This window comes from Psychrobacillus sp. NPDC096426 (assembly GCF_044762745.1).
GTDB lineage: Bacteria > Bacillota > Bacilli > Bacillales_A > Planococcaceae > Psychrobacillus.
Map to the genome: position 1 here is coordinate 115,344 of NZ_JBIWEX010000006.1, position 57,671 is coordinate 173,014.

A 57,671-nucleotide genomic window follows, 5' to 3' on the forward strand; every position below is an offset into this window, starting at 1 on the left:
GATTTGGATTCAGGTGAAAAGTGGGTATTAAATGAGCATGAACTTTTTTATGCAGCGAGTGTTATAAAAGTGCCCATTATGGCTGCAGTCTTCTCTGCTGCTGAAAGGGGAGAACTAGCATTAACCGATCAAATCATTCTAAAGGAAAAAGACTTTGTAGGTGGTTCAGGTGTTCTTCAACATTTAACTGCTGGAACGTCACTATCTATTCAGGATCTTGTGATGCTGATGATTATTCAAAGTGACAACACAGCAACCAATATATTAATAGATCAAGTAGGGGTAGAACATATCGTACAGACAATGAAAGAAGTGGGGATGGAAAAGAGTACCTTTTACAATAAATTAATGATGAATAACCCTAATCCAAAAGGCTTTAACCGAATTGCAGCTTCTGAAATCACAAAGCCTTTAAAGTTAATGGCCACTGGTGAATTGGTAAGTGCAGATGCCAGTGAGCAAATGATTGCTATTATGAAAAAACAACAAATAAAAGACTGCTTACCAGAAAAGTTGCCTTCTCCATATTCCAATTTCAATAATGGAATGACTTCTTGGGAGCTGGCGCATAAAACAGGTTGGATTCCGGGAACTCGTCATGATGTTGGTATTTTTTATGTTGGCGAACGGAAACTAATCGCAACTGTTTTATCCAAGGAAGAAGATGATCTAGTGTCCAAGCAAATTCTAGCCGAAATCGGAGAGGAAATATATAACTATTTACAAGAAAGCTCAATAGACGATTAGAGAAAGTAAAACAACCGATTCCTTCCAAAAGAGGAATCGGTTTTCGCATGTTATAATAGAAGTATTATTGGAGGGAATACATTGACGAATTATAGCCGACAACCGGCATTCATTTATACATTTGCATATAACGATGCAGAACGCTCCCTATGCCATTTAGAGATGCGCTCTTTTTTTGGAGTAGATACAGAAGTCAAAATCATAAAAAGCCATGTGGAGATAGATCCTAGTAGAAGCCCTTTTATGAAAGGAAGAGTAGAAGTCTTAGCAGATGGGGACAATGTGGAAGAGATCATTTCACAAGCACCGATGTTTGGCAATGAAGAACAGACAAACAAAGTAATATTTTTAAAAATTAACGATCGACAAGGAAAAGATAAAATCGAAAATACGGAACGTCTTCAAATAGAACGAGCAATCGGTAGTGAGATGCAAGGAGATTTTGACTTACATAATCCGGATGAATTATATGCAGTAGTTCCGTATGGCGGTCGCTGGTACTTTGGATTGTATACGAAAAGTGAGCCTATTTGGTTTAAGCATATGAAAAAACCAAGAGAGTATTCGACTGCACTTAGCACGAGAGTGGCTCGCGCGGTAGCAAATATCGCAGTTCCGCGTCCTGAAGGAATTCGAGCAATCGATCCTTGCTGTGGAATTGGAACAGTTCTTGTCGAAGCTTTATCAATGGGGATAAATATAGTCGGACGAGATATTAATCCACTCGTTTGCGTCGGCTCCAGAGAGAATATCGCGTATTTCGGTTTAACAGGCGATGTAAAAAAAAGTGCGATTGAAGACATTACCGAGACATACGATGTGGCGATAATTGATCTACCTTATAATTTATATACGCATGCATCATGGGAAGAGCAATTTACCATTCTGAAACATGCTAGAAGAATAGCTAAAAAGGTCATCATTGTCACGATTGAATCGATGGATGAGCGATTAGAATCAGTTGGTTTTCAAATAATCGATCGTTGTATTACGAAGAAACAACAGTTCTCGCGCGAAATAGTCGTATGTATATAATGTAGAACGAAAGGAGAGCACAGGATGAAGGATCTATCCGTTGTTGGACTTTTAGACGTAATAGGCGAATTATTTTCAGATGAAATATCCATTGCAGTATCCGATAAAGAGAAGTATATCTATTATCGATCGAGTAAACGAATAGATTTGAAAATAGCGCCTGGTGATCCGGTTGTAGAAGGAACGCTTGCTTATAAAGCAATGAGTGGTAAGCAAAAAGTGTCTGAGTTTATCGACCGTGAATTGTTTGGAGTTCCATATCACGGCATGGCTGTACCTTTTCAACATGAAGGAGAACTGGAAGGTTGTGTATTAGCCATTTATCCGGCATTTACGGAAGGAAAGTCTGTAATAACGATTAAAACGCAAGATGGATGGATTCCTATTTCTTTCGCTGATGTAATTTATTTAGAAGCGAAAGATCGAAAGACACATATTGTGACGAAGACATTCTCCGGAACGCATACAAGCTCCTTACAAAACTTTGAATATCGCCTGCCAAGAGAATCTTTCATACGCTGTCATCGTTCGTTTATCGTTAATGTTCATCATATAAAGGAAATTTATCCAGATACACATTCCACATTTCTTTTAGCAATGGAAAACGGCGAAAAAGTATCGGTTAGCCAGTCATACTCCAGTTATTTCCGAAAGTTACTAGGATTTTAATAATAAAGAGCTTGTATAGAGGAAACTATCCTTTTATTCAAGCCTTTTTTATGTAATTACTATTATAAAATAACAGATAAGAAATAAGGGTGAAAAAATTTGCTGCTTTAACCTTTAAATATTCTGTTTTAATCAATCAATGCCTGTATTCACCTAGTTTTTTCTAAATTGTGACAATATGCGATAAAATAAAATATATGTATCATACGAGGAGGATTAACGATGGAAATGAATCTTGAGCGTATCAAAGATAGCAGCTTACATGATCTAGTTGTGAAAGCGGAGGATGCTGCATCGTGGATTAGAGATGGTATGACATTAGGTTTAAGTGGATTTACACGTGCGGGTGACGCGAAAGCGGTTCCATTTGCATTAGTCGAGCGATCTAAGAAAGAAAAATTTAAAGTCAACATTTTTACAGGAGCTTCTTTAGGCTCTGATCTAGATAAGGTATTATCGGAAGCGGGTATTATTAACAAACGCTTACCTTTCCAAGCAGATGCAACTATGCGCAAAAATATTAATGCTGGCAATCATTTATTTGTTGATCAACATTTATCACATACAGCAGAAATGATACGAAATCGAGCCTTACCGCAAATTGACTTCGCTATTGTGGAAGCGATTTCGATTACAGCGGATGGTATGATTATTCCTACTACATCTATTGGTAACAATTTAGCTTTTCTAACGCACGCCAAAAATATTATTGTAGAGATTAACCTAGACCAATCTGAACAATTAGAAGGATTGCATGACTTATATGAACCCGCCGAACAAGGTCAAAGACTACCGATTCCATTAACGAGAGCAGATGATCGAATCGGTACAGTTGGTATGCCTGTTGATACGGATAAAATTAGAGGAATTGTTTTTACTAAATATACTGATTCACCATCACCAATTGTTCCACCAGATCACGAAACAAAAGAAATGGCACAGCATTTAATTTCTTTCTTACGTGAAGAGGTACAAGCAGGAAGACTTACAAATAATCTAGCTCCTCTCCAAGCTGGTATTGGTTCGGTTGCAAATGCAGTATTACATGGACTTATCGATTCTGAATTTGAAGATTTACAAGTATACTCGGAAGTGCTGCAAGACTCCGTGTTCGAATTAATCGATGCAGGAAAAGTTAATTTTGCATCTGCTTGTTCCATCACACTGTCAGAAGAGATGATGAAGCAAGTTTACGGGAACTTGGAAAAGTATCGAGATAAATTAGTATTACGTCCACAAGAAATTACTAATCATCCGGAAATTATTCGTCGACTCGGGTTAATCTCTATTAACACGGCGCTTGAGTTTGATATTTACGGAAATGTCAACTCTACTCATGTTTCTGGAACGAAAATGATGAATGGTATAGGCGGTTCAGGGGATTTCGCTCGTAATGCAAAACTTGCGATTTTCGTCACTAAGTCCATTGCAAAAGGCGGCAATATTTCTAGTATTGTACCTTTCGTAGCGCATGTGGACCATACAGAGCATGATGTAGATGTAGTTGTGACAGAGCAGGGATATGCGGATCTTCGCGGGTTAGCTCCAAGAGAACGAGCAGAACTAATTATTAATAATTGCGTACATCCAATGTATAAAGCACAATTACGTAATTACTATGAAGAAGCTTTAACAAGAGGTGGACAAACCCCTCATGTTCTTGAAAAAGCATTCTCGTTTCATACGAATCTAGCGGAAAATGGAACGATGCTTGTTGAGGAAGAAAAATCATACGTATAATTCAAAAACCGATCTCACATATGATGAGATCGGTTTTTCGATGCTTTACATGTAGTAGGTATGTTAGTTTTAGAAATAATGCGTCTTAGCAAGTTGAATAAAGTGACCGCAATGATTTTCGCTACAGGGCGGACGCTTTCCGCGGGGTGAGCGATGAACCTTCACCGACGCTACGCGTGCGCTGTGAAGTTTCATCTGTCTCACTCATCCCTCCGGAGTCGCCGCCCCTTCCGCGAAAATCAAATAAAATTGCTAGCTAATCAGTTTCAAATCTTACAGTATATGGTTGGACGAGACAAAATCCACTGCGAACATGACAAAGACTACCCCGAGCCCGACAAAAAGACCGCTCAACACGACAATCCCGAAGACCCTATCAGTAAGACGCATTATATCTACATTATGCAAAGTATTCTTTAAAAGGGTATTTATTAATGAATATCTTTTTTCTTAAATCGCCCGCCGCGTACTTCTGCAATATTGCCAATTGCCAAAAATGCATGGTCATCAATTTCTTCTACAATTGATTTTAGCTTTGCCTCTTCTAACCTAGTAACGACCGTGAAAATCACTTTTTTATTATCCCCCGTATAGGCACCTTCCCCGTGTAAGTAAGTTACTCCACGCCCAAGTCGATCCATAATAGCGTCCCCGATATCTTCTATCCGCTCGCTAATAATATAAATAGATTTGGACTCATCCAAACCTTGAATGACAATATCAATCGTTTTGAAAGCAATGAAATAGGCTAAAAATGAATACATCGCCTGTTCCCAAGTAAATACAAAGCCCGCCACACTGAAAATAACTAAGTTAATAATCATAATAATTTCACCAACTGAAAATGGCAGAGCTTTATTGAATAAAATCGCTAGAATTTCCGAGCCATCTAAGGAACCACCGTTTCGAATAACGAGTCCGACACCCATTCCTAAAACGATTCCACCAAATACAGTGGAAAGTAATAAATCAGAAGTAATGGCATCAATATTATGTAAATAAGAAGTGCAAATAGATAAAATAGTAATACCGAATAGGGTTGATAATGCGAAGGTTTTTCCTATTTGCTTATAGCCTAGGAAAAAGAATGGGATGTTCAAAATGAATATAAATATACCTAAACGAACCCCTGTGAGGTGAGAAATGATGATGGATACCCCAACGACTCCACCGTCTAATATTTGGTTTGGTACTAAAAATAATTCTAATCCAATGGCCATTAAAATGGCACCGATAGCAATCATTAGCGTACGTGCAAAAATAATTTTTTTAGGAGCATTTCTATGAGGAAGCTTTCCAATTTTGGTTTCTCTGTTTAGTTCTGCCGATATGTCACTCAATTTAATCCCCTCTTTTCTAAAAGAATATGTCTATTCTTATAGTTTATAGAATGTACTGCTATTATCAAAGGAAAAAGCGTTAAGTTTTGTGGAAAATATATTGAAAAGGATATGCTATAATAAGTGGATAAATTTATCAAAGAGGGAGAATATACGTGACAATTATTCAAGGACTAATTAGTTTTATTTTGCATATAGATGAACATTTAGTGGACATCATCCAAAACTTCGGTGTATGGTCATATGCCATCTTATTTTTGATTGTTTTTATTGAAACAGGAGTAGTCATTTTTCCGTTCTTACCAGGAGATTCTCTATTATTTGCAAGTGGAGCATTAGCTGCGGTCGGGGCCTTTCATATGGCGCTATTATGGATTGTCTTTTTTGTAGCAGCCGTTCTTGGCGATACGATGAATTATCAGATTGGGAAAAAGGTTGGTACTTCTATTCCCCCTAATAGTTTACTTGGAAAATGGATTAACCAGGATAAGCTACATAAATCACAGCAGTTCTTTAATAAACATGGGGGAAAAACAATTGTCATCGCACGGTTTATGCCATTTATTCGCACGTTTGCACCGTTTGTTGCCGGAGCAAGCAAGATGAATTATCGTTATTTTATTACTTACAATATAGCGGGTGCAGCATTATGGGTGACTGTAGTTACGTTACTTGGTTATTTCTTGGGAACTATTCCTATTGTGAAAGAAAACTTTTCGACAGTTTTGTTGTTGATTATCTTTGTTTCTATTTTACCGGGAATTATAGGTGTTTTGAAAAGCCGTCTAAAAAAGTGAAAGTGCTACACATGTTGTAGCGCTTTTTTATTGACAATAAGTGTAGATGTAATTAAGATGGTTACATCCGGAGGTGAAAAAATATGAAAATTAGTAGTCGTTTTACAGTCGCTGTTCATATATTATCTCTAGTAACGATAAACCAAAACGTCCTTTGTACGTCTGAGTGGATTGCAGAAAGTGTTAATACAAATCCTGTTGTAATCCGAAGGGTAATGGGGAAGCTTAAACAGGCAGGACTTATTGACATTCGACGCGGCCAGGGTGGCGCTAAACTTCTCAAACCATTACATGAAATCACATTATTAGATGTATATCATGCGGTAGAAGTAGTGGACGAAGGAGAACTTTTTCAAATGCATGAAAATCCAAATCCCAATTGCCCGGTAGGTGCGAATATTCAAGGAGTGTTAGAGTTAATACTATTCCGTGCACAAGATGCAATGGAGGCAGTTTTAAAGGAAGTTACGATGGATGAGTTAGTTCAAGTATTAGGTCAAAAAATTGGATCATAAACATTCAATTTTTTTACTATAGTCGTAACCTAAGGAGTTACAACAAATTAAAATTTTATCGGAGGTAAGTAATATGAAAATAGGCGTAATTGGAGCAACAGGTAAAGCAGGAAGTTTAATTTTAAAAGAGGCAGCAGACAGAGGGCATGAAGTAACTGCAATTGTAAGAAATGCTACTAAAATGAGTAATCAAGAAGTCCAAATTTTAGAAAAAAGCATATTTGATCTTACTTCAGATGATGTGAAACAATTTGACGTAGTTGTAAATGCATTTGGTGCTCCACTTGGTGAAGGGCAAGTACATGTAGACGCAGGGCATGCTTTAATCGAGGTGCTTAAAGGCACAGATACACGTGTAATTGTAGTAGGGGGAGCAGGAAGCTTATTTGTGGACGAAGCCAAAACTATTCGCGTAATGGATACACCTGATTTTCCGGAAATTTTTAAACCAACTGCTGATGGACAAGGACGCAACTTGCAAGAACTGCAAGAAACAACGGATATTAAATGGACATTTGTAAGTCCGGCTGGTCACTTTGATGCAGAAGGTAAAAAAACAGGTTCTTATCAAATCGGAAAAGATAATCTCATTTTAAACTCAAAAGGCGATAGTTATATTAGTTACGCGGATTATGCTATTGCTATTGTGGATGAAATTGAAAATGCTCAGCATGTAAATGAACGTTTTTCTGTTGTAGCGGAAGCAGAGTAAGTAATGGAAATAGGTATTTATACATTTGGAGACCTCGGTCCAAATCCGCATACTGGGGAAACAATTAGTGCAAAGCAGCGTTTAAAAGAAGTGATTGAATTAGGAAAAATAGCAGATGAAGCGGGTCTCGATATTTTCGGAGTTGGGGAACATCATCGATTGGATTACACGGTTTCGTCCCCAGCAGTTGTCCTTGCTGCCGTTGCTCAGGCTACAAAACATATTAAACTGACAAGTGCAACGAGTGTTATTAGTACACTAGATCCTGTTCGTTTATTCGAAGACTTTGCTACGTTAGATGTGATTTCCGAAGGACGGGCAGAAATCATCGCAGGCAGAGGAGCATTTGTAGAGTCGTTTCCTCTTTTTGGATATGACTTAGATGATTATGATGCGTTGTTTGAAGAAAATATAAAGTTATTTCAACAGTTAAATACAGAAGAAATAGTCACTTGGCAAGGTAAATTCCGTTCTAACCTAACAAATGCTATGATTTCTCCCAGACCAATTCAAGAAAAACTGCCACTATGGGTTGGAGTAGGTGGGACTGCTAAGAGTGCAGTCAGAGCTGGGAGACTTGGAACAGGATTGGCAATTGCTGTATTAGGTGGACCGCTAACACATTTTAAATCCCTTATAGATTTGTATATACGAGCGGGTGTTGAAGAGGGACATAAACGAGAAAGTTTACCAATTGCTGTAAATGGTCACACATATATAGCAAAAGAAAGCCAACAAGCAAAGGACGAGTTTTATCCTTATTATGCGAATTATTGGTCGTATGTAAATAAGCAAAGGGGGATGGGTACAAGGATATCCCGTTCCGATTTTGAGCAGATGGCAAGTCCAGAAACTGCACTTTTTGTAGGAAGTCCCCAGCAGATTGTAGAAAAAATTCTTCGACAACATGAAGCATTTGGACACCAGCGATTTATCGCACAAATGGATATTGGTGGGCAATCATTTAGTGAGATCGCAAAAGGAATTGAACTACTTGCAACAGAAGTAGCACCTATAGTAAGAAGAGAAACAAGTAAATAATTGTAGGGAAAATGGTTCAGATGCAAGAAATGCATTTGAACTGTTTTTTTTGTATTTTGGTGACTTTCTGCAAACAATATATCTATGTTGCTTTTTAGGAATAATGTGTCGTAAGAAAGCTCTATTAAGTGTCCTCTGGGATTTCCGCTTCAGGGCGGATGCTTTCCGTGGGGTGAGCGATGAGCCTTCACCGCCGCTTGCGCGTACGTTGTGAAGTCTCACCTGACTCACTTAGGAACAAAGACTAGGAGCGCCACATCGTGTGGCAACGCCTTCGTGACCAACATCCTGTTGGCCTCCGCTGGAGTCACCGCCCTTTCGCTCCAATCCAAAAGGAATTGCTTATTTATCAGTACCGACTTGCTAAAACTAAATATTAAGCAGTTTTTCACATGCGTGCATCCAGAGAATGACTTTGGGTAATAAATCAGTCATGGAAAGCAACCAATTCTTGAAATAATAAGTTTACTTGGAATGAGACGCCGATGAATAAGGTGGTTTATCCCGAGTTAATTAGGCTTTATCCAATTCCTTTTATGTAGAGAAAGCATTTTCTAATTAGGTTTACTAAATAGCACGCAGTGAACCTGAGCAATTTACATCTCCGAACTGCAGAACTAAATTAGAAAGAAATTCTCATGGATTGTAGCGTAAGGGCGGAAAGCGTCCGCCCTGCAGCGAAAATCCCTGCGGTCACTACGACGCATTATCCCTATATTGCGCAAACTACTATTTAGCGGAAGCCGCGAATTGTAATTAAAGGGCACTTCTGTTTTCTTTAAATATACTGAACTGAATATTTGTAATTATTATTCAAATCTGACATCATTGAATTGAGACTATTTTTATTTTAATAGTTTTAATAATGCATAGACAAATATGTAAGTACATATATATTTGTGATGTGCAAAAATGTTACTAAGGGGAGGAATTACAAAATGGTTTATGCATTTCCGAATACAGAAGGTTCAAAGGTTTCGTTTAAGGACAAGTATGAAAACTATATTAATGGTGAATGGACACCCCCAGTAAAAGGACAATATTTTGATAACGTTACACCGGTTACAGGTAAAGTATTTACACAAGTTGCACGATCAACTGCAGAAGATATCGAGCTTGCATTAGATGCGGCGCATGCAGCAAAAGATGCATGGAGCAAAACTTCTGTAGCAGAACGGTCCAATATTTTAAATAAAGTAGCAAATCGAATCGAAGAAAATTTAGAAATGCTAGCAGTAGCAGAAACATGGGATAACGGAAAAGCAGTTCGTGAAACATTAAATGCAGATTTACCACTTGCTATTGATCATTTCCGTTATTTTGCAGGGGCTATCCGTGCTCAAGAAGGTGGACTAAGTCAAATTGATAATGATACAGTAGCATATCATTTCCATGAACCGCTTGGCGTTGTGGGACAAATTATCCCTTGGAATTTCCCGCTTTTAATGGCGGTTTGGAAGCTAGCGCCGGCACTAGCAGCAGGTAACTGTGTCGTGTTAAAGCCGGCTGAACAAACACCGACATCCATTTTAGTACTAGCCGAGTTAATTGGAGATTTATTACCTCCTGGTGTTTTGAATATTGTAAATGGTTTTGGCTTAGAAGCTGGAAAACCGCTAGCATCCAGTCCGCGAATTAGTAAAATTGCATTCACTGGGGAAACAACAACTGGACGATTAATCATGCAATATGCTTCTCAAAACTTAATTCCAGTAACGTTAGAACTTGGAGGGAAGTCACCAAACATTTTCTTCGAAGATATTATGGACGAGGATGATGCATTTTTAGATAAAGCGGTAGAAGGATTTGTTTTATTTGCTCTGAACCAAGGAGAAGTATGTACATGTCCTTCACGTGCACTAATTCAAGAGTCTATCTATGATAAATTCATGGAACGTGTTCTACAAAGAGTGGAAGCAATTCAAACAGGAAATCCTTTAGATCCCAATGTGATGATGGGTGCTCAAGCTTCCACAGAACAAATGGAGAAAATCTTATCTTATTTAGATATTGGTAAGCAAGAAGGCGCAGAATGCTTAATCGGTGGAGAGCGTAACACACTAGAGGGCGAACTAGCAGAAGGGTATTATATTAAACCAACTGTGTTTAAAGGGAATAATAAAATGCGTATTTTCCAAGAGGAGATTTTCGGACCAGTAGTATCAGTTACAACGTTCAAAACGAAAGAAGAAGCACTAGAAATTGCCAATGACACATTATACGGATTAGGATCTGGTATTTGGACACGAGATATGAATACTGCATATCGTTTTGGTCGAGGTATTCAAGCGGGACGCGTGTGGACAAACTGCTATCACCAATATCCTGCGCATGCTGCATTTGGTGGATACAAAATGTCGGGAGTAGGTCGTGAAAATCATTTAATGATGCTTAGTCACTACCAACAAACGAAAAACCTTCTTGTAAGCTATAGTGAGAACAAGTTAGGATTCTTCTGATTTAAGAAAGGGTGCGTGTAGATGGTTGAACGCGTAATTGCAACGGACGCTGCACTAGAACTCATTGAATTATTGAAAAGTAAGCATGGTTCTTTAATGTTCCATCAGTCAGGTGGTTGCTGTGATGGTTCTTCCCCGATGTGTTATCCCGATGGAGACCTTATTGTAGGAGATCAGGATGTATTATTAGGCCATATTGGTGAAGTACCGTTTTATATGCATAAAAGCCAGTTCGATTACTGGAAGCATACGCAGCTAATCATTGATGTAGTGGAGGGGCGAGGGGGAATGTTTTCCCTTGAAGGGGTAGAAGGGAAACGTTTTCTGACAAGATCTCGTGCATTTACAGAAGAAGAAAATAATCACTTACAAGCATAAAGAGCGAATGGGGGAGTCGAAAAGATTTCCTCATTCGCTCTTTTCATGAAAAAGGACTAATCATTTATTATTTAATGAAAAAATATTAGTTCGAATATTGTTATAATTATGTTAAACTAATATTGATAACTAGTACAATTTAGTTGGGTATGTTTAGTTGGAAGGGAAGAGTACATAGCAATGATTATTGGTTTACTTATTATACTACTGTTCGTTTTATTTTTACCTTTTAGTGTTAAATACGTCGAGCATAACTTAGAAGTCTTTTTATTTATCATGGGAATTGCAGCAGCGATTGTTAGTGGCGTATTGGATATGTCTTTGTTTATAAAAGCGCTAGAAGATCCTATTAAAATTACGCTAGCTGTTTTAGTGGCAGGATTATTATTCAAGTGGCTTCAAACTCCTTTAGAAAAAGGAATTTTAGGCATAAGTAATGCAATGCCTTTTCGTTTATTTAGTGCACTAGTTGTCATTGTTTTGGGATTACTTTCTAGTGTCATTACTGCAATTATCGCGGCTTTAGTGCTTGTGCTAATCGTTAGTGTGATTAAACTTGACCGTAAATCAGAGGTACGGCTCGTTATTTTAGCTTGTTTTTCTATTGGTCTAGGGGCAGCTTTAACACCAATTGGAGAACCACTTTCGACAATTGCAATTAGCAGATTAGATCAAGACTTTTTCTATCTAATCCGTCTAATCGGACCTGAAATTATTTCTGCGGTTATCATTTTTGGGATATTAGCTGCTTTTCTTGTAAAGCCGAAACAAAAAGAAGAAGGTCTATCTAGTAGGCAAGAAAGCGAATCATATAAAGAAATTATTATTCGAACAGTTAAAATTTACTTGTTTGTAATGGGACTAACATTACTTGGAGCAGGTTTTGAACCACTCATTAATAATTACTTGCTTGATTTGAATCCTGCTATTTTATATTGGATCAATATGATTTCAGCTGTCTTGGATAATGCTACGTTAGCCGCTGCTGAAATCAGTCCAGCTATGAGTGAGGAAACGATTCGAGCGATTCTACTAGGACTTATGATTAGTGGGGGAATGCTCATTCCTGGGAATATACCGAATATTATTTCTGCAGGTAAACTAGGTATTCAAAGTAAAGAATGGGCGAAGTTTGGGTTCCCACTTGGACTAGCAGCAATGGTTGTATATTTTATTGTGCTATTCGCATTCTAAATTATATAAAGCAAGAGTGGGTGGAAGTGTCTATGGAAGGCTCTTTTGTCCACTCTTTTCGGTTTTTCAGTATACTTATAGATAATAATAAAAAATGAAAGAGGTTTTCGCAAATGGTAGAAAAATTATTACGTGCTCATGCATCAGTTCGAAAATATAAAGACTACACGCTTACGAAAGAAGAGGTATCAGCATTAGTAGAAACCGCTCAACATGCAGCGAGTTCCCACTTCGTACAAGCATATAGCGTTATTTGGGTAACAGACGCAGCTAAAAAAGAGGAACTAGGTAGACTTTCACAAAACCCTAAACAATTTGAAACAGCAGGTGCAGCGTTATTACTATGTGCTGATTTTCATCGCCTACAAGCAGCAGGAAAACTACATAATACAGAAATTGAAATCGATACAACTGAAAATGTGTTAGTGGGAGCAGTGGATGTTGCTTTATTTGCACAAAATCTAGTGATTGCTGCAGAATCCAGAGGATTTGGAATTTGCTTCATAGGCGGTGTGCGCAATGCTCCTGCAGAAATTAGTCAATTAGTTGACTTGCCGGAAGGTGTTTTTCCGCTATTTGCGATAACTTTAGGTGTGCCCGACCAACATAATGAAGTGAAACCTCGTCTACCAGTTGCCGCCGTATTACATGAAAATAATTACGATAGCGCAAAATACGAATCTCTATTAACGGAATATGATCATACGATGGAGGAATATTACGTAAGCCGTCGTTCCAACCGAAAAGAAGTGACTTGGACACAACAAATGGCAGAATATTTGAAGAGCCCTCGTCGTCTACATATGGCAGATTTTCTAGCGAGTAAAGGATTCCATTTGAAATGAAATGGTCAATCGATCTTGTGAAAAGCTATATGGAACCTCATCGAAACGAGAAAAATGCATTGCCGATGGCTGCGTATATGAAAAATCATTTTTCGTTTTTAGGTATTAAAACGCCTGAACGTAGAATATTATTTCGAGCACTCGTGAAAGAAAATGAGCTTCCCACTTTGGATTCTGTACAAGAAGCGGTATGGGCACTTTTTCAATTAAAAGAGCGAGAATATCATTACGTAGCTATTGAATTACTAGCCAAATACCAAAAACAATTAACAGTCGAGGATTTACCTTTTTGCTTAAAACTCATTGAAACAAATTCCTGGTGGGATAGTGTTGATGCCATTGCTCCTAAAATTGTTGGGGATATTGTGAGAATGGATAGAGTAGAAGGGGAGGCTGTCATGATGGAGTGGGCGAAGTCTGCTAACATGTGGACAAATCGTGCTTCCATCTTACATCAGTTAAAGTACAAGAAAGAGACGAATGAAGAATTATTATTTGCAACCATTAACCGACATGCTGCTTCCAAAGAGTTTTTCATTCAAAAAGCAATCGGCTGGGTACTTAGAGAGTATGCAAAAACAAGTCCAGAAATTGTTCGACAGTTTGTAGAAAGCACACAACTTGCACCACTAAGTAAAAGAGAAGCATTAAAGCATTTTAAATGAAAGGTTTTGTACTAGGATATGGTTGACTAATCAACGTCTAAACTTAACAGAGCCAATTAAAAAAGTAGAGAGTAGGAATGGTTGAAGTTCCCCTCTCTACTTTTTATAGAGATCCATTTATTTCGAATAAAAATTTTCCGTGTAGTAAGGCGTGGCATCTTCGTTAAAAGCGGTCCCTACCCCTAGATTTCGGTAATTAGCATTTAATATATTTTTTCGGTGACCCATAGAATTCATCAACCCTTCATGGGCGAAAATACTACTCGTTTGTCCGTAAGCTAAGTTTTCACCAGCGTAAGAAAAAGTTAATCCATCCTCCTCTAGTCGATCAAAAGGGGATTCTCCTTTTAAATTTTCATGACTAAAATAATTGTGAATTGCCATATCCTCACTATGTTTTCGAGCTGTGTTACTTACAGCTTCATCATATGTAAGAATAGATAAACCTCTTATAACTCGTGCGGAATTTGTTAAGTCAAAAAGTTGAAATTCAAATCCCGTCTTTAGTTCCTCAGATGGCTCACCAAATGTTTTTATGTGATTTTTCTCCACGGATTCCTTCATAATTTGTATAGCGGTAATCGTGTTATTTTCATGTAAATCATAAAAGAATGTTACATAATTATCATCAATTAAAAACAGATCATATTCCCCTGCATCGGGTAGTATATAAATGATATTTCCCTTTTTTAATTTCTTAACAGGTTCACCTAGCTTAGCAAGAACCTCGTCTCTTGTACTATCCATATCTAAACCTAAAAAGGAAGACTCGGAAGGTTGATTTGTAAACATGGCATTCACCATATTTTTGCTATCGTATGAAACCATCATGAAATTTTGATAATCTTCATGGTACGTATGCCAGACTAAATTATACTCATTCAAGCTTACTCGTTTCGCATTACCGTGAATTTTCTCAATATCGCTTTTTTTCATCCCAATGGTGATTTGATCTAATTCAATTCCTTCACCAGGAAGTGTTTGTTGATTGGAAGAAATATTTGTGGCTGGTTCCTCTTTAATTTCTTTCCAGTAAGCTATTGCTTCGTTCAAATAGTGCGTGACCTCTATTGAATCGATCCATTCATCTACAGGTTCTAAAAAAGTAAGGTCTACATATTTTGCAGCATGCTCTTCCCATAATGGTCTAGAGAAGAACATGGCCAAAACTAAAAGGAGCAACCAGCCTATTGTTTTCATCCAATTCACCTTCTAACCTATTTCTTAATTTCACCACAAACAATTCGACTTCCAGAATTGCCGGAAGGGTCTGTCTTATAATCATCCGCGTTTTCATGGATAATAATAGAGCTACCATCCGCATCTAACAAGGAGTTACTTTTTCCTGCGGCTAATACTACTGCGGGTGATACTGTTTCTACTTCTACTGTACCATTTGCATCAATTTCGATGTTTGGTAAATCTCCTAAGTGGTAGCCTTTTGGATTTTCAAAGCCGTGCTCTTTATGTGTAGGGTTAAAGTGGGCCCCTGCAGTTTTGAAATCTGGTTTCTCACATAAAGCTGTTTCATGGAAGTGGATAGCCTTCACTCCTGGTTGCAGACCTTCTGCTTTTAAGAGAATATGAACACCTTTTGCTTGATCACTTAGTGTAGCCTGACCTACTTCTTTCCCTTCTGAGTTAATCAGTGAAACTTGTACTTGTTCATTCAAATCGGCATCTGCTAATGGAAAACTACATCCACTAAGTATAACTATTACTAAAACGTATAAACTAATGTATTGTTTCTTCATCGAATTCCCTCCAATATATATGTCCACTCAAGTCTTGCCAAATAGAGGGATAATATACATGATAATATACATATAGGAACGAAAAAAATGGAAAAGAAAAACCGTTCAGCGATTTATGCTAAACGGTTTTTCTTCTTTTGTAATCCCATAAACAAAATAAGGGCAACAATAACAAATACGGAAGACAATAAATATAAATTTTGATAGCCAAACTGAGTGGCTATCATTCCAAGTAGGAAAGATCCTACTGCTAATCCCGTATCAAATAATGTAAAGAATGTAGCAGTCGCATATCCACTTCTAGCGTGCGTTGTAGATTGGATAGCAAGTGTTTGAAAGCTCGGTACAACCGCTCCGTAACCAAGACCGATAAATGCACCTGAAAGTAAAAATAGGAAAGGTGAATTCATGAAAGCAAGTAAAACAAGGCCGATAACGAAAGAAAGTAGCCCGGGAATAATAATATACTTCGGTCCCTTTTCATCAAAAATTCGTCCTGTATACGGTCGAGTCACTAGCATCACGATTGCAAATACTGCAAAAAAGCTGCTTGTTAAATGTAGTACTCCTTTTTGTTGCGAATAAATCGACAAATAAGAGAGGACACCTGCATAGGAAAAACCTACTATACTAGCATTAAGTGCAATAGGCAAAGCCTTTTTCTCAAAAAGGTCATTCCAAGTCAATCGGTTTTTTGCAGGAGGAGTGTCGGGTCTCTTGTCAGCGGGTATTATTAAGGCCGCAAAAGCACCAATAATGAGCAAGGCGGTCAATGTTAAAAACATTGCATCGTAGGAGAAAGATTGAATAATGGTTAAAGTAATGAAAGGACCTACAACAACTGCTAAGTTTGTAGACATAACAAAATATCCTAATCCTGCACCACGTCTAGAAACGGGAATATTATCTGCTGCCAAAGATCCACTTGCGGTCGTTGCGATACTAAAGAAAATCCCTTGCACGAGTCGTAAAACTAATAACATCTCAAAGGGTTCCACAAAATAATAAAGCGCAGTGCATAGCAGATATAGAAGGAGAGTAGTCCAAAGTACTTTCCGCTTACCGAATAAATCTAATATTTTTCCAGAGAAAGGTCGTACAATAATTGCAGAGATTAAAAAGATAGTCATTAATAAACCCGCATCTTCATCTGAACGATTTAAAACATCCGTTGCATAGAGAGGAAGTGCGGATACTAAACCATAAAATATAATAAAAATAGAAAAGTTTGTTGCAAACAAACTGATAAATGCTTTTGTCCAAATAGGCTCTTTGTTGTTCACATGTATTACTCCTTATTTAATTTTGCGTAAAAGCTCGATTAATATAGTTTCTTCTTCCTTTGTTAGACCCTCGACCATTCTTTCTTCGAATGCAAGGATAGATTCTTTAATGGCGGAGAAGTCTTGTGAAGCCTTTTCTGATAAACGGACAATTTTCTCACGACGGTCTTTTCCAGGACGAATGTCAATCCATTCAAGCTCAACTAAACGATAAACAGTACGAGTAATGGTTGGTGCTTCCACGTTTAAATACTTCCAAATTTGCGTTAATGTCATCTCTCCATGTTTTTGAATTGTGTAGAGAACTGTCCATTGGGATGCGTATAAATTGTGTTTTTTTAAAGTAAGATTTATTTCATTCGTTAAAAAGCGGGATTTCTGAAAAAGCTCATGAAAAAGTGGGTTCATTATCAAACGGCTCCTTTTAAGATACGAGAAATATAATTACCTAGCTAAATATATTTTACTACGATTTAAATGCTCTGTAAAGATAGGGGAAAAGGGACTTGAATTGAATGAGGAACACTTGTCCAAACTAATTAAAAATGTGAAAGTAAGGAGGCTAGGTGAGATGACGAAATTTCCCATAATACAAACGAATATTTGGGACTCTCTTTGGGCCGTACCAGTTATCATCGTTTTAACTGAAATTTTGAAATTGATGTTACCTATTCGTCCGCAATATATTTCGGCTATTGCTACATCAATTGGACTTATCATTTCTATTTTTATAAGCCATCCACATGATTTATCGGCTGGCATTTTTATGGGATTTTTTTATAGTGGGGCTGCGATTGGATCCTATTCGTCTATTAAAACGTCCCTTAAAGCTTACCGTAATCGTGCGTAAAAAAACCGAGCATTGTCGCTCGGTTTTTACTTTAGAAACATTGAAAAGACGATATCCTATTTAAATCTGTTCCATAATATGTCCACATGCGTCCAGTCCATCTAAATCCAGCCACGGATCTTCTACCAACAAACGTTGGATAAAACCAAAAAGAACTTCCATTTACAAGCCAGATAAATGTATTTCGGAATAAACAACCTCTTATAGAACCCGCCTCAACCGCAAAGGTCCCTACAGATTGTTGCTGACGCTGGGGGACGAATGACGGCGGTGGGCTTGTTGGTGGATTTCCTTCAGGATTATGTTGCTGCCCTGGCGGTGGAAAACTAGGGGGAGATGATGGCCCTTGCCCCGGGAACTGCCCCGGGAACTGCCCCGGAAATTGCCCAGGTAAACGACTAGGGAACTGATCAATTGGGGGCATCATTGGCATCGTACCTCCAGGGAAATTTTGACCGCCCGATTGAAACTCGTTTTGGTCGTGGGGAAATTGAAATTGATTGCTCAAACTAAAAATCCTCCTTTCCTGACATTGTCAAGTTAGTATATGGAAGGAGGATTTTTATGGAACGGTGATTCACCTTATTAAATATAAAAAAGTGCTTTTTCTATTAATTGTTCACTAGATAATGTTTTTTCTCCTCCTCCTTGTGCCATTTTTTCGTTGCCTCCTCCTTTTCCATTAATGCAAGGGAGGACACTTGAGATCAGTTCTTTCATACTTCGCTCCAAAATGTCGCCTTTAGCAGCTACTATTTGTAGTTTGTGTTCATTATCTGAAACAAGAATGCAAATTGTTTCAGGCGCCACCGCTACTACTGTTTTTGAGAGCTTTTGCAGCTCTTGAATGGAGCGATTTTGAAAAGTAGCAGTAATGACAGACGTTTCTGCTTTCGATAATAATTCTTTTGCTTCATAGTGTATGAGCATGTCTTTTAAATCAGCTATTTGCTTTTCAAAAGCTTTTCCGTTGTCTAGCAATACCTTTGCTGCATCTACTAGTTTATCTTCCGGTGCACTTAAGGTGCTTTTTAAATTTAATAAAATATGTTGCTTACGATGTAAATGCGTAAGTACTCTTTCACCACAAACGAATTCGACCCGAATATGTCCTTTTTGTTTTTCGGTTTGTAGTATCTTGATTAGTCTAACTTGTCCCGTTTCTTTCGGATGTGTACCTCCACATGCGTTGTAGTCAAAATCAGGGATGATGACGAGTCGAATATTTTCTTTTAGAGTGGTCGCTTTTCGTAATTTGTACTGGTTAAGTTCTTCCAAGGTTACCCACCGCGTGTTGATTGGTCGATTTTCCAAAATAATTTGATTGGCGAGTTTTTCTACTTCTCTTAATTGTTCACCTGTAACGGCAGCAGTGTCTAAATCGATTGTTGCACTTTCTTTTCCTAAGTGAAAACTAATCGTTTGGAATCCAAATAAGCTTTCAAAAGCAGCGGATAAAATATGTTGTCCAGCGTGTTGCTGCATATGATCAAAACGCCTTTTCCAATCAATTGCACCTTCTACATGCTCAGTACTAGCAGGGAGACTGTCTGCAAGAAAATGTCTTATCTCTCTGTCGATTATTTCTACATTTGTTACACCAATCCCATTAAGTGTACCTATATCATGTGGCTGTCCGCCCCCAGTAGGATAAAATGCAGTTTCTGAAAGGACAACATAGTCCCTTTCCTGTTTAATAACTCTTGCAGAAAACGTTTGTATGTATGGATCTTCATAGTAAAGTTTGCTCTTCATACAAAATCACTCCTTCCATCGTATATATTAAGAGTAATCTTATTATTTGCAATAGTATTTGTCCAATTGTTTTACTATACTGAGAGTAGATAGAAAGGAAGAATCGAGGAACTAATAATGAATGAACGAGCGCAAGATTATTGGAATACATTTTGGACAGGGAAAGAAATGCCGGAATCCGTTAGTGCATGGCAATTTGGAGGTAATCCAGATGAATTGGCACAGCTTGTAGTAGATGGAGTGAAATCAGCGACATGTTCTGGGCATATATTTTATGAGATAGAAAACGAGGCTCTTCCGAAAGTGGATGACTATAGTATTGTATTAAATAGCAAAGAGGAACCTGTTTGCATCATTCGAACTTCTGAAGTTAAGGTAATGCCTATGAATGAGGTTCCGGTTGATTTTGCATATTCAGAAGGGGAAGGAGATCGTTCCTACAAGTATTGGAAAGATGTCCATATTGATTTTTTTACTAGTGCACTTAAAGAGATAGGGTTAGCGTTTACGGAGGATATGCTTCTAGTTTGTGAGCGTTTTGAATTGATCGACGTCAAATAATGGGGTGAAAAAATGTTTCAGTCAGTAAAGTTATATACAGATAAACTAAAACAACTAAAGGGCTTCTATGGAAATGTATTAGGGCTCACTATTCTTGAATCAGGCAATGAGTATTTCAAATTATCCATCGGTACGTCCACATTAACTTTTCAGCAATCGACTAAAACGACTTTATACCACTTCGCTATTAATATTCCTGGAAATCAGTTTACACTTGCAAAACATTGGGCAAAAGATAGAGTCACGCTAAACAGGGAAGACGCAGTAGATGAAATCTATTATTCCCGTTTTGATGCAGATGCATTTTATTTTGAAGATCCGGCAGGAAACATAGTTGAACTAATTGCCAGACGGTATGTAGATAAGTGGAGTGATTTCAGTATCGACTCCCTTTTAAATCTAAGTGAAGTTAGTATAACTACTCCATTTGTCCAAGAAGTAGGAGAGCAAATACAAGACATTGGTGTGCATGTTTCAGGTCATGTGGATATCGAGCCAAATGTGCTTAATTTTCTAGGAAGTAAGGATACATTTATTTTATTAGTCCCTCCAAACAGAAGATGGTACTTTTCAAAAAAAATGAGTGTCACTTCGCCTATTGAAATAGAACTTACAGATGGCCAAACGATAAATGTATCGGAAGATGGAAAAGTAGTTATAACATAATGAAAAGTGACTAAGCACCCTTTCTCTAAAGGGTTACATAGTCACTTTTCTTAGTTAGAATTCTCCTTCAATGCTCGCATTAAACTCGAATACGTTTTAATACTTGTAAAATCGATATCTAGTGAAAGAATAGATTGTGCTAACTCTGGGCGAATACCTGAATAAATCGCTTCGACACCGATAAGGTTAAGCGCCACTATTAATTTGTATAGATGGTGTGCGACCATTGAATCCAGTACTGGAACTGCCGAAAAATCAATAAAAATAGTGGTGAGTTTTTTTGCTGAACTTTGATCTAAGGTAGATTCAAAAATTACTTTTGCTCGCTCATTATCAATATTTCCAACGAGTGGCAACACACCAATACCTTCTTTAATAGGAATGACAGGGCTGCTAAGTTCTGTAATTAGTGCCTGCGTAGTAATCAGAACCTTTTGTGAGTAGTCATGGTGGTGCTTAGCAAAGATCTCGATGATATAATCGATAGCCGTATTCATCAAATCAGACCAAATGACCACCTCTATTCCTGTTACTTGTTCATCTCTCTGTTGGATAAACTTTTCGACAAAATTCCAAAATATCTTCCGAACTTTATTGAATCCATGAATACTTTCATAGAGAGGAAAAGATTCTTCCACTCGTATCTCTGCCACTTGGAATGCACGATTTTCAATATATGTACGATAGTCTTTCTTATCTTGGATGTATACGGAGGAAATCGCCTCTATTAGCAAACTGTTTTCATTTCTCAGGAATCCTTCCGTATCAGGCGTAGCGAAAGATGGATCGTCTAAAAGCTTACTTGCTAGCCACTCCTCAGTTATTTTTGATTTATTCTCAATGATAAAGTTGTAAAGTTCCCTGTTTAAGTCGCTCATTTTGCATTCTCCTTCACTGTTCGTCCTAGTATGTATATTGTAGAATATTGCTGACTTATATTCTAGTTATCACAACGAGAGAACTTAGAACAATAGTGTACAATGGAAGAAGGATTTGGATTGGAGCGGAAGGGAGGCGACTCCAGCCGGATGAGTGAGACAGATGAACCATTGCAGGCGAACGCGCAGCGTCGGCGATGGTTCATCGCTCACCCGGAGGGAAGTGTCCGCCCTGCAGCGGAAATCCTAGCGGTAACCTCCTTAAAACGCACTATTCCTATATTGCTTAAACTATCCTTCACCTGGTAATGACTTCAAGGCTTTAATAGTTTCAGCTGTATTTAATGAAAGGTTTTTTTAGAACTATCCTGTTGATCTTCGTGGAGTCCCCTTTCACTACAATCCATTAAATGAGTTAAGATCAATAGTAAAATGTAACGCAGCATAAAGAAAACGTGCAAAGCTAAATTACAAAGAGGGTGATAAGTGTGGGAAATGGTTTATTGGAGCATATTGAACATATTCAAAAAGAAATTGGTTTTTCGGGATCGGTTCTTGTAAAACGAAAGGGGAAAGTACTTGCTCAAAACAATTTTGGTTATGCCAACCGAGCAGATAAAATAGAAAATGAAACAATCACTCGATATGGCATAGCTTCCGGATGTAAAATATTTACGGCTGTTGCTATCAGTCAACTAGTAGAGGAAGGGGAGCTTTCTTTTGATACAAAATTAAAAGAATGCCTAGATATCTCTTTTCCTAGTTTCGATGAAAATATTACTATTCATCATCTTTTAACTCATACCTCAGGCATTCCCGATTATTTCGATGAAGAGATAATGGATGACTTTGAAGAATTATGGATAGAAAAGCCGATGTATCATATAAGACGTCTTCACGATTTCTTACCATTATTTCAACATGCTCAAATGAAATTTAATCCGGGTGAGAAATTCCTTTACAACAATGCTGGATTTATCGTGCTCGGTTTAATCATTGAGCAAGTAAGTGGTCTCGAATTTAAAGATTACGTACAACAGCATGTTTTCGAAAAAGCAGAGATGAAGGACTCGGGTTATTTTGCTTTAGACTCTCTCCCAGGAAAAACAGCAACTGGATATATAGAGCATGAAGATGGTAGTTGGAAAACGAATATGTACTCTATCCCCATTCAAGGTGGTTCAGATGGGGGAGCTTTTGTAACAGTAGAGGATATGCTAAAATTTTGGGATGCTCTTATGAATAATGTATTATTAAGTGAATCATTGACGAAAACGTTACTGACACCACATGTTCAGGAAGAAGCGGATGATTTTTATGGATACGGAGTATGGATAAAGAAAAAAGAGGATACTATTTTTAAGTATCATCTAATGGGCTATGATCCGGGGGTATGCTTCCATTCAGCTCATTATCCACAGATGGACATACATCTTGCGGTTTGTGGAAATATTTCTAGTGGTGCCTATAAAATAATGAATGAAATTGAGAAACGGCTCAGTTGATACTTTTCGATTCTAACTCCTGCGCAAGCTCGTCGCAAACAAAATCGCTTGTGGTAGAGCAACAATATATAAATTGGATTATTTTCTTTTAAAACATGATAAACTGTATAAACGGAGGTGGACTTTGTGAATATAACATCCTACGAGGTTGAAAAAATAAAAGATCCAACGGGCATTATTACGGGTGATCGCTATGAGTTTTTATTAGGAATAGAAGTGCCCGAAGATGACGAATTATTTGATGAAGATAGCTCTTTAGATTTACGAGTAATTTTAGCAGTCATAGAAACGGAAGAGCGTATCGTACAATATCATTTCTTGAATCGTAGCAATGGGAACGTACTAGACTTTGCTTTAGAAGGGGAAGAAGAAGTAGAAGTTCTTACTTTTTGTAAAGAACATTATAAGGAAGCAATTTAAAACCGAGAAGGGACTTCCTCCTCGGTTTTCTTCTTTTGTTAATTGGGGTAAACTGTAATGTACAATCGATTTCACAAAAAGGTGGCCACTTGAATGGAAATAACAAAGTTAATGGAATACGTAAATACAACAGAAGTTAAACATGCAAAACAATTAGATATAACAGGTATCGCTTATAATTCACGCAAAGTGGAAAAAGGACAAGTATTCGTTTGTGTGAAAGGATTTAAAGTTGATGGACACAAGTTTGCTGGACAAGCAGTGGAAAATGGAGCAGTAGCACTAGTTGTAGAGGATTTTATCGAAGGTTTGGAAGTTCCTCAATATAAAGTGGAAAATGGACGTATTGCACTTGCTACACTTGCAGATGCTTTTTATGATCATCCGACTCGTAAACTAAAAACAATTGGCATTACTGCAACAAATGGGAAAACGTCTACTTCGTTTATGACGAATGCTATATTAGAAAACCAAGGTTTGAAAACAGGATTAATGGGAACTGTTGTAGTGAAAATTGGTGATTATGCAGAACCTTCTGAACTGACGACACCTGAATCACTTGATTTACAACGATTTTATGCACAAATGGTAAAAGAGGATGTAACACATGCGACGATGGAAGTTTCTTCATCAGCACTTGAGTTGAATCGAGTAGGCTGCGTCGATTTTGATATTGTTACATTGAATAATATTAGTCGCGAGCATATCGATTTACACTCATCTTTTGAAAATTATTTTGAACATAAATCTAGCCTTATTCGCAACGCTGGAGAAAATAAAGTAGCCATCTTAAATTTAGATGATACGTATTCGGCTTCACTAGTAGATCAAACAAAAGCAAAAGTGATCACCATTGGTGTAGAAGAGCAATCTGCAGATGTAACTTGCAAAAACTTAGACTTATCAACAGGTCGTGCAAAATTCACCGTAGTAATTTCAAAAGATATTGTTACGAAGGAGATGGTTATTCCGAAGCAACAATTCCAAATTGAACTTTCTACACCGGGTTTCCATTCTGTCTATAATTCGATGGTTAGTATCGTTATTGGATTATTATGCGAAGTGCCTGTTGCGACAATTCAAAAAAGCTTACGCGAATTTGTCGGAGTAGAACGTCGTTTCGAAATTATCTTTGAAGATGACTTTAAAATTATCGATGACCACTTCGCGAATAGCGGAAACATCGATATTACGTTAGGTACATTAGAAAAAATGGATTTTAATCGCATTTCCCTCGTGTATGCAATTCGAGGAGACCGAGGAGTCACGGTGAATAGAGAAAATGCAGAGACGATTGCGAAATGGGCACCAAGACTAGGCATTCATGAAGTAATCGCTACATTAAGCCGCTCCCATGTAACACAAAAGGACGTTGTTTCAGCTAGCGAGCTTGCAGTATTTGAAGAAGTGATGGAAGAAGCGGGAATTAGCGTTCGTTTATACGAAGAATTACCAAATGCAATTGAACAAGGTTTGCGAGATGTTTCAGAAGGCGATCTTGTATTACTTGCTGGATGCCAAGGAATGGACTATGGTGCAAAAATAGCATTAGAACAACTTGAAACAATTCGACCAAACGTAGATAAAAAGAAATTATTCCAAGCGCTAGAAAAACGAGTAGCTGGAAATTCTTAATAATGAAAAAAGACCGATGAAAATTCAATCGGTCTTTTTCGTTATTTTATACATCTTCGTTATCGTTTTCGACCATATGCTTCAAAATAGACAACTTATTATTCCAAAATTGATCGTAATAAGAAAGCCAATCTTTTAACTCTTGGAACGATTCTGGTTGTAGACTGTATCTTTTTTCTCTACCGACTTTTTGTCCGCTCACTAAATTGGCTTCTGAAAGTATATGAAGATGTTTTGCGATTGCTGTACGACTCATCGGAAAATGAGAAGTAATTTCCGATATTGGTAGTTCTTTATGAGCAAGCAACTTTAAAACTTCTCTACGCGTTGGGTCAGCTATTGCTTGGAACACATCATACTTTTGTGCAGAAGAGGACAATTAGTTTTCAACAGCCTTTCGCAATCCTCTTTGAACAATACCCACCCAACCTTGAGACATTGTTTCATGAATAACTGAGCTTTTTTGATTTGCTTTTGAAATGAGTGCATCTGGTTGTTTCCACCCACCATGAATAAGCGTGAACTCCGTTTGCTCTCCCATTTCATTTAAAATAAAAGAGACAAACCAACCTTCTGTATCCCATATAAATGAAAGCTTATTAGGAGGATTTACTTCGGTTACTTTACAAGGAGATGGTCCGAAAGGTGATTGAATATGAAATTTATGACCTTTCTCTAACTTAAAATCATTGGGCATAAACCAAGATGCAATGCCTTCTGACGTTGAGACTTTATCCCATACTTTTTGAATTGGAGCATTTAATATGACTGTTTGTGTAATATCTTGTAATGTATTTTCCAACGGTTTCCCTACTTTCTTAAAATACGAAACCTTTTAGTTTCATTTTATTCATTATACGAAACCATTTGGTGTTATGTCAAATGAAAATAAAACAGCATTCCATGTTTGCAAAACTATCGTTTAGGGGAATAGTCAAGTGTCGTGAATAATTCTGTTTTCTCGTTTTCCGTCAACTCTCTCCATTCTCCGATAGGAAGACCTTCTATTGTGATATTCATAATTCGAATGCGTTGCAATCGTTTAACAGTAAAACCAAGTGCAGAGCACATTCTTCTAATTTGTCTATTGAGACCTTGTGTCAAAGTAATGTTAAACATGTTAGGACCTAACTTTTTTACTTTACAAGGAAGTGTTTTTGTACCGAGTATGTTAACTCCTGCCGCCATTTTAGTTAAAAATGTATCGGTAATTTTTTCATTGACTGTGACGACATATTCTTTCTCATGCCCTTTTTCAGCACGGAGAATTTCATTTACAATATCGCCATCATTCGTTAATAGGATGAGACCGTCTGAGTCCTTATCTAATCGACCAATATGGAAAATGCGAAGTGGATGATTCACATAGTCGACGATATTTCCTTTTATGTGACGCTCCGTAGTGCTTGTGATACCAACGGGCTTATTTAAGACAAGGTACACCAGTGGTTGTTCCACGACGATCGGTTTTCCGTCTACTTTTACATCGTCGCCAGCTTCTACTTGGCTACCTAACTCCGCTTGCTTTCCGTTTATCATGACTCTTCCATCTGTGATCCATTTATCGGCACCTCTGCGAGATACAATGCCAGCTTCACTTAAAAATTTATTAATACGCATGATTGCCACCTACCTTTTTAGTTAGAATAATTATATCAAAGAGTGAAACTATTATAGTGCAAATTCCGTAAAAAAGAAAAGGAGTGAGTGGATTGACGGTAAATGAAAAAATCGAGCAAACATTTAATGCACTAAAAAAAGTTTTAGGGTGGACGGTAGATAAAAGAGTAACATTGTCACTTGCAGGGTATTATGTAACATTAGAGAAAGGATTTAACGAAAAAAGATATAATGAGATTTCTACGCATATTAATAAAAGTGCTGGTATTTTTACTCCATTACGTTCTCACTTACATCCCCTTTTCGTATCCACGCTAGATGTTAGTGATATGGAACCGAAACAAGCGGTAGATTTACTTATGGAAAAAGCGGCAGCATTAAAAGTAGCTTCTTTTAAGATGAATAGCTATGCGTATTTAGCTGCGTTAATGATGTCTGATGACAAAGAGAATTGGCCAAGAGAAATAAAACGTGCAGAACAATTGATGGCAGATATGAAAAAACATCATCGTTTTTTAACATCTACGGATGATTACCCTTATGCGATGTTTTTAGGAAAGCTAGACGGTGACACTGCTGTTCGTGCCGAAACGATGAACAGGTATTATAAAGAACTGAAGGAATATAAATTTTATGCAGGCAATGAATTGCAATGGATGTCACAAATATTAACGTATACCAATCCTAACTATGAAGAGAGTTTAATACAAAGAGCGGTTATTATTCGTGATGGCTTAAAAAGCGTCAAAATAAAAACGTCGATGCCGCAATATCCGATTATTGGATTTATGGCTGTATTAAAATTAGGAGAAGATCAATTAAATGAAATCGTTACTGCTTACGAATCGATCGCAAATATGAAGTTGTTGTCCTGGTATAAAGAGTCGGCATTGCCTATTGCATTTGGACTTTCGTTAAGATCATCCAAAGATACGTATGCAACAGCGGCAATTTCAATGGCAACTTCTTTAGAACTGATTTTGCAAGCACAGCAAGCAATGATGATTTCGACCATTGCTGCAACGAGTGTAGCTGCATCATCCAATACTAATTAACCATCATGGTATACTAATAAAGAATAGAAACATACGATTAAAAGGAGCAATAAAATATGAACACAAATCCGATGAGTCAATCTAGAACAATCCAGTCCCATTTAGTCCTCCCACCAGATACAAATCACCATCAAACGATTTTTGGTGGAAAAGTACTTGCTTATATCGATGAAATTGCAGCAATTACTGCGATGAAGCATGCAAAAGGTGCGGTTGTGACAGCATCAATCGATTCAGTGGATTTTGTTTCTTCTGCAAGAGTCGGGGACGTAATTGAGCTAGATGCAATCGTTTCTTCTACAGGTCGCTCTTCCATGGAAGTATATGTTCGTGTAACATCGATGAATGTTTTAACTGGTGAAGAAAAGTTAACAACCGAGTCTTTTGTAACAATGGTTGCAGTGGACGAGAATAATAAACCGATTCCCGTAAAAGGTATTCATCCGGAAACGAAAGATGAGATTCGCTTATTTGAAACAGGACCAGCAAGACGATTACATCGTAGACAACGTATGGAGATGAGATACTAGAAAATTAGGAAGTGATCGTATGCTAAAGCAAATCGATGAACTTTACAAATATATTCTGATTATATTGCTTGTCGTTTATTTGATCAACTCGATCTATTTGAAGGAATTGACGCTCACCTTTACAATTATAGGTCTTGCGGTAATTCTGGAAGTTGTAAAACATCGGCATCGCATAAAGCGGTCTACTTTCCCTCAACTTGCTATTATCGGCGTCGTGATGCTCTCAGGCGGTGCAGGAACCATATATCTGCTCGTGTTATTGCAGATTTTCTTGGAGCCTTTTCGTTTACCCTCCGCATTGGAAACAACGTTAATAATCATTTTTTTGCTCATTTGCTTATATGGATTAGGATACTTTTTGAAAAGAATATTTGGACGAGCAATAAAGAATCAATGAAATCTCCTTTAGAAGTTATGGGAAAATAGCTTCTAAAGGTTTTTTTGAAACTATACTGCATGTTCAATCGTATATATTTGTAGAGGTGTTGCAAATGAAGCATATATATGAACGGACAGCAAAGTATACGAAATTAGGTTCATTGTTATCGTTAGTTATTTATATGGCACTAGTTATTATCTTTCGAGATGTTATGTGGAAAGATTTAGAAACGCATTTTATGATAGGATTTACAATATTCATGCTGTTTGGTACGTCTATTTTTTTTCAGCATGCTGCAGAAAAGTTACCAGATGAGAAGAAAATAGATAGTGAATATTATACTGTTGATTTTCCAGTTCATGAACTTAACTTTCAAAATGATATATCGTTCATTCCACGGAGTTACTTAGTCTCCCATACAGGAGAACGACTTTACACAATTACACCTACAGAAGATCAGTCAGTCACTCGTAAGCTATCCGCCTTCGCCATTTTTAAAAGAGGCATATTCTTTCCGATTACATATGATTTGAAGACAATAGATGGAAAGCTAGTAAGCCAGTTTTCAATTAAAAATAAATTCAAATTCATGCAAATAGAAGTATGTGACCAAACGAAAACTCATATTTCTACTGTCATTATGCCAATCATTTCAGTGAAAAATAGAGCCGTTATTTTCGATACAAACAATGAAAAAACACATCAAATGGAAGCGAAAAGTACGTACGGAGACATTGACGTAAATAGTTTTGAGGGAAAACGCTTGGCAACGTACCGTTTTGGTATGTTTCCTTATGCAACTCACCCAGCATTTGAAGCACAAGCAATGAACACGCACGTATCGCTAGCTTCAGATTTAACCCATATAGAAAAACTAACCTTTACCGCGTTGTTTTACTACTGGACGGCCAATCAATAAGGAGCTGACATTTTCAGCTCCTTTTTAATGTGCTTTATAGTTGTATATTGGTTTAATCACTTCTAGCACATCTACTGTCTCGTCAATATGTGCGAGTATATCGTGCATATCTTTATAAGCAAATGGCGATTCATCAACCGTACTTGCTACAACAGAAGTACTCCATACATCTTTCATTGAATCTTGAAAGTCTTCCAATGCAACGAGCTTTCTTGCTTGGGAACGACTCATAATACGGCCCGCACCATGTGGACCAGAATAATTCCATTCTGGATTTCCTTTTCCACGGCAAATTAATGAACCATCACGCATATTCATCGGGATAATGACAATTTCTCCATCTTGTGCAGAAATAGCACCTTTACGTAGGATCATATTATCTAAATCTATATAATTATGAATCGTGTCGAATGCTGATTCAATTTTCCAGTTCATTCCTCTGCAAATGACATCGACCATCGTTTTACGATTGAGTGCTGCGTATTTTTGTGCGATAGAGAGATCCCATAAATAATCCTTCATCTCTTTACCTTCTACATACGCTAAATCTTTCGGAACAGCATCTCCTAGGGTTTGGTGGGCAACTTGCTGATAATGTTCTGCAATTTGTTTTCCTAAATTTCTGCTGCCTGAGTGTATTACTAAATAAATACTGCCGTCATTTCCAACGTTCAGTTCGATAAAATGATTACCACCACCAAGTGTACCTAAACTTAAACGCGCACGGTTTTCATTAATTGGAGCAACCACTTCCGCAAATGGTATTTCTATCGTATGACGATGCTCTTTGTTTCTAATCCGAGTTCCACTTGGGACATTTTTCTTAATTGCTTTATCTAGTTTTTCGAAGTTAACATCTTCTTCTTTAATCTCTAGTTTTGCGCAAATCATACCGCAACCTAAGTCGACTCCAACAAAATTAGGTACAACTTTGTCGGAAACTGTCATCGTTGTCCCGACAGTACAACCTTTTCCTGCATGAAGATCTGGCATCATTCGTATTTTCGTATCTTGTAAAAAGGAGAGACTACAAAGCTCCTCTACTTGACGCTTCGCCGTTTCCTCTATCCTATTAGTAAAAACAAGTGCATTATTAAATGTTCCTTTTATTTCTATCAAAGTTTCACCTCGTTAAGTTAGTTTTTAAACAAGTTAAACCAACCCTTATATTTAAACCAAGCGAGCATCGACACTGCAATGATCAGCATGATACCAAGAACTACAAAATAGCTGTAACGCCATTCAAGCTCTGGCATATTTTTGAAATTCATCCCATATACACCTGCGATAAATGTTAAAGGGATAAAAACAGTGGAAACAGTCGTTAAAATCATCATAATTCGATTCATATGGATCGAGTTAATGGACATCTGACTATCTCGAATATCAGCAGTTAACTCTCTATTCGACTCTATCATATCGGCAAGCTTTAACAAATGGTCGTAAATATCACCAAAATAAGCTTTTTCGGTTCGTTGCAAATTGACACGTTCGGAATTTATCATCCGGTACAGCAAATCTCGCATTGGAATAATCGTTCGACGCAATCTTAGCAAATCACTTCGAAGGTCAAATACTTGATCCATTGATAAATGGCATGCATTGGACGATAGCTTATCTTCTATCTCGTTTAAATAATCTTCAATTTTATAGACAATCGGAAAATACGCATCCACCACTTCATCAACGATATGATAAGTCGCGTGCATCGTTCCGCGGTCCCAACCTTTTGGATTTTGCACAATACGTTCTCGTGCTTGATCTAATTCGTGCATAGGAGGAAAGTGGAAAGTCACCACAAAGTTGTGTCCAACAAATAAATTCAGTTCCTCTGCTTCTAGCGTATCTTCGTTAAATGTATGCAATACAAAAAAAGAATGCCCCTCATAATGGTCAACTTTTGGTCGTTGAAGTCGAAATAAACAGTCTTCAATTGCAAGTGGATGAAAATGAAAGAAGGAACTAAGTAGTGCTTCCTCTTCTTTGGTAGGTTCACCAATATCTACCCAATACCATTCAAACGCTTTTTCGGCAATATCCTCTAGCTGGAAATCCATTATTATTTCTTGGTTGGCAGTTATTCCAAGAGTTCGAATCATTCTAAAACCCTCCTTGCAGCTCTTATTATCTCATAATTCGTTCTATGTATTCAAAGACATATCCATAAACAAATGGAAAATGCCAAGGAAAGCGGATAATCCTTGGCATTTTATCTTTTTTTACTTTTTGATTTTTGTCTGTTTCACTTCTTTTTTCAATCCCATCATTAAAGAGGCAACCATGAGAAGCATCACGAAAGAAAATGGTAAGGCTGCGATAATGATCGTATTCTGCAATGCAGTAAGTCCATTAACGGACAACAAAGTCATGGCAATGACTGACAAAGTAATTCCCCAAATAAGTTTCACTTTATTTGGCGGTGTCATTGAACCATTTGTTGATAGCATACCGAGAACAAAGGTTGCGGAATCGGCTGATGTGATGAAAAAGCAAGCAATAAGTACTACCGCAACAACAGATATAATCGTCGCCCACGGCATCGAATGGAACATCTCAAAGATAGTCAACTCCGTAGAGGCTTGCGCTAAATCAGCAATACCTTCTTTTTGCATATTGATAGCAGTTGTTCCGAAAGCAGAAAACCAAAGTGCTCCAAGTAATGTAGGTGCAACCAATACAGCGGTGATGAACTCTTTAATCGTTCTGCCTTTCGATACACGAGCTATAAACATACTGACAAAAGGTGCCCATGAAATCCACCAAGCCCAATAAAAGATCGTCCAATTTTCAAGCCACTCGCGATTAGTTGTGCTAAGTGGTGCCGTACGTAAGCTCATTTGAACGATATTGGCTAAATATCCTCCAAATGAATCCGTGAACATATCAAAAATGAGTAATGTTGGACCTAGGACAATAACAAAACCAAGTATTGCAAGTGCTAATACTAAGTTTGCATTCGATAAATATTTAATTCCTTTACTTAAACCCGACCATGCAGAAGCAACGAAGAGAACTGTTATGATGGAAATAATAGTAATCTGTGGGAAGATTCCAATCGACACCCCAAAAAGATAGTTTAAACCTGCATTAATTTGAACGGCACCGAAGCCGAGTGAAGTAGCGACACCAAATGCTGTAGCAAAAATAGCAAGGACGTCGACGAGTACGCCCAACGGTCCTTCCATCTTTTTACCGAAAATGGGCTTTAATGTTGCTGATACTAACCCTGGTTCGTCTTTACGGAACTGAAAGAACGCAAGGGATAACCCGACAACTCCATACATAGCCCACACGTGAAATCCCCAATGGAAGAAAGACTGGCGAAGAGCTTCTTTAAAAGCTGCAGCTGTGTTTGGTTCTGCTGTTGCTGGATCGATTGCATAATGCGATAAAGGTTCGGCAGCACCATAAAAAACGAGTCCAATACCCATTCCAGCAGAAAATAGCATAGAAATCCACGTTACCGTTGAAAACTGTGGACGATCGGTATCTTTTCCCAACCGGATTTTTCCGTAAGGACTAAAGATAAAAAATATATTAAGTGCCAACATGAACGTCATCAATAGCATGTAGTACCAACCAAAAGAAGATGCAACAAAGCCTTTGATGACAGTGGTGATTTCTTCAAAACTTTCGGGTTGTAGTGCTCCATACCCGGCGGCTAAAATGACTAAGCCTATAGTGATATAAAATGTAATAGATAGTTTCTTCATACTTCCCCCTCGTAAATGGATAATTTAAATGTTTAACTATACTAATAAGGCACTGTGAAATCAAATGATATCAAGGGTTCCGTTTCTTCAAAATGATACCCAAAATAAGAAGATTTAAAACAACTAGAAACACCTAAATAAAATATATAAAATTCATTATTGACAGAATAAATAAAACAAATGATTTCAAGGAGCTAACCTAACTGCCGGAAGGACCTCGTTGGATTCTAGATACCCATTCGTAAAGGAATCGATCGAGTAAAATACAAAACATGTTTAGGAAAAAATCAATAAGTCATAGTCAATTAGAATGCCTATACATAGGCGTTCTTTTTTATTTGCAATGAATTGAGGTGTTTGTCTCGTTTGTAATTTAGTCTGCTGCATCTACTAATATATAAGTAAGAAGGAGGTGAATTTGTCATGAGACCATGTAGTTCATGTGGGCACCACATGCACGGAGGAATGTGTGGTTGCCATCAAATGCCAGCTGCTCAACCAATAGTATGTCCGCCACAATTCCGAGTGCGTGATTCGTTTATACCAAGAATGCAGCCTGTTATTCATCCAATTGTGAATGTGAATAGAGAACATCTTGTAAACGTACCTCAACATTTCTTCACGGAAACTAATCGAAATGTTTTAGTAAATCCACCTCAACAAGCTTTTCCGATGCAACCAGGATTTCAACAGCCATTCCCACAACAACAATTTGTACCCCAACAATTTGTAGGACAACAATATGTCCAACAACAATTTTCCCCAGGTCAACCTAGATACTAAAGTTGAACGTCCTTATTTGCAAAAAGCAAATGCATTTTAAGTGCATTTGCTTTTTTAGTTATTTCAAACAAGGCACTATAAGTTTAGGTGTTTTGGATGGTGTTGAACTGAACGAGTTCTACACCATTACCAATGCATAGTCAATTTTATTATTTATAATTGTGAGATATATTGTAATTTTCAATTTATTTTGATAGAGTAATAATTATTCGATTTTTGGAAATGTTTATCAAAAGAGATATGGGGATGATGAAAATGAAACTTTTTGTTTCAATAGACATGGAAGGAATCACAGGCTTACCAGACTATACATTCGTAGATTCGAGTAAGCATAATTATGAACGTGCGCGACGTATAATGACGCAAGAAGCAAATGCGATTGTGGAAGGGGCTTTATCAAGCGGGGTAAAAGAAGTTCTGGTAAATGATAGTCATTCGAAGATGAATAATATTTTAGTAGAGGAGCTACATCCTGAGGCTTCACTAATAACAGGAGATGTGAAACCGTTTTCAATGGTGCAATCGTTAGATAAATCATACATAGGAGCAGTATTTGCTGGTTATCATTCTAGAGCAGGACAACCAGGGGTAATGAGCCATTCGATGATATTTGGCGTAAGAAATATGAGTATAAACGATATAGAAATTGGTGAATTGGGATTAAATGCATATGTAGCAGGACATTTTGGTGTACCGGTTATCATGGTTGCAGGGGATGATGGTGCGTGCAGGGAAGCTGAAGCATTGATTCCTAGAGTCGCCACTGCGGTTGTGAAAGAATCTATCTCTAGGTCTGCTGTTAAAACATTGCATCCGCAAAAAGCACATGCATTATTGAAAGAAAAGGTTGCTGAAGCCATTAGAAACCGTGATCAAATAAAACCACTCGTACCACCAAAAAATCCTACGTTACGAATTGAGTTTGCTAATTATGGTCAAGCAGAATGGGCAGCTCTTATGCCTGGTTGCGAAATTATAAAAGGAACAACAATCGTTAAGTTCGAAGCGAAAGATATATTAGAAGCCTACCGTGCAATGCTTGTAATGGTAGAGCTTGCGATGCAGACAAAATTTTGTTAGGGAGGGAGTTTGCTTATGTCGATGTATATCATTAAACGCTTTATCATGATGATCGCAACAATTCTAATCATCTCCACTTTAACATTCGTTTTGATGCACTCCATCCCGGGTTCACCATTCGATGAGGAGCGTACTTCTAATCCTACTATTCAAGCAAACTTAGAGAAATTTTATAAACTAGATGAACCAATGCATATTCAATATTTATATTACTTAAAGTCAATTGTGACTTTTGACTTCGGTCCTTCCATCAAAAAACCAAACGAATCGGTGAATGAATTACTTGCAAGAGGATTTCCTATTTCTTTTGAGCTCGGTATGGCCACCATACTCGTCGCATTATTGTCTGGAGTTATTTTAGGGACTCTTGCGGCTCTCCGACATAACGGCATAATAGATTATTTAGCGATGACCTTTGCGGTAGTTGGTATTTCTGTGCCGAACTTTGTATTAGCGACCTTGCTTATCCAACAAGTTGCAGTGACTTGGGAGTTACTCCCGGCCGCTACATGGAGTAGTCCTTTGCATATGATCTTACCTATCCTTGCTCTTGCTACGGGACCTACTGCAATTATTGCACGTTTAACAAGATCTAGTATGCTAGAAGTACTCACGCAGGATTATATTAAAATGGCTCTTGCAAAAGGACTTTCACCAGTTCGGATTGTCGTCCGGCACGCATTAAGGAATGCACTTATGCCAGTCGTAACGATTATGGGGACAATGCTTGCTGGCATTTTAACTGGAACTTTTGTTATCGAGAAGATTTTTGCGATTCCTGGAATGGGAAAATACTTTGTAGAAAGCATTAATAATCGTGACTACCCAGTAATAATGGGATCTACAGTATTTTATAGCGCATTTCTCGTATTCATGCTTTTCTTAGTGGATATTGTATACGGATTTTTAGATCCTCGCATAAAATTACATCGAAAAGAGGGGGATGCATAATGACCAATACACAAAATACAGTATCTCCTCAAGTTATTAAAGATGAATGGTTCCGACCAAAACAGAAAGAACAAGGAAAGGCAGAGTCTGTCGTAAGACCTTCGTTGTCTTATTGGCAAGATGCTTGGCGAAGACTACGCAAAAATAAGCTTGCAATGGGTGGGCTAATATTTCTAATTTTACTGATGTTCTTTGCAATATTTGGTCCGATTTTTTCTCCTTACTCAGTAACAGCAACGGATTATCCAAGTCAGAATCAAGCGCCATCTGCAGCTCATTGGTTCGGTACGGATGAAGCGGGAAGGGATGTATTTACTAGAACATGGTATGGTGCACGAATTTCCCTATTTGTCGGTATTATGGCAGCACTCATTGATTTTTTTATCGGCATTATTTACGGCGGGTTTAGTGGGTATAAAGGTAGCCGGACGGATACAGTAATGATGCGGGTAGTGGAAGTACTTTACGGTTTACCGCATTTGTTAGTAGTTATTTTACTAATGGTGGTCATGGGGGCGAGCTTAACTACGATTATCGTAGCTCTTACAGTAACTGGATGGGTAGGTATGGCTCGTATTGTTCGAGGACAAGTACTGCAGATTAAAACCTATGAATTTGTGACGGCATCTAAATCGTTTGGTGCAAAGACTTCTCGCATTATTCGGAAAAACCTACTACCGAATACGATGGGTCCCATTATTGTTCAAATGACCCTTACTGTTCCAAGTGCTATTTTTGCGGAAGCATTCTTGAGTTTCCTAGGACTTGGCGTTGCTGCTCCTTTTGCAAGTTGGGGGGTTATGGCGAATGATGCATTACCAGTTATATTATCCGGGCATTGGTGGCGATTATTCTTTCCTGCACTTTTTATATCCCTTACAATGTTTGCTTTTAATGTACTAGGAGATGGTTTGCAGGACGCACTTGATCCAAAGCTGAGGAGGTAAAAATGGTGACTAAAGAAAAGAGAAAAGAAAAGAAATTAACATCTAACGAAAAAGTATTACAAGTGAATAACTTACAAGTTTCTTTTCGAACTTACGGCGGGGAGGTAGAGGCTGTTAGGGGTGTCGACTTTGACTTGTATAAAGGCGAAACACTTGCAATAGTTGGGGAATCTGGTTGTGGTAAAAGTGTTACGTCCAGTGCAATTATGGGGTTAATCCCACAGCCACCTGGAATTATTAAAAACGGGAGTATTTTATTTAAAGGAAAAGAATTAACGAGGATGTCTAAGGCACAGTTGCGGAAAATCCAAGGGGTCGACATTTCGATGATATTTCAAGATCCGATGACTGCTTTAAACCCGACGTTAACGATTGGAGAGCAATTAACAGAAGGACTGCGTACGCATCAGAAAATCGGGAAGAAAGAAGCGAAGGAAAAGGCAATTGACATGTTGAAGTTGGTAGGAATTCCGAATCCAGAAGAGCGTTTAAAGCAGTTCCCTCATCAATTTTCGGGCGGTATGCGTCAACGGATCGTTATAGCTATTGCCCTCATTTGTGATCCGCAAATTTTAATAGCGGATGAGCCAACTACTGCACTAGACGTTACAATACAAGCGCAAATTTTAGAATTGTTTGAAGAAATTCAACGGAAGAAAGAAATATCTATTATATTAATCACGCATGATCTAGGAGTTGTAGCAAAAATAGCGGATCGAATTGCGGTAATGTATGCAGGAAAAATAGTAGAGATTGGCGACAAAAGAGAGATTTTTTATACTCCTGAACATCCATATACGAAGGGGTTACTAAACTCAGTACCCCGATTAGACTTAGTGGAAGAAGAGTTGCAACCAATTGAGGGAACGCCGCCGGATTTATTTTCTCCACCGAAAGGCTGTCCATTTGAGGCGCGATGCGAATATGCAATGGAGGTTTGTGATCATGTATATCCATTCTCATCTAAGTTATCTGAAACGCATGGGGTAGATTGTTGGCTACAAGACGAACGAGCAAAGGTAAAGGTATTGCAAGCACAAGATAAAATTGGATGAGCGCGCGTAAGTGCATTCACATATACAATACAAAGGGGGAACTAGGATGAAGAAGAGGTTATCGTTATTTTTAGTGGCATTATTTGTACTTGTGTTAAGTGCTTGTACAGCTACGAAAGATGCAGGAGAAAAACCGAGCACAGAAACAGAAGGGGATAAAGAGGAAGCAGGAACAGAAACAGAGTCATTGCCAACAGAAAAAGTACTCTATTTGAATAATGGAAATGAACCAACCTCATTCGATCCGTCTGTGGGGTTTGATGCAGTATCTTGGAATTCTTTAAATAATTTAATGGAAGGGTTAGTTAGACTTTCAAAAGACCATCTAGCAGAGCCTGCAACAGCGGAGAAAGTGGATGTGTCAGATGACGGGTTAACGTATACATTTACGATTCGTGATAATGCAAAATGGTCCAATGGTGATCCAGTTTTAGCGAGCGATTTTGTGTATGGATGGCTTCATATGCTTAATCCGGAAACTGCATCTCCGGCAGCGTTTCTTGCGTACTTCATCGAAGGAGCAGAAGCTTACAATAGCGGAACGGGGACTGCTGATGCTGTAGCGATTAAAGCATTAGAAGAAAAAGTGTTTGAAGTGAAACTAAATACACCAACGGAAGCATTTTTAAATATCGTGACGAACCCAAGCTTCTTCCCGGTAAATGAAAAAGTAGCAACGGGAAATCCAACATGGTTTGCAGATGCAGATACTTTCGTTGGGAATGGCCCATTTAAATTAGTAGATTGGAAACATGACGTAAGCTTTAGCTTCGAGAAAAATGAGAACTATTGGGATGTAGCGTCCGTAAAGCTAGATAAAGTAGAATGGGCAATGATCAATGACTCCAATACCGAATATCAAATGTATCAAACAGATGAACTGGATACATCTGGGGTACCATCTGAACTTGCAGAAAGTTTAATGAATGATCCAGAACTAAAAAATGAGGACCAAGCAGGCCTATATTTTTACCGTTTTAACGTATCACAAGAGCCTTTTACAAACAAAAAAATTCGTCAAGCATTTGCTTACGCAGTTAACCAACAGGAAATTGTTGATTATGTAACGAAAAATGGTCAGAAACCAGCCGATGGATTTATCCCTTATGGATTCATAGGACCTGATGGTAAAGAGTTTAGAGAAACTGCTGGAACACTTGTTGGATTTGATGCAGATAAGGCGAAAACTTTATTAGCTGAAGGTATGGTAGAAGAGGGTTACGCGAAACTACCTGAAGTAACATTAACTTATTCTACAAGTGATTCTCACAAGAAAATTGCTGAAGCGCTTCAAAGTGAATTTAAAGAAGTTTTAGGGGTAGATGTGACTTTACAAAATGTTGAAGCGAGTGTATTTGCTGCAGAGCAAAAAGAATTTAAATATCAACTATCACGTTCATCTTTCTTATTTGATTATGCAGATCCTGTGAATGCGCTAGAAAGTTTTATTACTGGTTCCTCGATGAATCGTACAACATGGTCGAATGCAGAGTATGATAAGTTAATCGAGAATATAAAAAATGAAACAGACGAGTCAAAACGTTGGGCGATGTTAATAGAGGCAGATGCATTACTAATGGAAGAAATGCCTATCTTCCCACTTTATTATTACAATCAAGTTACGCTTGAAAAACCGTCTGTATCGGGTATTATTAGACACCCAGTAGGTTATTTGGATCTAAAATGGGCTGATAAAAACTAAAAAAGATGCGGTGCCTTTTGGGTGCCGCCCCTTTTGTCTTAAAAAAGGAGAAAATATAAATGAAAATTCGTCCAAAACGATTACAACAAGGGGATACAATTGGAATTATCGCACCTTCCAGTCCACCAAACTTAGAGCAGTTAAACCGTTCCTTGGCATTTTTAGATGAACTAGGCTTATCTTATAAAATGGGGAAACACGTCGAAAATGTATACGGTTATTTAGCTGGCACAGATGAAGAGCGTTTAGAAGATTTACACGAAATGTTCGCTGATCCGAGTATTGCTGGAATTATTTGTGCAGGTGGAGGATACGGTTCAGCTAGATATGCCGATAAAATCGATTTTCAATTAATGTATGAATGCCCGAAAATTTTCTGGGGCTACTCAGATATCACTTTTTTACATACCGGTATGAATTTATACTCTAATATCGTCACATTCCATGGCCCAATGTTAGCTTCAGACGTAGGGAAAGATACATTTTCCGATTTATCGAAGAAAATGTTTGGACAGCTATTTGAACCGATGGAACTTCACTATACAGAAGCAATCTCTCCACTCGAACCACTTTCGGGAGGAGTAGTGAGAGGTGAATTGACAGGAGGAAATCTATCACTCCTTGCAAGTGGCGTCGGAACAAAGTACGAAGTCGACACGAGAGGGAAGTTATTGTTAATAGAAGACATTGGGGAAGAACCATACCGAGTGGACGGAATGCTCAATCAGCTTAGACAAGCAGGGATATTAGAGGCTGCAGCAGGTTTTGTTATCGGTGATTTTAAAGACGCGGAACCCAAAAAACGTAAAGTTTCCCTATCATTAGACGAAGTGCTAGATCATTACTTAGGACAGCTAGGTAAGCCGGCTGTCAAAGGTTTCAAAATAGGGCACTGCGAACCACATTTTGCCGTTCCACTTGGGGCTGAAGCTGAGCTAGATGCGAATAACTTGTCTTTAGCTATTCTACCAGGTGTCGAATAAAGGAGGGGCAACCGATTGATTATCCAATCCATAGAAACATTTGACGTAGCTATTCCACTTACTAAGCCGTTTAAAACCGCATTACGGACTGTCACTACTGCGTACTCCGTTTATGTGAAAATTACTAGTAGCGAAGGGGTTATTGGATATGGAGAAGCCCCTCCGACTCATGTGATAACGGGAGAGTCAATGGCTAGCATTCGGTATGCGATTAATGAAATAATTGCACCGCAGCTTATCGGGTTAAATTTATTAGAAAGTGAACGTATTTTTCAAAAAATAAATGGTTCACTCATGAGAAATACGAGCGCTAAAGCAGCGATTGATATGGCACTTTATGATTTGCTTGCTCGACAATCTAATCTCCCTTTGTTTCAATTTCTAGGTGGACATAGAGCAGCACTTGAAACTGATTTTACAGTTAGTGTAAACAAGCCAGAAGAAATGGCTGATGACGCAGAAACGTATATAAAAGAAGGATTTAATATGTTAAAAGTAAAAGTTGGTATTGGTGAAATGAAAGAAGACATTGAACGTATTCATGCTATTCGTAAACGAATAGGACATAATCCAAAACTTAGACTGGATGCCAACCAGGGATGGAACGCTAAAGAAGCAGTTAGAGCTATTCGAACAATGGAAGATGCAGGGCTTGAAATTGAATTAGTAGAGCAACCTGTTCCTGCGCACGATTTAAAAGGGTTGAAGTACGTTACCGACCATACGGATACGCCAATTATGGCGGATGAAAGTGTATTTACAGTCCATGATGCAAAAAGTGTATTAGAAATACGGGCTGCAGACTTGATCAATATTAAATTGATGAAATCGGGCGGTATATATAATGCGAATAAGATTAATGCACTCGCTGAAGCAAATGGAGTTGCATGTATGGTAGGAAGTATGATTGAAACGAAAATAGGTATTACAGCTGCAGCCCATTTTGCTGCTAGTCAACCAAATATTCAATACTTCGATTTTGATGCACCATTGATGCTTGCGAAAGATCTAGTTGTTGGTGGAGTCGTCTATGAAGGAAGTAAGATGACGTTTTCAAAAGAACACGGTCTTGGTATTTCAAATTGGAAAATCGTGTAGGGGGTTTTTAGATGGGAACAGGAGCGAGTGAATGGGTTTGTTCCGTAAAAGTAGCGACGGTTTGGACGGAGCCGTCTTCAGCGAGAGAGATAGATACTCCTGGGATTTCAGAACCGGTTCTATTGACAGAGTGGTTGGAAGCATTGACGTATAAAGAACGACTCGCACTTTGTGATGAAAATCGTATACAAACGCAACTTCTTTACGGGGAACCGGTTCTTGTAGAAAAGATAGAAGGTGAATGGGCAAAAATCATTGCTGTATGGCAACCTTCTAAAAAAGATACTCGTGGATATCCTGGTTGGGTTCCAGTAAAACAATTACAAAAATCAGTACATGTTGATTCCATTGGCGTTGCACATGTAAATGCCTCGAAAGTGCAACTGTGGGATAAAGAAGGGAATCCGTTACTTATCGTTCCGATTAATACAATTCTACCAGTTATTTCGGAGGGTGCATCCGTATTTACCGTTCAAACACCTCACGGAGAAGCGATGCTATCAAAAAAATATGTTGAATTTGCGACGTCTATGGAACAATATCCAAAACGTTCTGCGGAAGATGCAGTGACTCTCGGTGAACATTACTTAGATTTACCTTATTTATGGGGTGGGATGTCTCCATATGGCTATGACTGTTCTGGGTTTACGTACAATATGCTAAAGGCGTGCGGATATTTAATCCCGCGTGATGCAAGTGATCAAGCACGAAGTGGGAAAGAAGTTTCGCTACATGAGCCATCCACTTGGAAAAAAGGAGATTTGTTGTTTTTTGCAAACGATGGGGGCACTGGTCCGGTTCGTCATGTTGGATTTTATTATGGAAATGGTCAATTATTGCATTCACCTTCAACAGGAAAAGCGGTTGAAATATTGGTGTTAAAAGGGTCTAAGCTAGAGAAGGAAGTTTGTGCAGTGAGAAGATATGCCGTTTAGGGGGGATATACATGACGGAAAAAGTTCTTTTATCCGTACAAGATTTAAAACGACATTTTGAGCTAGGACGTGGGGAAACGTTAAAAGCTGTTGATGGTATTAGTTTTGATATTGTAAAAGGAGAAACATTTGGACTCGTTGGAGAGTCTGGCTGCGGAAAGTCTACTGCAGGTCGAACAATTTTAGGATTGTACAATAAAACAGAAGGTAATGTTCTTTTTGAAAATAAAAACGTACATGAGATGAACGATAAAGAACGAAAAGAATTTCTTAGAAAGATGCAAATGATCTTTCAAGACCCGTATGCTTCACTAAACCCCAGGTCAACCGTACTAGAAATTATTGCAGAACCAATGGAAGTACATAATTTGTATAAAACGAAAGAAGCAATAAAAAATAGAGTGTATGAATTATTAGAAGACGTTGGTTTAAATAGAGATCATGCTAACCGCTACCCCCATGAGTTTTCCGGTGGACAAAGACAACGAATAGGAATTGCGCGTGCACTCGCGTTAGATCCTGACTTCATCATCGCGGATGAACCAATCTCCGCTTTAGATGTTTCCGTTCAAGCGCAAGTAGTGAAGCTTTTGCAACGGCTGCAAAGAGAAAAGGGATTAACATATTTATTTATTGCGCATGATTTATCGATGGTGAAATACATTTCGGACCGAATTGGAGTGATGTATTTAGGACAGATGGTGGAGCTCACAACGAGTAACCAGTTATACGAGGAGCCATTGCACCCTTATACGCAGGCTTTATTATCGGCTATTCCGATCCCAGATCCAGATATCGAGGAATCCCGTCAACGTATTTTGTTGCATGGTGAGCTGCCAAGTCCGATAAACCCACCATCTGGTTGTGTTTTCAGAACACGCTGCGCGCATGCGATGTCTATTTGTTCAGAAAAAAAACCGGCGTGGAAAGAACAAGAAACAGGACATTTTGTTGCCTGTCATTTATATAATTGACAAGTCGCTGAATTTACTGTATTCTGAAAATAACTTAAAGAAAAAGGAGTGAGGCATTATGGCAAATTTAATTTTAAATACACAAATCAGTAAGTTCATGATGTCCCACTCTAGATATATCTAAAAGCATTGTCTTTTTATGCTTGTCTTTTGGATATGCTTCTTTTCTAATGACCGGGAAACCATGATTGCTGATTTGTGCAATCATGGTTTTTTTATTGTTGTCTAGCTTCAGTGCCTTACCCCTCGGGGTCAAATGGATAATTGCTCCTGCGCGGAGCTCGTCGCAGAAGTTCTTTGCTGTGGTGGCTGAGGAGCTGCCTCCTCGCAATTCCCCATTTGCCTGTCGGGGTAGACATAGGCACTGCCGCTTTTCTACCGAAAATTAGGAGGAAGTAAAATTGAATTTAATTGAAAAATATGGTTGGAACGATAAATGGGAAGAAAAAAAGCAAAGTAGTGGAATCGCAGGTCGCGTCTTATTAGAGCATAAACATTTATATCGCGTTATAACAAATGAAGGAGAATGGCTATGTTCACTTTCTGGAAAGTTTAAATTTGATCATGGTCGTGAAGCATTTCCAGCGGTTGGAGATTGGGTTGTATTGGAACAAATGCCAGGAGAGGAAAAAGGAATCATCCATGAAGTGATCCCTCGTAGCTCACAGTTCTCAAGAAAAGTGGCTGGCTTAACAATAGAGATACAGTTAGTCGCTGTAAATGTCGATTATGTCTTTCTTGTGATGTCCCTTAATGACGATTTTAATGTACGCAGATTAGAGCGATACTTATTAGCAGCATGGGATTCTGGAGCAACTCCTGTCGTTGTTCTGACAAAAAAAGATGCATGTGAGGACTTGGCGTACTATATAAGCGAAGTAGAATCTGTTGCTTTTGGTGTCGATATATTTGCGGTCAGCAGTGTAACAGGAGAAGGGATCGATAATCTGGCAGATCTTTTGTCGGCAGGTAAAACAGGTGCACTTTTAGGATCTTCGGGAGTAGGGAAGTCTTCTTTAATTAATGCTTTGTCTGGCGAAGAGGTAATGGCTGTTAATGAAATTCGAGAAGATGATAGTAAAGGACGACATACAACGACGCATAGAGAGCTTACATTATTACCAGGCGGAGGTTTATTAATAGATACTCCTGGGATGCGAGAATTTCAACTTTGGGATACAAGTGAGGGAGTAAGTGCGAGTTTCAAAGATATTGAGGAACTTGCGGAAGGATGTCGTTTTCGAGACTGTAAGCATGTAAAAGAACCAGGTTGTGCAATACAAGGGGCATATACTCAGGTGTACTTAAAGAAGAGCGATATAGAAGCTATGTAAAGTTAATGAGAGAACTTGCACACATCGAGCGAAAAAATGATGTGGCTGCTCGAAAAGTAGAGCGTGGTAAATGGAAACAAATTACGAAAACACAGAGAAGTAATTATTCGAAGAAAAAATAAACGGTAGAAAAGGAGACCAGGATGATTCAGTTGCTTAATCATCGCCACAAAGAGATAGCAGATCAACTGTTGGCGATCCAACTTCCAGCTTATCAAATAGAAGCGGAGATCATACAGTTTAATGGAATTCCCCGGCTAAATGACACATCTCAAAGCCTTATGAGTTCCGATGAAATTTTCCTCGGTTATTTTGAAGGGTTAAAATTAGCAGGATTTATCTCATTTACAGAAACGACAGAACTGATCGACATCTGTAGGCTTGTTGTTCACCCAAAATATTTTCGAAAAGGCATTGCATCTTTGTTGCTAACATACCTATTGTCAACTAAACAGTCCGTTCAACAAATAGTTGTAACGACAGGAGCTAAAAATACACCGGCTATCCGATTGTATGAACGTTTTGGATTCTCTAAAACAAAGGATATCGAAGTAGAGCCCAACTTCTTCATTACCCAACTGAACTATCGTTAAATAAAATAGATATTGAAAAAGAATTCCTTTTTAACTACTAATTCATTCGATTAGTAGTTTTTTTTATTCTTAAGGAAATATATATGTAGACGGTATGCCACGATTTAGGGATACTGCGCACTAAAAAGCTCGATTAAGTGTTCGCTATGATATCCGCTTCAGGCGGACGCTTTCCGCGGGCATGGCTTCAATCTCCTCGTCGCTGCGCTCCTGCGGGGCTTTCAGCTCATGCTATTGCCGCTGGAGTCGCCGCCTTCCGCTTCAATCTACGAAATAAGCTATCTAATTAGCGTTTAGCTAAACAAACCAATAAGAAATATTAGAACCGTTGCATGAAGGCAAAAGCGGTAGCTATCACTATATGAAAAAAATTGCTTATCAATCAGTGAACATGAGCTTCACTATGTTATGTATTACTAAATAATGAATATTTTTTTGAGAAATGATTGCTTCCGTGCCTAAATTGGTTGCTCTTAACCATTTACTGGATCAATTTTTACGAGATACTTACTATTGAATTTCCTCTTCGATTTTAATAAAACTTTTGGTTTATAAAGATAGAAACTAATTTGTCAGCAAGCTCCTTTGATTTTCGCGATAGGGTGGCGACTCCTGCGGGATGAGTGAGACAGATAAGCCATCACAACGTACGCGTAGCGTCGGTGATGGCTTATCGCTCACCCCGCGGAAAGCGTCCACCCTGAAGCGGAAATCCTAGCGGAAACCTAATTGTTGCGCAGTATCCCTATACTGCACCTTCTCCAAGGCGTCAAAAACCAAGATACTTTTAAAGACCATTCATGTTTTTTTATTCGAAAAATCGGGAACACTGAAGTAAGAATCGTATCAATTGCACATCCATAATTTTCTCGTTATAATATAGTCAAAGTTAGTCAAAGTCAGTTTGCGAGAAGAGGTGAGAAGGTGAAAAATATATCTGACATTATTGAAGGGTATTTGAAGTCAATTATAGAAGAAGAGAGTAGGGGGCAAATTGAAATAAAAAGAAGTGAAATTGCTGAAAAATTTCAGTGTGTCCCATCGCAGATAAATTATGTGATTAATACTCGATTCACCCAAGATCGCGGATACTTAGTGGAAAGTAAACGCGGTGGCGGTGGATATATTCGAATCCTCCGCGTTCGTGCGCATACGAAAGCTGATTTGATTGAGCATATAATACAAAGTCTAGAAAATGGTGCATCTGAATCGGTAACTGAAGATATTGTGTTCAGATTAATCGATGAAGAAGTTGTTTCTAATCGAGAAGCAAAACTCATTTTAGCTGCGCTTGATCGAACGACACTTGCTATTCCACTGCCGGCAAGAGACGACCTGCGAGCGCGTATCCTGTGCGCAATGTTACTGACATTAAAATATGAAAAAAAGTGAAAATTAACGGGGTGTTGAAAGGTGATTTGTGAAAATTGTAAGCAACGACCAGCAAAAGTAACGGTTACGCAAGTGCATAACGGTGAACACTTTGAAAGACATTATTGTGAGGTTTGTGCAAATAGTCTGCACCCGTTTTATGTAGAATATAAACAAGATCCATTATCTCTCCATCAACTATTATCGAATTGGTTCAATCATACAGATCAGCAGCCAATGCAACAAATACAGAAAAAACCTCCATTAGAATGCGAAGCGTGCGGTTGGTCTATTCAACAATTTTTAGAAGAAGGCAAATTTGGTTGTGCCTCTTGTTACAATAGTTTTCGTGGGCAGCTGCCTACCGTGTTTAAACGTTTACATAACGGGAACGTGGCACATGTAGGAAAAGCGCCTGGTGCATTCGGTGAAAAATTAGCGTTGAAAAAACGCATTGAAGCAATACGATTGCAGATGAAAGAAGCAATTGAAACAGAAAAATTCGAAGACGCAGCACTGCTCAGAGATGAGGCAAGGGAACTAGAAGATAAGCTTACCGCTGGAGGTGAAGAAACGCATGTCGATTGAACGTTTTTTAGATAATTCCATCTCCAGTTGGATGGCAGGAGATGGTGAGCATTCCGATATTGTCATGAGTACAAGAATTCGACTAGCAAGAAACTTAAATGGATATCGATTTCCGCTTGCATTTACAGAAGATGAAGCGCATAAAATTGACCAATCTGTTTCAGCCACACTATTAGATGCCAATGAGGATCTACAGAGGAACTTTTCTTCCATTCAAATAAAAGACCTGTCCGAATTGAGTCGCCAAGTGCTTGTAGAAAAGCATTTAATAAGTCCTAAACTAGCAAATTCGCCGATGACTGGTTCCGCTCTAATATCCGATGACGAGGCTGTTAGCGTAATGGTCAATGAAGAAGATCATATTCGTATTCAATGCTTATTTCCGGGGCTTCAAATTCAAGAAGCATATATGCAGGCCGACGCAATTGATCGAGTTTTAGAAAAAGAGTTATCCTATGCATTTGATGAACAATTCGGCTATTTAACAAGCTGTCCTACTAATACAGGGACTGGGCTACGCGCGTCTGTCATGATGCATTTACCCGCTTTAACGATAACCAAACAAATGAACCGAATCGTCACAATCATTTCCAGGTTAGGAATGGTTGTGAGAGGGATTTACGGGGAAGGTAGTGAAGCGCTCGGGAATGTGTACCAAGTATCCAATCAAACAACGCTTGGTAAATCAGAGGAAGACATAATTGCCGATCTTCAAAGCATTACGGAACAAATTATTCAGAAAGAAAGAGAAGCAAGGAATGCACTCTTAAAGCATTCAGCCAGCACACTAGAGGATCGGTTATATCGTTCATTAGGAACATTGTCATACGCACGTATTATGACAACGGAAGAGGCAGCTAAATGTCTGTCCGATGTGCGTTTAGGTATAGACATGGGACTCATTGAAGATGTGGATGTGACTATATTGAATGAATGTATGGTCTTTATGCAACCAGGGTTTTTACAACAATATGCCGGAACTACTTTAAATACTTCAGAGCGAGATTTGTTTCGAGCGAAGTTGTTAAGAGAACGGTTGCAAAAGGGAGAAAAAACGAAAACAAAAGGAGAGAACTCGTATGATGTTTAATCGATTCACACAAAGATCACAAAAAGTTTTACAATTAGCGCAAGAAGAAGCGATACGCTTAAAGCACGAATCTATCGGTACAGAACATATATTGCTCGGATTAATCCGTGAAGGTAGTGGTATTGCGGCAAAAGCATTAGAAGCGATTGAAGTGGATACAAAAGTTATTGAAGTCGGAATTGAAGAGTTAGTAGGAACTGGAGCAGAAGAAGTTGGACCAATCGTCAACTATACACCACGTGCGAAAAAAGTAATTGAGCTTTCTGTAGACGAGTCTCGTAAACTGGGGCATTCCTATATAGGTACGGAGCATTTATTACTAGCATTGATCCGTGAAGGAGAAGGTGTAGCTGCAAGAGTTTTAAATAATGCAGGTGTTAGTCTAAATAAGGCTCGCCAACAAGTACTTCAATTACTAGGTAGTAATGACCAATCTCATGGAAATGCTAATAATAGTGCAGCTCCAGCTAGTACTCCCACACTCGATGGATTAGCACGCGATTTAACCCAAATCGCTAGAGAAGGTACATTAGATCCAGTAGTTGGACGTAGTAAAGAAATTACACGTGTAATCGAGATCTTAGCGCGCCGGACAAAAAACAATCCTGTATTAATAGGGGAACCTGGTGTTGGTAAAACAGCGATTGCAGAAGGTCTTGCGCAACAAATTATTCAAAATGAAGTGCCAGAAATATTGCGAGACAAACGAGTAATGACGCTTGACATGGGAACGGTAGTTGCTGGTACTAAATATCGTGGTGAATTTGAAGACCGATTGAAAAAAGTAATGGATGAAATTCGCCAAGCGGGAAATGTTATTCTATTCATCGATGAGCTTCATACGTTAATCGGTGCAGGTGGAGCGGAAGGTGCAATTGATGCTTCGAATATTTTAAAACCAGCACTTGCACGCGGAGAAATTCAATGTATTGGTGCGACAACATTAGATGAATATCGAAAATATATTGAAAAAGATGCAGCATTAGAACGTCGTTTTCAACCGATTCAAGTAGATGAACCATCAGTTGCTGAAGCAATTCAAATTATATATGGCTTACGCGATCGTTATGAGGCGCATCATCGCGTAAAAATTACCGACGAAGCTGTAGAAGCGGCAGTGAAAATGTCAGACCGATATATATCAGATCGTTTTTTACCAGATAAAGCAATCGATTTAATCGATGAGGCAGGCTCAAAAGTAAGGCTGCGTTCTTACACAACACCTCCTAATTTAAAAGAATTAGAAGCAAAGTTGGAAGCGATTCGTTCGGAGAAAAATGCTGCGGTTCAAAGTCAAGAATTTGAAAAAGCTGCATCTTTCCGTGACAAAGAACAAAAGCTTAAAGACGAGCTCGAAAAAATGAAAAATGACTGGAAAGAAAAACAAGGAAAAGAAGAGTCAGAAGTAACGGTGGAAGATATCGCAGCGGTTGTATCCATGTGGACGGGAGTACCAGTATCTAAACTTGCACAAACAGAATCTGAAAAGTTATTAAAACTAGAAGAAAAGTTGCATGAACGCGTAATTGGTCAGTCAGAAGCAGTCGATGCAATTTCCAGAGCAATTCGCCGTGCTCGTGCTGGATTAAAAGATCCTAAACGTCCAATCGGTTCCTTTATTTTCCTTGGACCTACTGGTGTCGGTAAAACAGAACTTGCTCGTGCGCTTGCAGAAGTCATGTTTGGTGATGAAGATGCTATGATTCGCGTAGATATGTCTGAGTATATGGAAAAACATTCAACTTCACGTCTTGTAGGTTCTCCTCCAGGTTACGTTGGATTTGATGACGGTGGGCAGTTAACGGAAAAAGTACGTCGTAAACCTTATTCCGTTATTTTGTTAGATGAAATAGAGAAAGCACATCCAGATGTGTTTAATATTCTTCTTCAAGTTTTAGAAGATGGTCGACTAACAGATTCGAAAGGACGTACGGTTGACTTCCGTAATACGGTGGTCATTATGACGTCTAACGTAGGGGCAGATGCACTTAAATACAATAAACATGTTGGATTTAACCTACAAGAAGGTGGAAAAACGGATTATAAAGATATGAAGGGTAAAATGCTGGAAGAATTGAAAAAAGCATTCCGACCTGAATTTTTAAACCGTATCGATGAAATGATCGTGTTCCACTCACTTGAAAGAGAACATTTAAAGCAAATTGTTTCACTTATGACAGAACAATTAGCGAAACGTTTGAAAGAACAAGGTATTGATCTAGAGCTTACGGAAGCAGCTCAAGAGAAAATAACAACTGAGGGATACGATCCAACATATGGTGCACGTCCGTTGCGTAGAGCACTACAAAAGCATGTAGAAGATCGACTTTCTGAGGAGTTATTAAAAGGCGAAGTATTAGCGGGTCAACATGTCGTATTTGATGTGGAAAATGATGAATTTGTTGTGCGTACAAAAGCAGCAGTAGCAGCAAAAAACTAATATTGCGGGCATTCCGAACCTGATGGACGGAATGCCCTTTTTACATAGGAGGCACCATGGCCAAGAAAAAGACGAAATTTATGTGTAATGCTTGCGGATACGAGGCAGCTAAATGGATGGGAAGATGTCCAGGATGCGGTGAATGGAACACGATGGTAGAAGAAATAGAAATTGTCTCAAAAGGTCCAAAGCGTACGTTTCAGCATTCTACAGGTGTAACACAAAAAGCAACCCCTATTATTGCAGTGGAAACAGTAGAAGAACCGCGAGTGGGAACAGACTTTGGTGAGTTAAATCGTGTGCTTGGCGGAGGAATAGTACCGGGTTCGCTTGTGTTAATAGGAGGAGATCCGGGTATTGGAAAGTCGACGCTTCTTTTGCAAGTTTCCGCATTACTTGCGAATAAAGGAGAGCGTGTATTGTATATTTCTGGTGAAGAATCTATCCGCCAAACAAAGCTTCGTGCAGAACGTTTAGGGGTTACTTCAGCGGAACTGTATATTTATTCGGAAACAAACTTAGAACTGATTAATGAAACAATTGATAGCGTCGAACCGAAATTTGTTATCGTGGATTCTATTCAAACAGTACATCATCCCGAAGTAACAAGTGCTCCAGGTAGTGTGTCCCAAGTGCGGGAATGTACAGCGGAACTAATGCGGATTGCCAAGACGAAAAATGTCGCTGTCTTTTTAGTAGGGCATGTAACAAAAGAAGGGCAAATCGCGGGTCCTCGTATTCTAGAACATATGGTAGATACCGTTTTATATTTTGAAGGAGAACGACATCATACGTATCGAATTTTAAGATCTCAAAAAAATCGATTCGGTTCGACAAATGAAATTGCGATATTTGAAATGGTGCAGCAAGGATTAAAAGAAGTGTTAAATCCATCTGAGTTATTTTTACAAGAACGTTCACATGGCGCGGCGGGATCGGCAATTGTTGCTTCTATGGAAGGGACAAGACCAATCTTGGTTGAAATCCAAGCGCTTGTGACCCAATCCAGTTTTAACTATCCGAAACGAATGGCAACGGGAATCGATCAAAACCGGGTGTCATTACTCATGGCTGTACTAGAAAAACGTATGGGATTATTACTTCAAACACAAGATGCATATATAAAAGTTGCGGGTGGAGTGAAGTTAGATGAACCTGCGATCGATTTAGCCGTCCTAGTAAGTATCGTATCCAGTTTTCGCGATACAGGAGTAACTCCTACCGATTGTTTTATAGGAGAAGTTGGGCTAACAGGGGAAGTACGAAGAGTCTCTAGAATAGAACAACGAGTACAGGAAGCAGCAAAGTTAGGGTTCAAACGAGCGATAGTTCCAGCATCTAATATAGGTGGATGGGATTACCCAAAAGGAATTCAAGTTATTGGTGTAGAATCTGTAAACGAAGTAATGAAAGAAGCTTTTTCTTAAGGGAAAGCATAAAAGGTATACTGCTTGTAGTCTTAATAGACGTATGAAGACTACAAGCAGTATAATTAATAATCAATGGAGGTGGCATTTTGTTGAAATGGATTATACAAATAGCATTTGTTTTGATCGGTGGTACATTGGGGTTATTATTATTACCGCATTTATACGAATTCATTAATTTATCTGATAACCCTTGGATCCACAATCCTTACGTATCTGTTCTAATTGGAGCAGTTTTACTTTATGTTGTAGCCTTGTTTTTAACGGATTACTTAATAAACTTTATTAAGTGGATGGAAGAACGTCTGTTGAGGGCGCCGATTGGAGATTTACTTTTTGGTACACTCGGGTTAGTTATTGGATTAATTGTTGCATTTTTACTTGGATCGGCAATTAATAATATTGCCATTCCAGGCATTGACTCTGTCGTACCTGTATTATTATCCATTGTTCTTGGATATTTAGGGTTTCAGGTTGGGTTTAAAAAACGAGATGAGTTACTTCATGTCTTTACTTCGACCAAGCAGCAAACTAGCAAAAAGAAATTAGCGGATGAAGAGATGACACAAGATTTAAGTTTGGGTACGTATAAGCTGTTGGATACAAGTGTTATTATTGATGGTCGTATTACGGACATTTCGGAAACAGGATTTATCGAAGGAGTATTGGTTGTTCCTCAGTTCGTCTTAACGGAGCTGCAACATATCGCGGATTCTTCTGACACACTTAAAAGAACGAGAGGTCGCCGTGGTTTAGATGTGTTGAAAAAGTTACAAACCGAGCGTGCTTCTGCAGTATTAATAGTGGAAGAAGACTTTGAGGATATACAAGAAGTAGATTTAAAACTGGTTCGTCTAGCGAAAAAGATGAATGGGATTGTTGTCACTAATGATTTTAATTTGAATAAAGTATGCGATTTACATCAGGTCCGGGTTCTTAATATTAATGACTTAGCGAATGCAGTTAAACCTGTCGTTATTCCTGGGGAAATAATGCATGTAGTGGTCATTAAAGATGGAAAAGAACATAATCAAGGCGTTGCTTATCTAGATGATGGTACGATGATTGTTGTAGAAGGTGGGAAAGCATATATCGGTCAGGCGTTAAATGTGGAAGTGACAAGTGTTTTGCAAACTTCCGCAGGTCGCATGATTTTCGCGAAACCACAAGAATCAAAATAAGGGAGAGGGGTTGTTTCCTATTTTTTAGTAGGAAAACGCCCTTTTTCTATGTAGTGTAGGGAGGGTACGCTAATGGTATATACGGTATTATTACCTGCTGCTGGAAGTGGAAAACGAATGGGAGCAGGCCAAAATAAACTTTTTCTAGAACTAAGAAAGATTCCTATCTTAATACATACATTACGCGCTTTTGAACAAGATCCGAAGTGCCATCAAATTGTATTGGCAGTGAAAAAAGAAGAACAAGCTTTTATTGAAAAGTTAATAGCGGAACATCGTATTAGTAAGGTTGCTGCAATTACCGAGGGAGGAACAGAACGTCAACATAGTGTATATGCTTGCCTGAAAGTTTCTCCTTTGAATGGCATTTTACTTGTGCACGATGCAGCAAGACCATTCATTAGACGAACGGTTATCCACCGGTTAGTACAAGCTGCAGAACAATTTGGGGCAGCGGTAGCAGCAGTTCGTGCAAAGGACACGATGAAAAAAGTAGAAAATGGTATAATCCAAGAAACAGTAGATCGTGAAAGCCTATGGATTATTCAAACCCCGCAAGCGTTCAAGTATGATGTACTGGAAAAAGCGGAAAGACTAGCAGAAAAAGAAGGATTTTTAGGTACAGACGAAGCAATGCTAGTGGAACGACTAGGTGGGCATGTTCATATTGTGGAAAGTACATACGATAATGTGAAAATGACAACACAAGAAGATCTTCTCTTGGGAGAAGTAATATTAACTAAACGAGAGCAGGAGGAGCAATAGAATGATGCGAATTGGTCAAGGATTTGATGTACATGAGTTTGCGGATGACCGTCCGTTAATAATAGGGGGGGTAACAATTCCTTACGAAAGAGGGCTTATCGGGCATTCTGATGCAGACGTACTACTTCACACAGTTACTGACGCAGCACTTGGAGCAATCGGAGAAGGGGATATCGGAAGACATTTCCCAGACACGGATCCTGATTTTAAAGATGCTGATTCCGCAAAACTACTGGAATACATTTGGAAGCTTGTGGATGAAAGAGGATATAAATTAGGGAATATCGATTGTACGATCATTGCACAAAAACCAAAAATGGCTCCACATATTGAAACGATTCGTGCACGAGTTGCAGAACTACTTCAGGCAGATGTAAGTCAGGTGAATGTAAAAGCAACAACGACAGAAAAATTAGGTTTTACAGGTCGTGAAGAAGGCATAGCTTCGATGGCAACTATATTACTTGTAAAGAAAGACTAACTTTCAAAAACAGGTAAGCGGTGGTAAAATAATATAAGTTTATATGTACGAAAACTAGGAGGATATACAATGACACAAGAAGTTCGGGTACGCTACGCACCAAGTCCAACAGGGCATTTGCATATTGGAGGAGCACGTACAGCATTATTCAACTATTTATATGCACGTCATCATAACGGGAAGTTTATCGTGCGTATTGAAGATACCGATATTGAACGTAATATTGAAGGTGGCGAATTATCACAGCTTGAAAATTTAAAGTGGTTAGGTATTGATTACGATGAGTCTGTTGATATTGGAGGACCTTATGCACCATATCGCCAAATGGAGCGTCTAGACGTTTATACTTCGCATGCAAAAGAAATGCTAGAAAAAGGACATGCCTATAAATGCTTCTGTACATCAGAAGAATTAGAGGCTGACCGTGAAGTGCAAAAAGCAAATGGAGTAGCCGCTCCTATGTATAATGGCAAATGCCGTCACTTATCAGCAGAAGAAGTACAAGCAAAAGAAGCGGATGGACTTCCACACACAATTCGTATGCTTGTTCCGGAAAATGTGACGTATACATTTGAGGATTTAGTGCGCGGATCGGTGACTTTTGAGTCGAAGGATGTTGGTGATTGGGTTCTTGTTAAAGCAAATGGGATACCAACGTATAACTATGCTGTGGTATTAGACGATCATTTTATGAAAATTTCCCATGTATTCCGAGGGGAAGAGCATCTATCTAATACACCAAAACAATTGATGGTATTCGATGCATTTGGATGGGAATATCCAAAGTACGGTCATATGACATTAATCATTAATGAAAATCGTAAAAAACTGTCAAAACGTGACGAATCAATTATTCAATTTGTTACCCAATATAAAGAACTTGGTTACTTGCCAGAAGCAATGTTTAACTTCTTTGCATTATTAGGCTGGTCTCCTGAAGGGGAAGAAGAAATCTTCTCTAAAGAAGAGTTTATTAAAATATTTGATGTAAACCGCCTATCTAAATCTCCATCTATGTTCGATAAACAAAAACTAACATGGATGAACAATCAATACATCAAGCAGTTGCCATTAGAAAAGGTAATTGAACTTGCACTACCACACTTACAAAAGGCGGAGCTTCTTCCGGTTGAATTATCAGAAGAACAACGTGTGTGGGCAACTAACTTAATCGCACTTTACCATGACCAAATGAGTTATGGAGCAGAAATCGTAGAATTATCATCTTTATTCTTTAACGATGAACTTGCATATAATGAAGAAGCGACCGAAGTGTTAGAGGGAGAGCAAGTCCCAGAAGTAATGGCTGCATTTAAAGTGCAATTAGAGAACTTAGAAACTTTTGAGGCAACAGAGATTAAAGCTGCGATTAAAGCTGTACAAAAAGAAACTGGACATAAAGGAAAAAATTTATTTATGCCAATTCGTGTCGTAACGACTGGTCAAACACATGGCCCTGAGTTAGCAGATGCTATTAGCTTAATCGGTAAAGAAAAAGTAATCGAACGAGTTGCTAAATACGCAAAACAATAAGATTGACTTTCCGCTTCTAAGGTGTGAAAATGAGGGTACAAATGCGAGAACGGAAAAAATAGAAAGCGAAGAAGAGGAGAAGTAAGTAACGCATGTTCTTTAGAGAGGACCATCACCGGCTGAAAATGGTCTGAACGAGTGAGTTACCGAAATGCACCTCAGAGCGCCATGCTGAACATGTGTAGTAGGCTGGACGTATCATCTGCGTTAAAGATGTCGAGTGGGAAAGAAATATGTATTTTTCCAATCAGAGTGGAACCGCGCTTATTTGCGTCTCTGTCTATATGTATAGACAGAGGCGTTTTTTATTTGCCAATAAAAAGAGGGAGGAACTAATATGTTTGAACGTATGAAAGAAGACATAGCCGTCGTTTTTGAACAAGATCCCGCAGCGACTAGCAAATTAGAAGTAATATTAACATACGCCGGTTTACATGCCATTTGGAGTCATCGAATCGCGCATGCTTTATATAAAAAGCACTTTTTCTTCCTTGCTCGAGCAATCTCTCAAATAAGCCGATTCTTCACTGGTATTGAGATTCATCCTGGAGCCACAATTGGTAGACGTTTTTTTATAGACCACGGTTCAGGTGTTGTAATTGGGGAGACTTGTGAAATTGGGAATGACTGTACGATTTATCAAGGTGTTACACTAGGTGGGACAGGAAAAGAAAAAGGGAAGAGACATCCAACTCTTGCG

58 protein-coding genes, 1 pseudogene and 1 other annotated feature (2 of these 60 cut by a window edge) are annotated in these 57,671 nt (G+C 38.5%); of the genes and pseudogenes, 45 read left to right on the forward strand and 14 right to left on the reverse strand.

The genetic code is table 11. The features are described 5' to 3' along the window. The 4 genes from ACIQYS_RS07035 to scpC form a co-directional block, all read left to right on the forward strand. Positions 1-747 carry the 3' portion of a serine hydrolase gene (locus ACIQYS_RS07035; protein WP_402976715.1) on the forward strand. It extends 72 nt beyond the left edge of the window, so 747 of the gene's 819 nt are visible here — the last part of the coding sequence; its start codon lies off the left edge, out of view; the stop codon is at positions 745-747. A gap of 81 nt (positions 748-828) precedes the next feature. Continuing rightward, positions 829-1,782 (forward strand): TRM11 family SAM-dependent methyltransferase, encoded by a 954-nt coding sequence (locus ACIQYS_RS07040; RefSeq protein ID WP_402976718.1) that lies wholly within the window; start codon positions 829-831, stop codon positions 1,780-1,782. Between the two features lie 24 nt (positions 1,783-1,806). After that, positions 1,807-2,451 (forward strand): LytTR family DNA-binding domain-containing protein, encoded by a 645-nt coding sequence (locus tag ACIQYS_RS07045; RefSeq protein WP_402976723.1) that lies wholly within the window; start codon positions 1,807-1,809, stop codon positions 2,449-2,451. A gap of 222 nt (positions 2,452-2,673) precedes the next feature. After that, a complete protein-coding gene (gene scpC / locus ACIQYS_RS07050) occupies positions 2,674-4,191 on the forward strand; it encodes a succinyl-CoA:acetate CoA-transferase ScpC (protein ID WP_402976729.1) in 1,518 nt (505 codons plus the stop codon). A 431-nt stretch (positions 4,192-4,622) separates the two neighbouring features. On the opposite strand, the gene ACIQYS_RS07055 is transcribed toward scpC, so the two are convergent. After that, positions 4,623-5,435 carry a YitT family protein gene (locus ACIQYS_RS07055; RefSeq protein ID WP_483880182.1) on the reverse strand — a complete coding sequence of 271 codons (813 nt, stop codon included), beginning with the start codon at positions 5,433-5,435 and terminating at the stop codon, positions 4,623-4,625. A gap of 251 nt (positions 5,436-5,686) precedes the next feature. Between ACIQYS_RS07055 and ACIQYS_RS07060 the strand changes: the two genes are divergently transcribed. The 9 genes from ACIQYS_RS07060 (at position 5,687) to ACIQYS_RS07100 (ending at position 14,137) form a co-directional block, all read left to right on the forward strand. Next, a complete protein-coding gene (locus ACIQYS_RS07060; protein ID WP_402976734.1) occupies positions 5,687-6,328 on the forward strand; it encodes a DedA family protein in 642 nt (213 codons plus the stop codon). An 83-nt stretch (positions 6,329-6,411) separates the two neighbouring features. After that, positions 6,412-6,843 carry an Rrf2 family transcriptional regulator gene (locus ACIQYS_RS07065; RefSeq protein WP_402976739.1) on the forward strand — a complete coding sequence of 144 codons (432 nt, stop codon included), beginning with the start codon at positions 6,412-6,414 and terminating at the stop codon, positions 6,841-6,843. Between the two features lie 73 nt (positions 6,844-6,916). After that, positions 6,917-7,555, forward strand: a complete 639-nt coding sequence (locus ACIQYS_RS07070; protein WP_402976742.1) for an NAD(P)-dependent oxidoreductase — start codon at positions 6,917-6,919, stop codon at positions 7,553-7,555. Positions 7,556-7,558: 3 nt separating this feature from the next. After that, complete coding sequence (locus ACIQYS_RS07075) at positions 7,559-8,596, forward strand: LLM class flavin-dependent oxidoreductase (protein WP_402976745.1); 1,038 nt, start codon at positions 7,559-7,561, stop codon at positions 8,594-8,596. 938 nt (positions 8,597-9,534) lie between these two features. Then, on the forward strand, positions 9,535-11,055 hold the full coding sequence (gene adh, locus ACIQYS_RS07080; RefSeq protein ID WP_402976748.1) for an aldehyde dehydrogenase: 1,521 nt from the start codon (positions 9,535-9,537) through the stop codon (positions 11,053-11,055). 21 nt (positions 11,056-11,076) lie between these two features. Then, positions 11,077-11,433 carry a DUF779 domain-containing protein gene (locus tag ACIQYS_RS07085; RefSeq protein WP_402976750.1) on the forward strand — a complete coding sequence of 119 codons (357 nt, stop codon included), beginning with the start codon at positions 11,077-11,079 and terminating at the stop codon, positions 11,431-11,433. Positions 11,434-11,613: 180 nt separating this feature from the next. After that, the gene (locus ACIQYS_RS07090; protein WP_402976753.1) at positions 11,614-12,627 is read left to right on the forward strand and encodes a DUF1646 family protein; all 1,014 of its coding nucleotides are present in this window, start codon (positions 11,614-11,616) and stop codon (positions 12,625-12,627) included. 113 nt (positions 12,628-12,740) lie between these two features. Beyond that, complete coding sequence (nfsA, locus tag ACIQYS_RS07095; RefSeq protein ID WP_402976756.1) at positions 12,741-13,472, forward strand: oxygen-insensitive NADPH nitroreductase; 732 nt, start codon at positions 12,741-12,743, stop codon at positions 13,470-13,472. Then, entirely contained in the window at positions 13,469-14,137 is a 669-nt protein-coding gene (locus ACIQYS_RS07100) for a DNA alkylation repair protein (protein WP_402976759.1), read from the forward strand. The genes nfsA and ACIQYS_RS07100 overlap by 4 nt, the downstream gene beginning before the upstream one ends. A gap of 117 nt (positions 14,138-14,254) precedes the next feature. Here ACIQYS_RS07100 and ACIQYS_RS07105 read toward each other — a convergent pair whose 3' ends face one another. From ACIQYS_RS07105 to ACIQYS_RS07120, 4 genes are all read right to left on the reverse strand, one after another. Then, a complete protein-coding gene (locus ACIQYS_RS07105; RefSeq protein ID WP_402976762.1) occupies positions 14,255-15,337 on the reverse strand; it encodes a CAP domain-containing protein in 1,083 nt (360 codons plus the stop codon). Positions 15,338-15,354: 17 nt separating this feature from the next. Continuing rightward, positions 15,355-15,891 (reverse strand): superoxide dismutase family protein, encoded by a 537-nt coding sequence (locus tag ACIQYS_RS07110; RefSeq protein WP_402976765.1) that lies wholly within the window; start codon positions 15,889-15,891, stop codon positions 15,355-15,357. A 113-nt stretch (positions 15,892-16,004) separates the two neighbouring features. Further along, positions 16,005-17,174, reverse strand: coding sequence for an MFS transporter (locus ACIQYS_RS07115; RefSeq protein ID WP_402976768.1), 1,170 nt, complete (start codon positions 17,172-17,174; stop codon positions 16,005-16,007). A 12-nt stretch (positions 17,175-17,186) separates the two neighbouring features. Further along, positions 17,187-17,582: a MarR family winged helix-turn-helix transcriptional regulator gene (locus ACIQYS_RS07120; protein WP_402976771.1), complete on the reverse strand. Its 396-nt coding sequence runs from the start codon at positions 17,580-17,582 to the stop codon at positions 17,187-17,189. 163 nt (positions 17,583-17,745) lie between these two features. Between ACIQYS_RS07120 and ACIQYS_RS07125 the strand changes: the two genes are divergently transcribed. Further along, positions 17,746-18,024 carry a hypothetical protein gene (locus ACIQYS_RS07125; RefSeq protein ID WP_402976774.1) on the forward strand — a complete coding sequence of 93 codons (279 nt, stop codon included), beginning with the start codon at positions 17,746-17,748 and terminating at the stop codon, positions 18,022-18,024. Positions 18,025-18,055: 31 nt separating this feature from the next. Here the strand turns inward: ACIQYS_RS07125 and ACIQYS_RS07130 are convergent, their stop codons facing one another. Further along, positions 18,056-18,457 carry a transporter gene (locus ACIQYS_RS07130; protein ID WP_402976777.1) on the reverse strand — a complete coding sequence of 134 codons (402 nt, stop codon included), beginning with the start codon at positions 18,455-18,457 and terminating at the stop codon, positions 18,056-18,058. A 152-nt stretch (positions 18,458-18,609) separates the two neighbouring features. Further along, the gene (locus ACIQYS_RS07135) at positions 18,610-19,779 is read right to left on the reverse strand and encodes an alanyl-tRNA editing protein (RefSeq protein ID WP_402976780.1); all 1,170 of its coding nucleotides are present in this window, start codon (positions 19,777-19,779) and stop codon (positions 18,610-18,612) included. 117 nt (positions 19,780-19,896) lie between these two features. Here ACIQYS_RS07135 and ACIQYS_RS07140 point away from each other — a divergent pair, with 117 nt between their 5' ends. Continuing rightward, complete coding sequence (locus tag ACIQYS_RS07140) at positions 19,897-20,340, forward strand: ASCH domain-containing protein (protein WP_402976783.1); 444 nt, start codon at positions 19,897-19,899, stop codon at positions 20,338-20,340. 12 nt (positions 20,341-20,352) lie between these two features. Then, positions 20,353-21,006 (forward strand): hypothetical protein, encoded by a 654-nt coding sequence (locus ACIQYS_RS07145; protein ID WP_402976786.1) that lies wholly within the window; start codon positions 20,353-20,355, stop codon positions 21,004-21,006. A 50-nt stretch (positions 21,007-21,056) separates the two neighbouring features. Here ACIQYS_RS07145 and ACIQYS_RS07150 read toward each other — a convergent pair whose 3' ends face one another. Continuing rightward, positions 21,057-21,884, reverse strand: a complete 828-nt coding sequence (locus tag ACIQYS_RS07150; RefSeq protein WP_402976789.1) for an STAS domain-containing protein — start codon at positions 21,882-21,884, stop codon at positions 21,057-21,059. 488 nt (positions 21,885-22,372) lie between these two features. On the opposite strand from ACIQYS_RS07150, the gene ACIQYS_RS07155 reads away from it, so the two are divergent. From ACIQYS_RS07155 to ACIQYS_RS07165, 3 genes are all read left to right on the forward strand, one after another. After that, on the forward strand, positions 22,373-23,389 hold the full coding sequence (locus ACIQYS_RS07155; protein WP_402976792.1) for a serine hydrolase domain-containing protein: 1,017 nt from the start codon (positions 22,373-22,375) through the stop codon (positions 23,387-23,389). 126 nt (positions 23,390-23,515) lie between these two features. After that, a complete protein-coding gene (locus ACIQYS_RS07160; RefSeq protein WP_402976795.1) occupies positions 23,516-23,809 on the forward strand; it encodes a DUF6509 family protein in 294 nt (97 codons plus the stop codon). 93 nt (positions 23,810-23,902) lie between these two features. After that, positions 23,903-25,444: a Mur ligase family protein gene (locus ACIQYS_RS07165; RefSeq protein WP_402976797.1), complete on the forward strand. Its 1,542-nt coding sequence runs from the start codon at positions 23,903-23,905 to the stop codon at positions 25,442-25,444. A gap of 46 nt (positions 25,445-25,490) precedes the next feature. On the opposite strand, the gene ACIQYS_RS07170 is transcribed toward ACIQYS_RS07165, so the two are convergent. The 3 genes from ACIQYS_RS07170 to rluF form a co-directional block, all read right to left on the reverse strand. Beyond that, positions 25,491-25,823, reverse strand: coding sequence for an ArsR/SmtB family transcription factor (locus ACIQYS_RS07170; RefSeq protein ID WP_402976800.1), 333 nt, complete (start codon positions 25,821-25,823; stop codon positions 25,491-25,493). Further along, positions 25,824-26,246 (reverse strand): SRPBCC family protein, encoded by a 423-nt coding sequence (locus ACIQYS_RS07175; RefSeq protein WP_402976803.1) that lies wholly within the window; start codon positions 26,244-26,246, stop codon positions 25,824-25,826. 113 nt (positions 26,247-26,359) lie between these two features. Continuing rightward, positions 26,360-27,064 (reverse strand): 23S rRNA pseudouridine(2604) synthase RluF, encoded by a 705-nt coding sequence (rluF, locus tag ACIQYS_RS07180; RefSeq protein WP_402976806.1) that lies wholly within the window; start codon positions 27,062-27,064, stop codon positions 26,360-26,362. Between the two features lie 92 nt (positions 27,065-27,156). Here rluF and ACIQYS_RS07185 point away from each other — a divergent pair, with 92 nt between their 5' ends. The 4 genes from ACIQYS_RS07185 (at position 27,157) to ACIQYS_RS07200 (ending at position 29,947) form a co-directional block, all read left to right on the forward strand. Further along, positions 27,157-28,119: a DUF4003 family protein gene (locus ACIQYS_RS07185; RefSeq protein ID WP_402976809.1), complete on the forward strand. Its 963-nt coding sequence runs from the start codon at positions 27,157-27,159 to the stop codon at positions 28,117-28,119. Positions 28,120-28,175: 56 nt separating this feature from the next. After that, positions 28,176-28,649: an acyl-CoA thioesterase gene (locus ACIQYS_RS07190; RefSeq protein ID WP_402976812.1), complete on the forward strand. Its 474-nt coding sequence runs from the start codon at positions 28,176-28,178 to the stop codon at positions 28,647-28,649. Between the two features lie 19 nt (positions 28,650-28,668). After that, positions 28,669-29,046 (forward strand): hypothetical protein, encoded by a 378-nt coding sequence (locus tag ACIQYS_RS07195; RefSeq protein ID WP_402976815.1) that lies wholly within the window; start codon positions 28,669-28,671, stop codon positions 29,044-29,046. 94 nt (positions 29,047-29,140) lie between these two features. Next, positions 29,141-29,947 (forward strand): hypothetical protein, encoded by an 807-nt coding sequence (locus tag ACIQYS_RS07200; protein ID WP_402976818.1) that lies wholly within the window; start codon positions 29,141-29,143, stop codon positions 29,945-29,947. 24 nt (positions 29,948-29,971) lie between these two features. Here ACIQYS_RS07200 and ACIQYS_RS07205 read toward each other — a convergent pair whose 3' ends face one another. From ACIQYS_RS07205 to ACIQYS_RS07215, 3 genes are all read right to left on the reverse strand, one after another. Continuing rightward, complete coding sequence (locus ACIQYS_RS07205; protein ID WP_402976821.1) at positions 29,972-31,066, reverse strand: RtcB family protein; 1,095 nt, start codon at positions 31,064-31,066, stop codon at positions 29,972-29,974. A 17-nt stretch (positions 31,067-31,083) separates the two neighbouring features. Then, positions 31,084-32,046: a magnesium/cobalt transporter CorA gene (gene corA, locus ACIQYS_RS07210; RefSeq protein WP_402976824.1), complete on the reverse strand. Its 963-nt coding sequence runs from the start codon at positions 32,044-32,046 to the stop codon at positions 31,084-31,086. Positions 32,047-32,166: 120 nt separating this feature from the next. Beyond that, on the reverse strand, positions 32,167-33,660 hold the full coding sequence (locus tag ACIQYS_RS07215) for a BCCT family transporter (protein WP_402976827.1): 1,494 nt from the start codon (positions 33,658-33,660) through the stop codon (positions 32,167-32,169). Positions 33,661-34,083: 423 nt separating this feature from the next. Between ACIQYS_RS07215 and ACIQYS_RS07220 the strand changes: the two genes are divergently transcribed. The 22 genes and pseudogenes from ACIQYS_RS07220 to cysE form a co-directional block, all read left to right on the forward strand. Continuing rightward, positions 34,084-34,443, forward strand: coding sequence for a hypothetical protein (locus tag ACIQYS_RS07220; RefSeq protein WP_402976830.1), 360 nt, complete (start codon positions 34,084-34,086; stop codon positions 34,441-34,443). A 255-nt stretch (positions 34,444-34,698) separates the two neighbouring features. Next, the gene (locus ACIQYS_RS07225; RefSeq protein WP_402976983.1) at positions 34,699-35,523 is read left to right on the forward strand and encodes a M55 family metallopeptidase; all 825 of its coding nucleotides are present in this window, start codon (positions 34,699-34,701) and stop codon (positions 35,521-35,523) included. Positions 35,524-35,538: 15 nt separating this feature from the next. Beyond that, positions 35,539-36,474 (forward strand): ABC transporter permease, encoded by a 936-nt coding sequence (locus ACIQYS_RS07230; protein WP_402976833.1) that lies wholly within the window; start codon positions 35,539-35,541, stop codon positions 36,472-36,474. Further along, the gene (locus tag ACIQYS_RS07235; protein ID WP_402976836.1) at positions 36,474-37,421 is read left to right on the forward strand and encodes an ABC transporter permease; all 948 of its coding nucleotides are present in this window, start codon (positions 36,474-36,476) and stop codon (positions 37,419-37,421) included. Before ACIQYS_RS07230 ends, ACIQYS_RS07235 begins: the two co-directional genes overlap by 1 nt. A gap of 5 nt (positions 37,422-37,426) precedes the next feature. Continuing rightward, entirely contained in the window at positions 37,427-38,476 is a 1,050-nt protein-coding gene (locus tag ACIQYS_RS07240; RefSeq protein ID WP_402976839.1) for an ABC transporter ATP-binding protein, read from the forward strand. A 46-nt stretch (positions 38,477-38,522) separates the two neighbouring features. Then, positions 38,523-40,178, forward strand: coding sequence for a peptide ABC transporter substrate-binding protein (locus tag ACIQYS_RS07245; protein ID WP_402976842.1), 1,656 nt, complete (start codon positions 38,523-38,525; stop codon positions 40,176-40,178). 59 nt (positions 40,179-40,237) lie between these two features. After that, complete coding sequence (locus tag ACIQYS_RS07250; protein ID WP_402976845.1) at positions 40,238-41,161, forward strand: S66 peptidase family protein; 924 nt, start codon at positions 40,238-40,240, stop codon at positions 41,159-41,161. Between the two features lie 15 nt (positions 41,162-41,176). After that, on the forward strand, positions 41,177-42,259 hold the full coding sequence (locus ACIQYS_RS07255) for a mandelate racemase/muconate lactonizing enzyme family protein (RefSeq protein ID WP_402976848.1): 1,083 nt from the start codon (positions 41,177-41,179) through the stop codon (positions 42,257-42,259). 11 nt (positions 42,260-42,270) lie between these two features. Further along, positions 42,271-43,194: a C40 family peptidase gene (locus tag ACIQYS_RS07260; RefSeq protein WP_402976851.1), complete on the forward strand. Its 924-nt coding sequence runs from the start codon at positions 42,271-42,273 to the stop codon at positions 43,192-43,194. 11 nt (positions 43,195-43,205) lie between these two features. Further along, positions 43,206-44,168 carry an ABC transporter ATP-binding protein gene (locus ACIQYS_RS07265; protein WP_402976854.1) on the forward strand — a complete coding sequence of 321 codons (963 nt, stop codon included), beginning with the start codon at positions 43,206-43,208 and terminating at the stop codon, positions 44,166-44,168. Positions 44,169-44,569: 401 nt separating this feature from the next. After that, positions 44,570-45,624, forward strand: a pseudogene (gene rsgA / locus ACIQYS_RS07270) (ribosome small subunit-dependent GTPase A). 21 nt (positions 45,625-45,645) lie between these two features. Beyond that, positions 45,646-46,095: a GNAT family N-acetyltransferase gene (locus ACIQYS_RS07275; protein ID WP_402976857.1), complete on the forward strand. Its 450-nt coding sequence runs from the start codon at positions 45,646-45,648 to the stop codon at positions 46,093-46,095. 924 nt (positions 46,096-47,019) lie between these two features. Beyond that, positions 47,020-47,487, forward strand: a complete 468-nt coding sequence (locus ACIQYS_RS07280) for a CtsR family transcriptional regulator (RefSeq protein WP_402976860.1) — start codon at positions 47,020-47,022, stop codon at positions 47,485-47,487. Between the two features lie 21 nt (positions 47,488-47,508). Then, positions 47,509-48,054, forward strand: a complete 546-nt coding sequence (locus tag ACIQYS_RS07285) for a UvrB/UvrC motif-containing protein (RefSeq protein WP_402976862.1) — start codon at positions 47,509-47,511, stop codon at positions 48,052-48,054. Then, positions 48,044-49,144, forward strand: a complete 1,101-nt coding sequence (mcsB, locus tag ACIQYS_RS07290; RefSeq protein WP_402976865.1) for a protein-arginine kinase McsB — start codon at positions 48,044-48,046, stop codon at positions 49,142-49,144. The genes ACIQYS_RS07285 and mcsB overlap by 11 nt, the downstream gene beginning before the upstream one ends. Further along, a complete protein-coding gene (locus tag ACIQYS_RS07295) occupies positions 49,134-51,584 on the forward strand; it encodes an ATP-dependent Clp protease ATP-binding subunit (protein ID WP_402976868.1) in 2,451 nt (816 codons plus the stop codon). The genes mcsB and ACIQYS_RS07295 overlap by 11 nt, the downstream gene beginning before the upstream one ends. Before the next feature lie 56 nt (positions 51,585-51,640). After that, complete coding sequence (gene radA, locus ACIQYS_RS07300) at positions 51,641-53,011, forward strand: DNA repair protein RadA (protein WP_402976871.1); 1,371 nt, start codon at positions 51,641-51,643, stop codon at positions 53,009-53,011. Positions 53,012-53,100: 89 nt separating this feature from the next. Then, a complete protein-coding gene (locus ACIQYS_RS07305) occupies positions 53,101-54,192 on the forward strand; it encodes a PIN/TRAM domain-containing protein (protein ID WP_402976874.1) in 1,092 nt (363 codons plus the stop codon). 72 nt (positions 54,193-54,264) lie between these two features. Next, entirely contained in the window at positions 54,265-54,957 is a 693-nt protein-coding gene (ispD, locus tag ACIQYS_RS07310; protein WP_402976877.1) for a 2-C-methyl-D-erythritol 4-phosphate cytidylyltransferase, read from the forward strand. Position 54,958: 1 nt separating this feature from the next. Further along, positions 54,959-55,438 carry a 2-C-methyl-D-erythritol 2,4-cyclodiphosphate synthase gene (gene ispF / locus ACIQYS_RS07315; RefSeq protein ID WP_402976880.1) on the forward strand — a complete coding sequence of 160 codons (480 nt, stop codon included), beginning with the start codon at positions 54,959-54,961 and terminating at the stop codon, positions 55,436-55,438. 69 nt (positions 55,439-55,507) lie between these two features. Next, positions 55,508-56,971: a glutamate--tRNA ligase gene (gltX, locus tag ACIQYS_RS07320; RefSeq protein WP_402976883.1), complete on the forward strand. Its 1,464-nt coding sequence runs from the start codon at positions 55,508-55,510 to the stop codon at positions 56,969-56,971. Positions 56,972-57,030: 59 nt separating this feature from the next. Beyond that, positions 57,031-57,252, forward strand: a binding site (T-box leader). 56 nt (positions 57,253-57,308) lie between these two features. After that, a protein-coding gene (cysE, locus tag ACIQYS_RS07325) for a serine O-acetyltransferase (protein ID WP_402976886.1) crosses the window boundary here: on the forward strand, positions 57,309-57,671 show its 5' portion. The gene runs 294 nt beyond the window's last position; only the first 363 of its 657 coding nucleotides appear in the window; its start codon is at positions 57,309-57,311; its stop codon lies beyond the right edge, outside the window.

Excerpts from the sequence above, each read along its gene's own strand:
- ACIQYS_RS07045 (WP_402976723.1), top strand. The coding sequence starts at position 1,807 with ATGAAGGATCTATCCGTTGTTGGACTTTTAGACGTAATAGGCGAATTA.
- scpC (WP_402976729.1), top strand. The coding sequence starts at position 2,674 with ATGGAAATGAATCTTGAGCGTATCAAAGATAGCAGCTTACATGATCTA.
- ACIQYS_RS07055 (WP_483880182.1), bottom strand. The coding sequence starts at position 5,435 with ATGATTGCTATCGGTGCCATTTTAATGGCCATTGGATTAGAATTATTT.
- ACIQYS_RS07065 (WP_402976739.1), top strand. The coding sequence starts at position 6,412 with ATGAAAATTAGTAGTCGTTTTACAGTCGCTGTTCATATATTATCTCTA.
- ACIQYS_RS07070 (WP_402976742.1), top strand. The coding sequence starts at position 6,917 with ATGAAAATAGGCGTAATTGGAGCAACAGGTAAAGCAGGAAGTTTAATT.
- ACIQYS_RS07075 (WP_402976745.1), top strand. The coding sequence starts at position 7,559 with ATGGAAATAGGTATTTATACATTTGGAGACCTCGGTCCAAATCCGCAT.
- adh (WP_402976748.1), top strand. The coding sequence starts at position 9,535 with ATGGTTTATGCATTTCCGAATACAGAAGGTTCAAAGGTTTCGTTTAAG.
- ACIQYS_RS07085 (WP_402976750.1), top strand. The coding sequence starts at position 11,077 with ATGGTTGAACGCGTAATTGCAACGGACGCTGCACTAGAACTCATTGAA.
- ACIQYS_RS07090 (WP_402976753.1), top strand. The coding sequence starts at position 11,614 with ATGATTATTGGTTTACTTATTATACTACTGTTCGTTTTATTTTTACCT.
- nfsA (WP_402976756.1), top strand. The coding sequence starts at position 12,741 with ATGGTAGAAAAATTATTACGTGCTCATGCATCAGTTCGAAAATATAAA.
- ACIQYS_RS07100 (WP_402976759.1), top strand. The coding sequence starts at position 13,469 with ATGAAATGGTCAATCGATCTTGTGAAAAGCTATATGGAACCTCATCGA.
- ACIQYS_RS07105 (WP_402976762.1), bottom strand. The coding sequence starts at position 15,337 with ATGAAAACAATAGGCTGGTTGCTCCTTTTAGTTTTGGCCATGTTCTTC.
- ACIQYS_RS07110 (WP_402976765.1), bottom strand. The coding sequence starts at position 15,891 with ATGAAGAAACAATACATTAGTTTATACGTTTTAGTAATAGTTATACTT.
- ACIQYS_RS07120 (WP_402976771.1), bottom strand. The coding sequence starts at position 17,582 with ATGAACCCACTTTTTCATGAGCTTTTTCAGAAATCCCGCTTTTTAACG.
- ACIQYS_RS07125 (WP_402976774.1), top strand. The coding sequence starts at position 17,746 with ATGACGAAATTTCCCATAATACAAACGAATATTTGGGACTCTCTTTGG.
- ACIQYS_RS07130 (WP_402976777.1), bottom strand. The coding sequence starts at position 18,457 with ATGCCAATGATGCCCCCAATTGATCAGTTCCCTAGTCGTTTACCTGGG.
- ACIQYS_RS07135 (WP_402976780.1), bottom strand. The coding sequence starts at position 19,779 with ATGAAGAGCAAACTTTACTATGAAGATCCATACATACAAACGTTTTCT.
- ACIQYS_RS07140 (WP_402976783.1), top strand. The coding sequence starts at position 19,897 with ATGAATGAACGAGCGCAAGATTATTGGAATACATTTTGGACAGGGAAA.
- ACIQYS_RS07145 (WP_402976786.1), top strand. The coding sequence starts at position 20,353 with ATGTTTCAGTCAGTAAAGTTATATACAGATAAACTAAAACAACTAAAG.
- ACIQYS_RS07150 (WP_402976789.1), bottom strand. The coding sequence starts at position 21,884 with ATGAGCGACTTAAACAGGGAACTTTACAACTTTATCATTGAGAATAAA.
- ACIQYS_RS07165 (WP_402976797.1), top strand. The coding sequence starts at position 23,903 with ATGGAAATAACAAAGTTAATGGAATACGTAAATACAACAGAAGTTAAA.
- rluF (WP_402976806.1), bottom strand. The coding sequence starts at position 27,064 with ATGCGTATTAATAAATTTTTAAGTGAAGCTGGCATTGTATCTCGCAGA.
- ACIQYS_RS07190 (WP_402976812.1), top strand. The coding sequence starts at position 28,176 with ATGAACACAAATCCGATGAGTCAATCTAGAACAATCCAGTCCCATTTA.
- ACIQYS_RS07195 (WP_402976815.1), top strand. The coding sequence starts at position 28,669 with ATGCTAAAGCAAATCGATGAACTTTACAAATATATTCTGATTATATTG.
- ACIQYS_RS07200 (WP_402976818.1), top strand. The coding sequence starts at position 29,141 with ATGAAGCATATATATGAACGGACAGCAAAGTATACGAAATTAGGTTCA.
- corA (WP_402976824.1), bottom strand. The coding sequence starts at position 32,046 with ATGATTCGAACTCTTGGAATAACTGCCAACCAAGAAATAATAATGGAT.
- ACIQYS_RS07215 (WP_402976827.1), bottom strand. The coding sequence starts at position 33,660 with ATGAAGAAACTATCTATTACATTTTATATCACTATAGGCTTAGTCATT.
- ACIQYS_RS07220 (WP_402976830.1), top strand. The coding sequence starts at position 34,084 with ATGAGACCATGTAGTTCATGTGGGCACCACATGCACGGAGGAATGTGT.
- ACIQYS_RS07225 (WP_402976983.1), top strand. The coding sequence starts at position 34,699 with ATGAAACTTTTTGTTTCAATAGACATGGAAGGAATCACAGGCTTACCA.
- ACIQYS_RS07230 (WP_402976833.1), top strand. The coding sequence starts at position 35,539 with ATGTCGATGTATATCATTAAACGCTTTATCATGATGATCGCAACAATT.
- ACIQYS_RS07235 (WP_402976836.1), top strand. The coding sequence starts at position 36,474 with ATGACCAATACACAAAATACAGTATCTCCTCAAGTTATTAAAGATGAA.
- ACIQYS_RS07245 (WP_402976842.1), top strand. The coding sequence starts at position 38,523 with ATGAAGAAGAGGTTATCGTTATTTTTAGTGGCATTATTTGTACTTGTG.
- ACIQYS_RS07250 (WP_402976845.1), top strand. The coding sequence starts at position 40,238 with ATGAAAATTCGTCCAAAACGATTACAACAAGGGGATACAATTGGAATT.
- ACIQYS_RS07260 (WP_402976851.1), top strand. The coding sequence starts at position 42,271 with ATGGGAACAGGAGCGAGTGAATGGGTTTGTTCCGTAAAAGTAGCGACG.
- ACIQYS_RS07265 (WP_402976854.1), top strand. The coding sequence starts at position 43,206 with ATGACGGAAAAAGTTCTTTTATCCGTACAAGATTTAAAACGACATTTT.
- ACIQYS_RS07275 (WP_402976857.1), top strand. The coding sequence starts at position 45,646 with ATGATTCAGTTGCTTAATCATCGCCACAAAGAGATAGCAGATCAACTG.
- mcsB (WP_402976865.1), top strand. The coding sequence starts at position 48,044 with ATGTCGATTGAACGTTTTTTAGATAATTCCATCTCCAGTTGGATGGCA.
- ACIQYS_RS07295 (WP_402976868.1), top strand. The coding sequence starts at position 49,134 with ATGATGTTTAATCGATTCACACAAAGATCACAAAAAGTTTTACAATTA.
- radA (WP_402976871.1), top strand. The coding sequence starts at position 51,641 with ATGGCCAAGAAAAAGACGAAATTTATGTGTAATGCTTGCGGATACGAG.
- ispD (WP_402976877.1), top strand. The coding sequence starts at position 54,265 with ATGGTATATACGGTATTATTACCTGCTGCTGGAAGTGGAAAACGAATG.
- ispF (WP_402976880.1), top strand. The coding sequence starts at position 54,959 with ATGATGCGAATTGGTCAAGGATTTGATGTACATGAGTTTGCGGATGAC.
- gltX (WP_402976883.1), top strand. The coding sequence starts at position 55,508 with ATGACACAAGAAGTTCGGGTACGCTACGCACCAAGTCCAACAGGGCAT.